This window comes from Microcoleus sp. A006_D1, assembly GCF_036702805.1.
GTDB lineage: Bacteria > Cyanobacteriota > Cyanobacteriia > Cyanobacteriales > Microcoleaceae > Microcoleus.
Genome location: NZ_JAUBVZ010000012.1, coordinates 131917 through 177192, shown reverse-complemented (window position 1 = coordinate 177192; position 45276 = coordinate 131917). Strand labels below are relative to the sequence as shown.

41 protein-coding genes and 4 pseudogenes (1 of these 45 only partly in view) are annotated in these 45276 nt (G+C 46.3%); 18 read left to right on the top strand and 27 right to left on the bottom strand.

Going from position 1 to position 45276, the window contains the following annotated elements:
* Positions 1–234: pseudogene (locus QUB68_RS21205) on the top strand (photosystem II q(b) protein); the annotation flags it as partial.
* A gap of 192 nt (positions 235–426) precedes the next feature.
* Here QUB68_RS21205 and msrA read toward each other — a convergent pair.
* From msrA to tmk, 3 genes are all read right to left on the bottom strand, one after another.
* Positions 427–915 (bottom strand): peptide-methionine (S)-S-oxide reductase MsrA, encoded by a 489-nt coding sequence (gene msrA, locus QUB68_RS21200; RefSeq protein ID WP_332996123.1) that lies wholly within the window; start codon positions 913–915, stop codon positions 427–429.
* Positions 916–956: 41 nt separating this feature from the next.
* Positions 957–1919 carry a DNA polymerase III subunit delta' gene (locus tag QUB68_RS21195; RefSeq protein ID WP_332996116.1) on the bottom strand — a complete coding sequence of 321 codons (963 nt, stop codon included), beginning with the start codon at positions 1917–1919 and terminating at the stop codon, positions 957–959.
* 330 nt (positions 1920–2249) lie between these two features.
* Entirely contained in the window at positions 2250–2918 is a 669-nt protein-coding gene (gene tmk, locus QUB68_RS21190) for a dTMP kinase (protein ID WP_332996114.1), read from the bottom strand.
* Positions 2919–3023: 105 nt separating this feature from the next.
* On the opposite strand from tmk, the gene QUB68_RS21185 reads away from it, so the two are divergent.
* The gene (locus QUB68_RS21185; RefSeq protein ID WP_332996112.1) at positions 3024–3371 is read left to right on the top strand and encodes a hypothetical protein; all 348 of its coding nucleotides are present in this window, start codon (positions 3024–3026) and stop codon (positions 3369–3371) included.
* A 99-nt stretch (positions 3372–3470) separates the two neighbouring features.
* Here the strand turns inward: QUB68_RS21185 and QUB68_RS21180 are convergent, their stop codons facing one another.
* Positions 3471–6158 carry a heavy metal translocating P-type ATPase gene (locus QUB68_RS21180; protein ID WP_332996110.1) on the bottom strand — a complete coding sequence of 896 codons (2688 nt, stop codon included), beginning with the start codon at positions 6156–6158 and terminating at the stop codon, positions 3471–3473.
* Positions 6159–6546: 388 nt separating this feature from the next.
* On the opposite strand from QUB68_RS21180, the gene QUB68_RS21175 reads away from it, so the two are divergent.
* On the top strand, positions 6547–6732 hold the full coding sequence (locus tag QUB68_RS21175) for a DDE transposase family protein (protein ID WP_106332279.1): 186 nt from the start codon (positions 6547–6549) through the stop codon (positions 6730–6732).
* Positions 6733–6814: 82 nt separating this feature from the next.
* Here QUB68_RS21175 and ctpC read toward each other — a convergent pair whose 3' ends face one another.
* Together ctpC and ispG are read right to left on the bottom strand one after the other, a co-directional pair.
* Positions 6815–8170 (bottom strand): carboxyl-terminal processing protease CtpC, encoded by a 1356-nt coding sequence (gene ctpC / locus QUB68_RS21170; RefSeq protein WP_332996108.1) that lies wholly within the window; start codon positions 8168–8170, stop codon positions 6815–6817.
* Positions 8171–8444: 274 nt separating this feature from the next.
* Positions 8445–9668, bottom strand: a complete 1224-nt coding sequence (ispG, locus tag QUB68_RS21165; protein ID WP_332996106.1) for a (E)-4-hydroxy-3-methylbut-2-enyl-diphosphate synthase — start codon at positions 9666–9668, stop codon at positions 8445–8447.
* Positions 9669–9960: 292 nt separating this feature from the next.
* Here ispG and QUB68_RS21160 point away from each other — a divergent pair, with 292 nt between their 5' ends.
* The 4 genes from QUB68_RS21160 (at position 9961) to QUB68_RS21145 (ending at position 12700) form a co-directional block, all read left to right on the top strand.
* On the top strand, positions 9961–10374 hold the full coding sequence (locus QUB68_RS21160; protein ID WP_332996104.1) for a Pepco domain-containing protein: 414 nt from the start codon (positions 9961–9963) through the stop codon (positions 10372–10374).
* A 6-nt stretch (positions 10375–10380) separates the two neighbouring features.
* Positions 10381–11892, top strand: coding sequence for a GUN4 domain-containing protein (locus tag QUB68_RS21155; RefSeq protein ID WP_332996102.1), 1512 nt, complete (start codon positions 10381–10383; stop codon positions 11890–11892).
* A 251-nt stretch (positions 11893–12143) separates the two neighbouring features.
* Complete coding sequence (locus QUB68_RS21150; RefSeq protein WP_332996100.1) at positions 12144–12455, top strand: DUF4258 domain-containing protein; 312 nt, start codon at positions 12144–12146, stop codon at positions 12453–12455.
* Between the two features lie 2 nt (positions 12456–12457).
* Positions 12458–12700, top strand: a complete 243-nt coding sequence (locus tag QUB68_RS21145) for a YgiT-type zinc finger protein (RefSeq protein ID WP_332996097.1) — start codon at positions 12458–12460, stop codon at positions 12698–12700.
* A 106-nt stretch (positions 12701–12806) separates the two neighbouring features.
* Here QUB68_RS21145 and QUB68_RS21140 read toward each other — a convergent pair whose 3' ends face one another.
* Positions 12807–13022 carry a prevent-host-death protein gene (locus QUB68_RS21140; protein ID WP_332996096.1) on the bottom strand — a complete coding sequence of 72 codons (216 nt, stop codon included), beginning with the start codon at positions 13020–13022 and terminating at the stop codon, positions 12807–12809.
* A 183-nt stretch (positions 13023–13205) separates the two neighbouring features.
* Here QUB68_RS21140 and QUB68_RS21135 point away from each other — a divergent pair, with 183 nt between their 5' ends.
* Positions 13206–13454 (top strand): AbrB/MazE/SpoVT family DNA-binding domain-containing protein, encoded by a 249-nt coding sequence (locus QUB68_RS21135; protein WP_332996095.1) that lies wholly within the window; start codon positions 13206–13208, stop codon positions 13452–13454.
* Positions 13448–13801 carry a type II toxin-antitoxin system PemK/MazF family toxin gene (locus QUB68_RS21130; protein ID WP_332996093.1) on the top strand — a complete coding sequence of 118 codons (354 nt, stop codon included), beginning with the start codon at positions 13448–13450 and terminating at the stop codon, positions 13799–13801. Before QUB68_RS21135 ends, QUB68_RS21130 begins: the two co-directional genes overlap by 7 nt.
* A gap of 158 nt (positions 13802–13959) precedes the next feature.
* On the opposite strand, the gene QUB68_RS21125 is transcribed toward QUB68_RS21130, so the two are convergent.
* From QUB68_RS21125 to QUB68_RS21110, 4 genes are all read right to left on the bottom strand, one after another.
* Positions 13960–14970: an Rpn family recombination-promoting nuclease/putative transposase gene (locus tag QUB68_RS21125; protein WP_332996091.1), complete on the bottom strand. Its 1011-nt coding sequence runs from the start codon at positions 14968–14970 to the stop codon at positions 13960–13962.
* 156 nt (positions 14971–15126) lie between these two features.
* Positions 15127–15492, bottom strand: a complete 366-nt coding sequence (locus tag QUB68_RS21120) for a hypothetical protein (RefSeq protein ID WP_332996089.1) — start codon at positions 15490–15492, stop codon at positions 15127–15129.
* Between the two features lie 230 nt (positions 15493–15722).
* Complete coding sequence (locus QUB68_RS21115) at positions 15723–22385, bottom strand: translocation/assembly module TamB domain-containing protein (RefSeq protein WP_332996087.1); 6663 nt, start codon at positions 22383–22385, stop codon at positions 15723–15725.
* A 42-nt stretch (positions 22386–22427) separates the two neighbouring features.
* Positions 22428–22559, bottom strand: coding sequence for a hypothetical protein (locus QUB68_RS21110; protein WP_332996086.1), 132 nt, complete (start codon positions 22557–22559; stop codon positions 22428–22430).
* Positions 22560–22752: 193 nt separating this feature from the next.
* Between QUB68_RS21110 and QUB68_RS21105 the strand changes: the two genes are divergently transcribed.
* The gene (locus QUB68_RS21105; RefSeq protein WP_332996085.1) at positions 22753–23127 is read left to right on the top strand and encodes a DUF3110 domain-containing protein; all 375 of its coding nucleotides are present in this window, start codon (positions 22753–22755) and stop codon (positions 23125–23127) included.
* A 265-nt stretch (positions 23128–23392) separates the two neighbouring features.
* The gene (gene murQ / locus QUB68_RS21100) at positions 23393–24307 is read left to right on the top strand and encodes an N-acetylmuramic acid 6-phosphate etherase (RefSeq protein ID WP_332996083.1); all 915 of its coding nucleotides are present in this window, start codon (positions 23393–23395) and stop codon (positions 24305–24307) included.
* 121 nt (positions 24308–24428) lie between these two features.
* Here the strand turns inward: murQ and QUB68_RS21095 are convergent, their stop codons facing one another.
* The 3 genes from QUB68_RS21095 to QUB68_RS21085 all read right to left on the bottom strand — a co-directional run bounded on the left by QUB68_RS21095 (position 24429) and on the right by QUB68_RS21085 (position 27831).
* On the bottom strand, positions 24429–25775 hold the full coding sequence (locus QUB68_RS21095; protein ID WP_332996081.1) for a CAP domain-containing protein: 1347 nt from the start codon (positions 25773–25775) through the stop codon (positions 24429–24431).
* A 792-nt stretch (positions 25776–26567) separates the two neighbouring features.
* Positions 26568–27242, bottom strand: coding sequence for a phycobilisome degradation protein NblB (gene nblB / locus QUB68_RS21090; protein WP_332996079.1), 675 nt, complete (start codon positions 27240–27242; stop codon positions 26568–26570).
* Between the two features lie 127 nt (positions 27243–27369).
* Positions 27370–27831, bottom strand: coding sequence for a CBS domain-containing protein (locus tag QUB68_RS21085; protein WP_332996078.1), 462 nt, complete (start codon positions 27829–27831; stop codon positions 27370–27372).
* 247 nt (positions 27832–28078) lie between these two features.
* On the opposite strand from QUB68_RS21085, the gene QUB68_RS21080 reads away from it, so the two are divergent.
* The 3 genes from QUB68_RS21080 to QUB68_RS21070 all read left to right on the top strand — a co-directional run bounded on the left by QUB68_RS21080 (position 28079) and on the right by QUB68_RS21070 (position 31205).
* Positions 28079–28405: a (2Fe-2S) ferredoxin domain-containing protein gene (locus QUB68_RS21080; RefSeq protein WP_332996076.1), complete on the top strand. Its 327-nt coding sequence runs from the start codon at positions 28079–28081 to the stop codon at positions 28403–28405.
* Positions 28406–28484: 79 nt separating this feature from the next.
* Positions 28485–29960: a D-alanyl-D-alanine carboxypeptidase/D-alanyl-D-alanine endopeptidase gene (gene dacB / locus QUB68_RS21075; protein WP_442923113.1), complete on the top strand. Its 1476-nt coding sequence runs from the start codon at positions 28485–28487 to the stop codon at positions 29958–29960.
* A gap of 348 nt (positions 29961–30308) precedes the next feature.
* Entirely contained in the window at positions 30309–31205 is an 897-nt protein-coding gene (locus QUB68_RS21070) for an alpha/beta fold hydrolase (RefSeq protein ID WP_332996072.1), read from the top strand.
* Between the two features lie 188 nt (positions 31206–31393).
* Here QUB68_RS21070 and QUB68_RS21065 read toward each other — a convergent pair whose 3' ends face one another.
* Both QUB68_RS21065 and QUB68_RS21060 read right to left on the bottom strand, forming a co-directional pair.
* Positions 31394–31618: a response regulator transcription factor gene (locus tag QUB68_RS21065; RefSeq protein ID WP_332996070.1), complete on the bottom strand. Its 225-nt coding sequence runs from the start codon at positions 31616–31618 to the stop codon at positions 31394–31396.
* A gap of 30 nt (positions 31619–31648) precedes the next feature.
* Positions 31649–32122: a Coq4 family protein gene (locus tag QUB68_RS21060; protein WP_332996068.1), complete on the bottom strand. Its 474-nt coding sequence runs from the start codon at positions 32120–32122 to the stop codon at positions 31649–31651.
* Positions 32123–32879: 757 nt separating this feature from the next.
* Between QUB68_RS21060 and QUB68_RS21055 the strand changes: the two genes are divergently transcribed.
* Positions 32880–33230: a hypothetical protein gene (locus tag QUB68_RS21055; protein ID WP_332996066.1), complete on the top strand. Its 351-nt coding sequence runs from the start codon at positions 32880–32882 to the stop codon at positions 33228–33230.
* Positions 33231–33435: 205 nt separating this feature from the next.
* Here QUB68_RS21055 and QUB68_RS21050 read toward each other — a convergent pair whose 3' ends face one another.
* The gene (locus QUB68_RS21050; RefSeq protein WP_332996064.1) at positions 33436–34920 is read right to left on the bottom strand and encodes a NarK family nitrate/nitrite MFS transporter; all 1485 of its coding nucleotides are present in this window, start codon (positions 34918–34920) and stop codon (positions 33436–33438) included.
* Between the two features lie 139 nt (positions 34921–35059).
* On the opposite strand from QUB68_RS21050, the gene QUB68_RS21045 reads away from it, so the two are divergent.
* On the top strand, positions 35060–35254 hold the full coding sequence (locus tag QUB68_RS21045; RefSeq protein WP_332996062.1) for a hypothetical protein: 195 nt from the start codon (positions 35060–35062) through the stop codon (positions 35252–35254).
* 211 nt (positions 35255–35465) lie between these two features.
* Here QUB68_RS21045 and recA read toward each other — a convergent pair whose 3' ends face one another.
* From recA to QUB68_RS21020, 5 genes and pseudogenes are all read right to left on the bottom strand, one after another.
* Positions 35466–36608 (bottom strand): recombinase RecA, encoded by a 1143-nt coding sequence (recA, locus tag QUB68_RS21040; protein ID WP_332996060.1) that lies wholly within the window; start codon positions 36606–36608, stop codon positions 35466–35468.
* Between the two features lie 457 nt (positions 36609–37065).
* Positions 37066–37359, bottom strand: a complete 294-nt coding sequence (locus tag QUB68_RS21035; protein WP_332996058.1) for a hypothetical protein — start codon at positions 37357–37359, stop codon at positions 37066–37068.
* 253 nt (positions 37360–37612) lie between these two features.
* Positions 37613–39136, bottom strand: coding sequence for an MlaD family protein (locus QUB68_RS21030; RefSeq protein WP_332996056.1), 1524 nt, complete (start codon positions 39134–39136; stop codon positions 37613–37615).
* Between the two features lie 311 nt (positions 39137–39447).
* Positions 39448–39703: pseudogene (locus QUB68_RS21025) on the bottom strand (four helix bundle protein); the annotation flags it as partial.
* An 82-nt stretch (positions 39704–39785) separates the two neighbouring features.
* Positions 39786–40568 carry an ABC transporter ATP-binding protein gene (locus QUB68_RS21020; RefSeq protein ID WP_332996055.1) on the bottom strand — a complete coding sequence of 261 codons (783 nt, stop codon included), beginning with the start codon at positions 40566–40568 and terminating at the stop codon, positions 39786–39788.
* Positions 40569–40732: 164 nt separating this feature from the next.
* Between QUB68_RS21020 and QUB68_RS21015 the strand changes: the two genes are divergently transcribed.
* Together QUB68_RS21015 and tsaE are read left to right on the top strand one after the other, a co-directional pair.
* Positions 40733–42133, top strand: a complete 1401-nt coding sequence (locus QUB68_RS21015) for a gluconeogenesis factor YvcK family protein (RefSeq protein WP_332996054.1) — start codon at positions 40733–40735, stop codon at positions 42131–42133.
* A gap of 169 nt (positions 42134–42302) precedes the next feature.
* Positions 42303–42752 carry a tRNA (adenosine(37)-N6)-threonylcarbamoyltransferase complex ATPase subunit type 1 TsaE gene (gene tsaE / locus QUB68_RS21010; RefSeq protein WP_332996052.1) on the top strand — a complete coding sequence of 150 codons (450 nt, stop codon included), beginning with the start codon at positions 42303–42305 and terminating at the stop codon, positions 42750–42752.
* Positions 42753–42795: 43 nt separating this feature from the next.
* Here the strand turns inward: tsaE and QUB68_RS21005 are convergent.
* The 5 genes and pseudogenes from QUB68_RS21005 to QUB68_RS20985 all read right to left on the bottom strand — a co-directional run.
* Positions 42796–43137, bottom strand: a pseudogene (locus QUB68_RS21005) (DUF5615 family PIN-like protein).
* A 3-nt stretch (positions 43138–43140) separates the two neighbouring features.
* Positions 43141–43464, bottom strand: a complete 324-nt coding sequence (locus QUB68_RS21000; RefSeq protein WP_332996050.1) for a DUF433 domain-containing protein — start codon at positions 43462–43464, stop codon at positions 43141–43143.
* Positions 43465–43692: 228 nt separating this feature from the next.
* Positions 43693–43920, bottom strand: a pseudogene (locus tag QUB68_RS20995) (DUF5615 family PIN-like protein); the annotation flags it as partial.
* Between the two features lie 111 nt (positions 43921–44031).
* The gene (locus QUB68_RS20990) at positions 44032–44370 is read right to left on the bottom strand and encodes a DUF433 domain-containing protein (protein ID WP_332996048.1); all 339 of its coding nucleotides are present in this window, start codon (positions 44368–44370) and stop codon (positions 44032–44034) included.
* 193 nt (positions 44371–44563) lie between these two features.
* A protein-coding gene (locus QUB68_RS20985; RefSeq protein ID WP_332996047.1) for a dihydroorotase crosses the window boundary here: on the bottom strand, positions 44564–45276 show its 3' portion. The gene runs 610 nt beyond the window's last position; the window shows 713 of its 1323 coding nt (coding positions 611–1323); its start codon lies beyond the right edge, outside the window; the stop codon is at positions 44564–44566.

Below are 45276 nucleotides of genomic sequence, written 5' to 3'. Positions count from 1 at the left end.
TGGTTTACCGCTTTGGGTATCTCCACGATGGCGTTTAACTTGAACGGTTTCAACTTCAACCAATCGATTATCGACTCACAAGGTCGCGTCATCAACACCTGGGCTGATGTCATCAACCGCGCTAACTTGGGTATGGAAGTAATGCACGAGCGCAATGCTCACAACTTCCCACTCGACTTGGCCGCTGGTGAAACAACTCCAGTTGCTTTGGTTGCTCCTTCCATCAATGGCTAAGTTTTAGTCTGAGATAAACAAAAAGCGCTCCTAGAAATAGGGGCGCTTTTTGTTTGGGAAAATATATTTTTATCACGTTCGATCGTTCGGACTTCAGTCCTCTGATTTGGATGAGGACTGAAGTCCGAACGATCGAACTAATTTGATTGTGGTTTTTAGGGCGGACAGAATATAATAATTAACCCCTAATAATTAGGTGGATGCAGATAAATCGGTCTGCGGGGAGGGTTGTCGCTTCTTTTCAAGATACTGCTGGTGGTAATCCTCTGCCATGTAAAATTCACCAGCGGGTTTGATTTCGGTGGCAATATCTTTGTCGTATTTACCGGAAATTTGCAATTTTTGTTTGGAGGCGCGAGCGGCTTTTTCTTGTTCCCAATTGTGATAAAAAATCACAGACCTGTACTGTTCGCCTCTGTCTGGGCCTTGGCGATTGATTTGGGTTGGATCGTGACAGTTCCAGAATATATCTAGCAGTGTTTCGTAACTGACTTGCGATCGATCGTACTCCAAGAGCACTGATTCAGCGTGACCAGTGACTCGGGCGCAAACATCCAGGTAGCACGGATTCGCCCAGTGTCCTCCTGTGTAGCCCGCAGCGGTCGAGACGACACCCGCAACGAGGCGAAACTTGTGTTCGACTCCCCAAAAACAACCGGCGGCAAATGTGGCTTTTTCCATTGTGTCAATCATCGTATTGGGATCAAACTTAGGCACTCTGATTATACTTGACAGATTCCCATTAGTGTGCATTCCCAAACTAATCGTGGCTGTACGTAGTTTAGCAAATATTGGCGGGCTTTTTCTAAGGGCTCTAAGGGCGATCGGCTAATTCCCCCTGCCAAAAATTGCTGCCAGTAACAATGCTGTAAATAATCGATTAACCACAACTGAGATTCAGTATCTAAAGTTTTATCAATTTCCTTAGCTAACTCTAAAGCCGATCGCAGATTTTGAGGTAACTGCTTCACCTTTTGCAGCAAATCATCGGGTATTGATTGCAGTTGCTGCCAAATAGCAATTGCTTCCCCAGGACTTCCCTGCGCCATCCCCATTACCTCGGGATGCGATAAAATCTCGGCGAATCCCGCTTGCTGCAAAACTTGCGCCATTGCTCCGGGATTCAGCCGAGAAAAGGAGATTTTTTGACAGCGGGAAATCAAAGTGGGCAGCAAAGATTCTACAGTCGGAGCAATTAAAATTAGGGTGGCTTTTCCGGGTTCTTCTAATGTCTTCAACAAGCCGTTGGCGGCTCCCTCGCCCATTGTTTCTGCCTGTGACAAAACTACGACTGAACGCCCAGATTCTAGCGGCGGTCTGCTCAGGAATTCCCCGATTTCTCGAACTTGTTCTAGGCGAATTTGGGGCGGTGCTTTCCGCTTTAAACCGGCTTCCTCTGCTTCTTTTGTGGACAGCCGTTTGCCTTGGTTCATGTAGGTTGGTTCTACCCAGAGCAAGTCTGGATGATTTCGCTGTCGCACGCGATTTTGCACGGAGGTTATTAATTTGGTTTCGGTCAGATTGGCTGAGAATAAAAGCTCGATGAAACATTGAGCTGCTAAACTTTTGCCGGTGCCGTTAGAGCCGACAAATAAATAGCCGGGAGCAATTCGGTTTCGCTCGACTGCTTGGGTTAGTAATTCTACTGCTCGATTTTGTCCGATTAATGATGTGAAATAATCCATGTTTGTGAAGGAAGAAGGAAGAAGGAAGGGGGAAGAAGGAAGTTCGGCAACGGATTATGTAACGGATGTAACGGATTTATAGGGCAATACGGTTTACTTAACACTATTTATGCCCGGAGATCCCCCTAAATCCCCCGAAAGCAAGGGGGACTTTGAGTTATTGTAGGTGCGTCAGGGCTGGATGTTTTGACTACCTATTCAAGAAGTTTGCCCCCTGACGCACCCTACGGTTGGTTAGGTAGGAACTAAGAAACCGGGTTTTTTATCGAGATTGGGGATTTTTAGCAAATATTTTGGTAAAAAACCCGGTTTCTGGCCAGCTATGTCAGCTTACTTTTCAGCATTGGGATTATTTGAATATCCCCAAGCTTCTAACTTGCGACTTACTATGGTTTGGATTTCCTGGGCGACTTCATCTTCATTGCGATCGCCATTTATGCGCACTATTCGAGATTTATTTGACTCGGCTAACTCCGCAAAACCTTGCTGTACGCGCTTGTGAAACTTCAAATCGGCTTGCTCGATGCGATCGCATTCTCCCCGACTCTTTACCCTTGCTAAACCCGCCTCCACATTAATATCTAGCCACAAAGTCAGATCGCTTTGCAAGCCGCCGGTGGCAATTTCATTCAACTGTTTGATTAAATTCAAGTTAAGATTGCGGCCGTAGCCCTGATAAGCAATTGTAGAATCAGTGAAGCGATCGCATAAAACAATCGTTCCCTTCGATAACTCGGGTTTGAGAAAAGTTTCGACGTGCTGAGCGCGATCGGCTGCATACATAAATAATTCTGCACGATCCGATACCAATTCTTCCGGATCTTGTTTAAGTAGCAAATGCCGCAGTCCTTTTCCCAACTCAGTCCCCCCCGGTTCGCGAGTAGCCACCAACCGGACTTTCAAAAAGCAACTTGATTGTAGCCAATGTATCAACCGCTGCATTTGCGTAGTTTTACCCGCACCTTCAATCCCCTCAAACACGATAAGTTTGCCCTTCATTCCCCTAACTTTCCATCTAAATAAAATAAATCCATATTGTTCTGTTCATCTCTTCTAGGTTCGGTATGATAATAAAATCTAAATGCCTCACCGCTGGAGTTTTATATGGCTCGCTATACTGGGTTTTTTATCGTTGCCGTTCCCATCGACCGTCTCCGTCAGTCCCTGATTGAAATTTTAGAGTCATGCAATCTTGACATTATCTACAATACAGGAGATTCGCTCATGGCTCGCGAAATTCCCGGTCAAGTTTCGATTCCCAAACTTGTCACCGCAGAAGTCCTAATTGAGAAAAACACGGCTAGCGAATCAGAGGTTCGGATGAACTTCGTGATTAAAAACGAGGAATTGCCCTTGCAAACCAACAACCACTGCCGTCAAATGTTCGAGCTAGTCAGCCGTTCAATTATGAATAACAATAACTGGCGACTCTTGGAAAGTATGGCACTGTAGCCATAAATAATTAGTCATCAGTCATCAGTTATGAGTCATTAGTCATTAGTTCATGGCTAATGACTCATGACTGATGACTTTTATGTGCAAGGCCTAAATTTAAGCTCGAAACTTCCGGCGCAGCAGCAAAGAATTTGTAACTACGCTAACAGAACTAAAAGCCATAAATGCAGCTGCCGCCGCCGGACTGAGTAGAATTCCAGTTGCAGGCAGCAAGATACCGGCTGCAACCGGAATTCCCAGAGTATTGTAAGCAAAAGCCCAGAACAAATTTTGGCGAATCTTATTAAAAGTAGCGCGCCCAAGGTCGATCGACTCAACAACATCCATCAAAGCATTTCGCATCAACACAATTTGAGCCGTCTCAACCGCTACATCAGTACCGCACTGCAAACCGATACCAACATCAGCTTGAGCCAAAGCCGGGGCATCATTGATACCATCCCCCACCACAGCCACTTTACAGCCTTGAGCTTGCAAACTGGCGATCGCCCGAGCCTTTCCATCCGGCCGCACTTCGGCAAAAACATCAGCCGCCGCCAAACCTAGCTGCTGCGCCGTTGCCGCCGCAGCCGACGCAGTATCCCCCGTCAGCATCATCACCCGCAATCCCATTTCCCGCAGGCGATCGACCGTCGCCTTAGCATCCAGCCTCAGAGTATCTTTTAGCCCGATTACCCCCAGCAAAACGCCCCCAGAAGCCACGTAAACCGCCGTTTTGCCGTGCAAAGACTCCGACAATTGCGTCGGCACAGCGACGCCCTGCTCGCTCATCCACGCGACATTCCCAGCGAACACCCGCCGGCCATCCACTAAAGCAGAAACCCCGAATCCTGGTTCCGTGTAGAAATCCTCAGCAGGTAGGAGCGGCAAAGCTTGTTTTTGAGATTCCAGTAAAATCGCGGCGGCGATGGGATGACAAGCGCCTCTTTCCACCGCCGCTGCAATTTGCAGCAGTTTTGAGCCTATTGTGGAACAGCCATCTTGTTTGTTTCCAGAAACATCATCAATTGTGGAAATTGTGGAACAGGCATCTTGCCTGTTTCCAGAAACATCATCAATTGTGAAACAGGCATCTTGCCTGTTTCCAGAAACATCATCAATTGTGGAAATTGTGGAACAGGCATCTTGCCTGTTGCCAACATTAATATCCGAGTTCAAATCCAACTCAGAATTCTGGAAAATCGGCAAATAATCAGTGAGTATGAGATTGCCAGTTGTGAGAGTGCCAGTCTTGTCAAAAACCACTGTATCTAATTGATGTACCCGTTCTAAAACATCACCACCGCGAATTAAAAGCCCGCGCTCCGCCCCGATGCCAGAACCAACTAAAATTGCAGTTGGGGTAGCCAGTCCCAAAGCGCAAGGACAAGCAATAACTAAAACTGCGATTGCCAATTTCAAACTTAACAACAAAGGCGATTGGTAATCGGTAATTGATAATTGATTTCCCATGCCCAATGCCCCATGCCCCATGCCCCATGCCCCATGCCCCATGCCCGATGCCCCATGCCCCATGCCCCATGCCCCATGCCCCATATCGTGTCCTAAAAGCACAGAAGGCCAAATATGAGTCCCGGCAAAATACCAAAATAGGAAAGTTAAAACCGATATCGCCATTACGCCATAGACAAAATATCCGGCGACAGTATCAGCTAAATTTTGAATCGGCGCTTTGCGAGTTTGGGCTGCTTGCACCAAAGCCACCATTTGAGCTACAGTTGTTTCTTGGCCGGTGCGAGTTGCCCGCATCACAACGGCCCCGGATTTATTGATAGTTCCCGCCGCGACTGTATCTCCTGGTTGCTTCAAAACTGGCATCGATTCGCCAGTCAGCATCGACTCATCTACGGTTGTTTTGCCTTCGCAAATTTCGCCGTCTACGGGAATTTTTTCCCCGGGCAAAACTTGCAGCCATTCTCCGACTCGGACGCGATCGGCTGGAATTTCAATGTATTGTGGATTGTAGAGGCCAGATGTCGAGTTTAAAGGCAATTCTTGAGAGTGCAAATCTAAAATCGGCAGTTTAAAATCAACTAAGCGGGCTGTGGCCGGTTGTAGTGCGATTAAAGCTTGCAACGCTGATGCAGCGCGCCGTCTGGCTTGTTGTTCGAGAGTTTTGCCCAACAAAATGAAGCCCAGCAGCATCACGGGTTCGTCAAAAAAGCACTCCCATCCCATCCGTGGAAACAGCAGCGCGGCGTTGCTAGCTGTGTAAGCTGTGACTGCGCCTAAAGCTACTAAAGTATTCATGTTTGGTGCATTTCGCCACAAACTGCGGCAGCCGTCAACGATAATCGGGCGGCCAGGTAGCAGCAATGCTAGGGTGGCGAGTCCCCAGTGAAACCAAATGTTGCTGAGAATTGGGGCTTTTGTGCCGACTATGTGACCTAAACCGGATAGAATAATTAGGATAAGGGCGATCGACAATTGATTGATTTGCTGTCGAATTTCTTGCCGTCGCCGTTCAATTATCGCCGCTTCTGCTTCCCGCTGATTTCCACCTAAGCGAGACTGGGAGGGAAATCCGTTATCAGTCAACTTTTTCGCTAAAACCTCTGCATCGACAGCCCCCGGTTGACATTCAACCGTTGCGACTTCTACGGCTAAGTTAACGCAAGCTGAAATTACGCCTGAATGCTGCATGAGTTGGCGTTCAACTGCTTTGGCGCAGCCGGCACATTTCATCCCGGCGACATCGAAAGTAACAAGTTCTGGTGGCGGTGATTCTTTAACTGGGATGATTTCGGGTTGAATTTCGGGGATTGCTTTGGGGACAAATTGCATGGTTTTTTTTGGTATTGATTAGAATATTTTGGTGTTTCCGAAAGTGTTTAATGCAAAGTTGACACAAATGTCTATATTTTAGGATAGATATTTTTTGTGACATCTTCCGAAAGTGTTAGTTTTTTTTAATTCTTATCCCAATTCTGAAGATTAGACGTACGGTTGAAGCCGCGTCTAGACAGACAAAACCCGCCTGCGCGGGTTGAAGATTGGACGTACGGTTGTCTTCTGTTTGATTACCATAACAAAAACAGTTCGTAGTGCGGACTTTAGTCCGCTTTTTAGTTGCGGACTAAAGTCCGCACTACGAACCAATTTTAGATCGCTCAATTGACCGGAGACGATATTATATTAGTTACTATCCAATTTTTATGTAACCAATTTAGCTATGACAGAATCACAGAAATTTTATATTGTCAAACGTTCGGCGGGTAATTGCGAAATTTTACCCATCGCCCAAATCGAACAGCAAAGCCCCACTATTATAGAACAGTGGGGCCCTTACGATTCCGCAGAAGATGCGATCGCCCGTCGCATCGGATTAATTCGCGCTGGCAAATGTCAACCCCAATAAATCAGATTCCATAAACCGTTCGTAGTAAGGACTTTAGTCCTGCAAAACTTGGAAAGGACTGAAGTCCGAACGATCAAACTTGCTATTTAGATTTAGAAGGTGCCGCACTCGGTTTCGCCTGCGCCGCAGTCGGTTTCGCAGGCGCCGGCTTCGGTTTCGACTCAGCCTTACTATCTCCTGTTTTACCAGTAACTTGCTTTGTCAAAACTTCCATAGCTTTTGCGTACTGCGGATCTGCTGCCGTAGCAATTTTATCGCGATCGCGCCTCAAATCCTGTTTTTGAGCATCGGTGAGTTCAACCACAAAATCCGGTTTAATTCCCATGTGATTGATATCGGTGCCATTGGGAGTAAAATACTTGGCAATTGTCACCGCCAAACCGGAACCATTTCCCACGCCGCGTACTGACTGAACTAAACCTTTACCAAAGGTTTTTGTTCCCACCAAAACCGCGCGTTTGTTGTCTTGCAAAGCACCTGATAGAATCTCGCTAGCACTTGCTGAACCGCCGTCTACGAGTACAACTAAGGGTTTGTCCGTGAGCTCTCCCTTATTTGCGGTTTGCCGATCGGCCTCACCGACGCGATCGACCGTTGAGACGATCGTACCTTCTTTCAGCCACATCCGAGCAATTTCGATACTTCCGTAGAGCAACCCGCCGGGATTGGAACGCAAGTCTAGAATATAGCCCGTCACCTTTTTCTGTTCCAAATCCTTAATTGCCGATTTCATTTCCGATGCAGCATTCGCGCTAAACTGATTTAAGCGAATATAACCAATTTCGCCGATCGGGCTTTTCTGCACCGACTTCCGCACGGGATGAATTTCAATTTTCGCGCGCTTCAGCTTAAAATCTATTTCCTTATTGCCCCGCAAAATAGTCAGCGTCACTTCAGTATTCACCTGGCCGCGAATCAAACTTACCGCTTGATTCGTATCCATGCCTTCTGTGGTTTTGCCGTCAATCTTAGTAATGATATCTTTTGCTAGAATGCCAGCGGTAAAAGCAGGGGTATCTTCGATGGGAGAAATCACCACCAACTTTTTGGTTTCCTCATCTTGAGTCAACTGAATCCCAACTCCTGTCAATTCCCCAGAAGTGTCAACCTGCATATTTCTGAACTCTTGAGGGTCCATAAACCGGGTATAAGGATCGTCCAGCTTCTTCAGCATTTCCCGAATTGCTTTGTAAGCTTCGTCGTCGCTGGTATAAGTCCGGTTCAAATAATCATTCCGCACCGCTTTCCAGTCAACCTGGTTAAAAGTGCCATCAACATAACTTTTGTCAATAATTTGCCAAACTTCATCAACCAATTCTTTAGGACTTCCCCTAAAAGAAGCCAGAGATTTAGAACTGCAACCACTGTTGGCAAGAGTTACAGCAGTGAGTACCACTGCTGCTGCACTTAGAACAAGCCCTCGTTTTGTTATAACCATTTGTCTGACGCGCGGGAGGAAAAGAGTTCAAAATAATCACGCCCAATCTAACACAGGCAAGCCTTGGTCGGATTTTGGATACATATTTATTCAACTTTGCCCAGTTTTGTTCCCGAAGCCACAGGCAAGATGCCTGTGCCACAAAAAACTCTTGTGGGGTGGGCATCTTGCCCGCCCCCAACCCAGCCACAGGCAAGATGCCTGTGCCACAAAAAACTATTGTGGGGTGGGCATCTTGCCCGCCCCCAAAGCTCAAAACTATATCCAGTAAAGCCTATTCAGGTTCAAACCAGCGATCGTCCGACTTAATCAAATTAATCAATTCTGCCACACCTTCAGACTCAGGAACCTTCTTAATCTCATCCCGGCCGCGGTACAGAGAAATATAACCCGGTTGCTTCCCGACATAGCCGTAGTCAGCATCAGCCATTTCTCCCGGCCCATTGACAATACAGCCCATAACTGCAATATCCAAACCAGTGAGATGCTTCGTCGCCTCCCTCACTTGATGCAGCACTTCCTCCAAATTAAACAAAGTGCGGCCGCAGGAAGGACAAGCCACATACTCAACCATCGTTTTCCGCAATCCCAAGGCTTGCAGAATGCTGTAACAGACAGGAATCTCCTTTTCCGGCGCCTCTGTCAGCGAGACGCGAATCGTGTCGCCGATACCGTCAGCCAACAGCGGGGCGATACCAGCCGTGGATTTAATGCGGCCGTATTCGCCATCGCCAGCTTCCGTAACACCCAAATGCAGCGGGTAATCCATGCCCAATTCGTCCATCCGGTGCGCCATCAAGCGGTAAGCAGCCACCATTACCGGCGCGCGGGAAGCTTTCAGGGAAATCACGATATTGCGGAAGTCCAGGGATTCGCAAATTTTGATAAATTCCAGGGCCGATTCCACCATGCCTTCGGGCGTGTCGCCGTAGGTAAACAGCATCCGTTCGGCGAGGGAACCGTGATTAACGCCGATTCGCAAAGCTTTATCTTGATCTCGCAGGGAAATCACCAGAGGTTCCAGGGTTTCGCGGATTTTTTCGCCAATTTCCGCGAATTCCGCGTCAGTGTATTCGCTTCTGTCGGCTTTCGGCTTCTCGAACACGTAAAGCCCGGGATTGATTCTCACTTTGTCTACGTGTTTGGCGACTTCCAGGGCAATTTTCATCCCGTTGTGGTGGACATCAGCAACCAGGGGCACAGCTTGGTAGGTTTCGTGCAGTTTTTGCTTGATTTCGGCTAAAGCTTTGGCGTGGGCCATGCTGGGCACGGTGACGCGGACGATTTCGCAGCCTATCTCGTGCAAGCGCCGAATTCCTGCGACTGAACCGTCGATGTCGAGGGTGTCTTCGTTAATCATCGATTGTACGACGACTGGGTTGCCTCCGCCGATCGTGATACTGCCCACTTTGACGGGACGGGTTTTGCGGCGTTTGATGCTGGTGTCGAAAATTGGTTGAGGGTTGGGGGTTTTAGTTGGATTGGGCAGAGTTTGCATAGTTGATTGGTAGAGTTTTGTTACGAAGGTCTATAAAATTGTGTCTGCTGTTTTTTAGGTTGCCACAGAAAGGGTCTGTTTGGGTAAAGAGGTTTTGGGATTTAGGATTTGGGATAAAAATTCGCGTACCTCTGACTCGCATGACGTATGTTGAGCCCGTCGCGAGTCTTACGCAGCTATCACCGGGAAAGCGAAGATATGTTGATGAAAATTTTGGATGAAATTTATCGTTACAATTCCGGTGAGGTTCTGGCAAAATTATATAATAAATAGTTTGGAGTCTTAAGCAGTTATGCCTGATGAAATGATTAGCATTGCGACTAGCGGCGATACTCCCGATGAGTCACCGGAAGCACCTGATTTGGAGGGTGCGAAGATTGGCGCACATATAGGAGACTATTCTGGTTTTTTTGACGCACAACAGCCCGCTGAGTCTGCACACAAGCAGGTGACAAAAGCCGTGGATAGCTTACGGCTGCACAAAGTGAGTATCAAGAAATTAGAAAAAGAACTGGCTGAGTTCATGAAAACGGTGGATAAAATGTTCAGTGCAGCGGATATGGAAGCTGACATGAAGGCGATCGAGTTATCTGAAATTGAGTTATCCGTTGGTATTAATGCTGAAGGTTCTTTCAGTTTAATGGCTATGGGGGCAAAAGTTGCAGATACAAGAACTGTATTGTTAAGGTTTAAACGTAAGTCTTAAGGTAAAATGGGAAGAAATTTTGGAATATCAATTGGCATTAATCAATACGAGTTCTCGCAAACGCTGAAGTATGCCAAGCGGGATGCAGAGTTAATGCGAGATTTTCTTGTCAAAGAAGCGGGATTTGAGCAAGTTTTGTTGTACTCCGACGACTCGCCGAATATTAATGGTAAATCGACTCGTGCTTCTTTTGTCAACCTGAGACGAGTTCTGAGGGCGATGTTTGAAAAGCCATTTATGGAAGCTGGGGATAACTTTTGGTTTTTCTTCAGCGGACACGGGATGCGCCATAAGGGGTCTGATTATCTGATGGCTTGCGATAGCGATCCGGGAGATGTTTCAGATACAGCGATTTCGATTAGTTACGTGACACAACAATTGCGTCGCTGCGGTGCTGATAATGTTGTCCTGATTCTGGATGCTTGTCGTGAGGGTGAAGGAAGTAAATCGGGAGAAGGAATTGGCAATCAAGCTGCTCAAGTGGCGCGAGAAAAGGGAGTCATCACAATTTTCTCTTGCAGTCCGAATGAGTTGTCCTATGAAATTGATGATTTACAACAGGGTATTTTTACAAAAGCACTGCTGGATGGATTAGGCGCTCAAGGTAAATGTGCAACTGTTGAGCGATTGAATCATTATTTGAATGGGCGAGTTCCCGATTTGATTCGGCAATACAAAAAAGGTAACACGTCTCGACAAACTCCTTATATGATTGCGGAGCCTGCCAGCAAGTATCACTTGATTCTTTGCCCGCAATATGCAACTAAAGCTGATGTTGCACCGATGAAATTTGATGCTTCTATCGCTGAACTTCACCAAGATTTCGATCTAGCAGAACAGTTATGGATTCGGGTGCTGGCTGCATCTCCTGGTGGCGACATGGATGCGGTTAAAGGATTACAAAGAATTGCCGTTGCAAAGATACAGCCCGCAGCTATACCATATCAACCGAGTTCTAAAAATAGTGCTACAACCGAAAAATCCCCTCAGCCTGCACCTCCTAATCCTACTCCTATTGAGCCTGATGTTCCCCTCAAGTCAGAACGCGGAGTAGACTACACTAAGTTGCGCGATTTACTGGCAACTGGAAAGTGGAAAGAGGCAGATGAGGAAACGGGGGAGAAAATGCTGGAGGTAGCGGGGAGAAAAGATGAAGGCTGGCTGAGAGTTGAAGATATCGATCGATTTCCCTGTGCAGACTTGCGAACTATTGACCAACTTTGGGTAAAATACAGTAATGGACGCTTTGGTTTTTCGATGCAGAAACGCATCTATGAAAGTCTGGGGGGAACCAGAGAATATAATGGTAAAATTTGGGAAACTTTTGGCGATCGGGTAGGTTGGCGCGTGAATAAAGAATGGTTGTACTACAACGATCTAAAATTTAACACCAAATCACAAGAGGGGCACCTCCCGGGCACCTCCCATTGGGATTGGTTGGGGAGTGTGGGAGGAGGGTGTGAATGTAGGAGGGGAATGGGTGTTCTCTTCTCTCGCGTCGAGACTTGTAGAGTGTAACATCTAAGGGTTACAGAGTTTCGTGAAGATTTATAACAGAGGCTTAAACCACGAAACCGCGCCAATTCTACGTTTCCGATACCTGGCACTGGCCATCCTCGCTTTCTTTTGGCTTTCGCGTAGTTTTTTGTAGTATCTGCCCCGCCACTTGCGGGTTGTAACAGTTAGCCAGAATGAACTTTTCGGCCACTGCTAAAATCTCTGGATTTTCCGCATCCCACTCTCCCCAAGGCAAACTTATCTTTCAACGAATGAATCTAAACGATATTATAGAAGCAATATTAGAAAATAGGGTGCGAATTACAGACCATGCTGATGAAGAAGCAGAGGATGATAATCTCTCATTTGATGAAATCTACTTTTCCGTCCTTTATGGTGAAATCATAGAAAATTATCCCAAAGAAAAACCCTATCCCCGATACTTAATCTATGGTGAAACCTTTAGAGGCGAGCCTATTCATAGTGTTTGGTCTTATGTCCCTAGTAATAAACTAGCTATCCTAATCACAGTTTATCGCCCAGATGCGAATCGATGGATTAATTGGATACAAAGGAGAAATTAAAAATGCAATCTGTAGAAAAATGCCCGATTTGCGGCGGTGAAATAGTTATCAAAGAAGTCGATAAACTTTTACGGGGCGGCAAACATACTGCTATCTTAAAAGTATCGGCTGAAGTTTGCCTAAGCTGTGGAGAACGGTTGTACTCTGTCGAAACAGTTAGGAAATTTGCCAAAATTAGACAGCAATTGCAGCAAGAAGAGACTCAAGAATTTCAAGTGATGGGCCAATCTTTTCGCGTTGGGTAAGTTATAGTCAAGTAGGGTGTGTCGCCTCGAAAAATCCGGGCGGGCACGGGGGCACCGCCCCTACATATCGACAATCTCATAGCCACGCACCTTACAAAATACTCGCTCAAACAAATGTTGGCGTAGTTAAGTCTTCAAAATATTTTACTTTCCCCCGCATATCCTTAAATAATTCTTCAGTTGAAAGAGACTTTTCATACTGAGAGATTCTCACAACTGGCTTATTCCCATCCATCACTAAAATTTCTTCGCCTTCAAGCTCTACAAGTTGCAATAATTCTAGTAATTGAGCGGTTAATTGACTTTTGTCAACGGTTTTCATAGGACAATGATTTGTGTTGTGTTAAAACTACATTATATCTCAATAGGGTTCAGTCGTAGGGTGTGTCGCCTCTAAAAATCCTCAACAAAAATCGACAATCTCATAGCGACGCACCTTACAAAATACTTATGTAAACCGTATTGTGTTATAATAAATAAACCTGAGTGTTAACATCGCAAATGTATGACAGCCAAAATACACATCAGCAAATTAGGTAACTCCTTGGCTTTGCCAATACCAGACTACATAGTAAAGTTTCTCAATCTTAAAGCAGAAGATTCAGTAATTTGCAGCATAGAAAATGGGAAACTGGTCATAGAGCCTGTAAATAATAAAATATCCAAATATACCCTAGATGAATTATTGGCAGGCGAAATAGAATCTAGCGAAGAAGTCTCTTGGAGAAAACCAGAAGGAGAAGAAGTTTGGTAAACTATATCCCCGAACGAGGTCATTTTATTCGCCTCAATTTTGACCCTCAAGCAGGACACGAACAAATGGGGACTAGGCCTGCACTGGTTGTGAGTCAAACTAAATTTAACCGAAAAATGGGGTTTGTGTTCGTCTGTCCGATTAGCAGCACACAACGCAAAAATCCGTTTTATGTTCCCATTCCAGAAGGTGAAGCGATAACAGGTGTAATTATGACGGATCAACTCCGCTCTTTAGATTCTCGCGCAAGGCAAGCAAGTTTTATTAGTGAATGTCGATCAGATATAATTGAGGAGGTGTTGAGGCGAATTCAACCTATTTTGTTTGATAATGTGACTGTTGATTAATAGTTAATCAAAATCAATAGGAAATAATATTCAATGGTGCGTCAGAATTAGATTTTTAGTGATAGTTGAGAATTATTTCTTGACGCACCCTACCGCTAAATATTCGATTTGTGCCATAGATTGTCGGGGGCGGGGACGCCGCCCCTACAAACTGCTATTCATCCAGCCGCAGAATCTAACCATGCAATTAAATCCTCTTCACTTGTAAAATCCAATAAAGCTTCTCCCAAATCATCTAACTCTTCCGCAGATAACCCCTGGATGCGAGTTTCAACTTCCTGTGTAACATCACCCACCCGCCGCACCAGCAGACGCATAATTAATCCTATTTCTCCCTCAATTTTACCCCTCTCGATTCCCCTTTCTATCCCTTGTTCAATTCCTTGTTCAATCCCTTGTTGTATTCCCTGTTGTATTCCCTGTTGTATTCCCTGTTCCATCCCCCTTTGCATACCAATTTCTATCCCTTTTGTCACAGAACCTAGCTGGTCTTGGATAAACATTTCTCGCTTGTCTACATCATTCAATTCGTCGAGGGTCAAATTTGCTCGGTTGGCAATTCCCATCGCGGCATTAATCTCTGCAACTGACCCCAATGTCTCTGGTACTACTTCCAATGAGGGTGCGTTTTTCATGAAGTAAATCCATTTTTCCGGCAGGGTTTCCAGTTCATTTAATTCTTTTTTGAATTTGGGTAACTCGACAAATACTAATTTGATTTCGCAGTTGGGATAGACGAATTTCTCTTCGGTTTCTGTGAATTCAAAGTGCGAAATTAGTTTGTCGGTGTTTTCAAATAAGATGAAGTCGGTGATGGTTAATGCAATGACTGGATTTAATTTTAAATAACCTTCTCCAGCTTTAAGTTGGGTAGAATAGGTTTTGGCTGCGTTGTAGACGACTCGTTTTTCAAAGGCGGCGACGTTGAGCACCTGCATTTCCACAATTACGGTTTTGTTTCCGGTAATCTTGGCTTTGACATCCAGGTAGGTGTCTTTCAATCCTGTAACGCTTCCGGCTGAATAAGGGTCAATGATTTCTATTTCTTGGATTGTGGGTTCTCCGTTATACAGCATTGCATTTAGGAAGCTGATTAAAATTTCTGGGTGTTCTGAAGATGCGAATATTCTTTTGAATGCAAAGTCTGTTTTGGGGCTGATGAAACGCATGGGTTTTATAGTTTTTTTTAACCGCTGAGGGCGCAGAGGACACAAAGGAAGAGAGAGGAGTATACAGGATATTGCAACTAGCCAGAGTACAGAGGCGTGATACCTGGAATTGGGGCGGGCACGGGGGGCACCGCCCCTACAAATCCTATGCAGTTATCAGCCTGTGGCTTGAGTTGTTGTTACAGGTGACATAACTAGCTTTCCAGTTATGTCCATTGTTGCCAGTTTCAACACTTCATTAAATGCTAAGCCCCGAATTTTGAGCTCCCACCGAATGCCTTTGGCTTTCATTCGCTTGGCTTTTCGCATATCGACATCGGCAGCTTTTTGATGCAGTAGCAAATGTTTCATTGCTGCTGTTGCTTCTACTTTTTTGGCAAAGGCAATGTAGGTGATATATCCGCCGTCCCAGTGGTTGGCGTTGCGGATACTACTGATAGTTGCAACTCTCGGACTAAATCGGTTCCAGTAAAAGTCGCTGTAGCCGATCGACTGTGTGTTCACTTGGAGTTTGTTTGCCATTTGACTTAACTCCTATAATCTTTTGTGCGGGGTTTGCAGGACTAATTTCCTGCTGTTACTATTATAGCAAATTATTGGGAAATTGGTAATTGAGAATTGGGAATATTGCAAAGGCTAAGAAACCGGGTTTCTTACACAATCTGGGTTGGTGGCAAAATATATCGGAAGAAACCCGGTTTCTGGGAACATGACAATTCAATGACTAATGCCTAATGACTAATGACTAATACCTAAAACCTCATTTCGTATTCAGCGGTAACGCGATTGTCTCCTTGGAAATTGGTGGAACTTCTCAGCAGGATCTTGTCGTTTAAACGATACCGCAAATTAAACTCCGTCGGCTGATTGGCTGACAAAACTCGAATGATTGATGCTGAAAGATTGCGCGTGATATCGGCACCAACTTCTAAACCTATACCGAGGGAACCCGCACCGGAAGCGCCCCCAGAACCCGATCGCGCTGTTTGACCTTCATTGCCTCTGATTCGAGTCGGAAACAACCTAAATTCGCTCAATCCGGTGGCGTTGGTAATCACGGATTGCAGGTTGTTTAATAATCCTGCACCGGCTAAATTGGCGATCGCCAGTGTACTGTCTCCCTGTCCCAATGTCTGCACGAAACTGCCGCCTAATAGGGCTACAATCTCTGTGGACGATCGCCCTGGAGAGCTCCTCAACTCCAGATTCTCCGCCAACTGAGAAGCTTTTCCCTGTACTAACGCTTGAATTCGGACACTCCGCACGCTGCCAAAATTTGTCGGTTCGTCTGCTATTTCAGATGCTACAGATGTTCCGGGAGTGCGGAACCGCGTTACTTCCTGCACCGAAGTTGCTAATCTCACATCCAACGTCGGATCGAGTCCTTGTGTTGGTACAAAGGTAGCAGTTTGTGGGTATCCTCGATCTAGCCTAAACTGTGTTGTAAACAAATTCACCGACCCGGAAGTCAACCGAATCGTACCCTCCGGGCGAAGGTCATCTAAAGTTCCATTCACCCTCAAACCCCCAGTGGCCTGAAAACTCAATATCGGCGCACTTGTTACCCGAATTCCCCGGCCCAAATTCAACCGCAAATCGTTCAATCCAACTTCAAAGGAAGGTAAAGGGGAAGGGGAAGCAGAAACCTCAGTCGCAGGAGAAGGAGAAGCAGAAACCTCAGTCGCAGGAGAAGGGGAAGCAGAAACCTCAGTCGCAGGAGAAGGGGAAGGAGAAGGGGAAGAAGCTAACCGAGTTGCGCCCCCTGCACTTGGCAGAAATACTTCGCCGTCGTACAGTTCAATGTTACCGCCCAACCGCGGCCGCAAAGCCGTGCCCGTTGCCTGCACTTGACCGACGGCGCCACCACGGTACAATCCTCTGAGATTTAGGGCTAACTTGTCGAGATTCACAGCCAAAGGATTAGCGGAATCGACATCGCCCGCAGCAAAGGGCACAGACAGCGGAATCACGCCAGCGGCCACAACTTGTCCCTGACTCAACTGTCCCCGAATTCCTTCTACCCGAATTCGATCGCCCTCAAAGCGCACCCTCCCAGTCAGCCCTGTCAGCGGTTCTGGGAAAGCTCTCGCCCGGACGGTGGCATTTTCAAAATTCGCAATTCCTTGCGCTATAGGCTGTTGCAGCGTCCCTCCCACGCGAATTTGCACCTGTCCCTTACCGCTGACCCAAGCAACTTGCGGAGTCAATACATTAATAATTGCTAAACCTTCATTTTGCAAATTCGCCCTCAAATCAATTTGATTGCTGTCAGGTTTTACCGCCGCAAATGGCAACTCAAAAGGCAAACTTCCCTGCACTTCAATCGGTTCGGTTTGAGTGATCAAAGCGCTGCCGCCAAAATTCAGGCGGGCGTTGCTGTAACTGAAACTGCCGTCGGCTTTTTTAATCGGTTCTCCGTTTAGCGTCCCGTCAAGCAAACTCAATTCCCCGGTGGCTTGCGGATTTTCTAAACTTCCGGCCAAGTTCGCCCGCAAATTCAAGTTTCCGGTTACATCCACAAAGGGCAATTCGATTAGTTTTGCCAACTCTTCGACGGGTACGTTTTCGATCCGCAACTGCCCGGATTGAGCTTTTTGTCCCAATTGTCCCGAAAATCCGATCGCACTTTTGCCCGATCGAATTTCCAGAGGTAAAATAGTTAAAATCCCGTCCTGAAAACCGCCCTCAATGCTGAACTTTTCGGCGACATATTTGCCCCACTGCCAATTATCGCCTGTAACGTTAAATTGAGCTTGCACACCAGTTTGCAAAGAACCGGCGACAGCAATTTCCCCGCCAAAAGTTCCCTGCAATTCAGATAGCGCAGGCAATTTTTCTGATGATTTTACTGCTTGCTGTTGCTGCAAAATTACTTCAATTTCTGCCAAGCGGCGCAACTGTTCGATTAGCGGGGCTTCCGGTTCTCCGACTGCTACAGTTTGTACGTCGCCACTGTTACCGTAAACCGGAGGTTTTAAGCCTCTCGCCAAATCTCCTAAATTGAAATACTGCAAAGCGGCTAAAACTTGCTGCAAATTCCCTTGCTGGATGTTAACTTTTCCGGCAAATTCGGGGTTGGCGCCTGCTTTGACATTGCCGGAAATTAAGTATTGACCAGTACCTTGACGGAAGATGCCGTTTGTCAGAGTGGCGCTGCCGTTAGCATAGCTGAATTCGGCTTGGAAACTGTCACCTTTAATGTAGCCGATCGCCGGTTGGGCGATCGCAATCTGTCCAGTTGCTTGCAAAGTCTGCGGATTTAACGGCATCTTCCAACCGGGCACGTTAACTTGTCCCGACACCGTACCAGTTATCGGCCCCAAACCAGCATCTTTTCCCGGTGAGAGATTCAAAGCTGCGAGGGGGAAATCGCTTAAATTGACTCGCAAAGTTTCGCCCTCAGTTTGGCCACTGGCTACGGATTCCCCGCGTTTAACTAAGAAAGATGTTGGCAAAAACGATCGATTTAAAGCGACTTCGATTTTGTCGCTGACACCAGCCAAACGCAAATCTACACTTTTATCCGAACTCGCAGTCACTTTCCCCGCCAGTACCGGATCAAAAGCGACTTGATTTACTGCTAAATTCCGCACTTCCACGTCGCCAACTAAACTCAGGGCGGCGAGGTTTCCCGTGAGACGCCCCGTAAAATCGACATTGCCACGGATAGGCTGATTTTTCTCTGTACAATTTTTGTGTCCAATTGGACACAAAAATGCCAACTGTTCTGCTGGCAAGGCTTCCAGGTTAAAATTGGAGAGTTTTACATCCAAATCTAGATTGGAAATTGAGGGTAATCCTTTACCAGCCAACTCAACGCCGACAAATCCGCTGGCTGTCAAACCGCGAGTTGCAGCTTTTTCCACTTCTATCCGTTTGCCATCCCAATTAAATATTGCCTCAAAAGGTTGTTTCAAAAACGGTAATTCCGAGATGCGGAAACTACCGCCTGCGCGAAGTGTTTGCGCAGAAGCAGCGGCAATCGGGCCCGATAAATTGACATTGCCGTTAAATAGTCCCCGCAGTAAGGGGAGATTTTGGGCTTGGGAGACTAAACCTCCAGCTTGCAAGCTTTGGCGCTGGGCTTCAAAGGCTTTCTGGAAGCGACTTAAGGCAATTTGGTCGCCTTCAATTGAGGCGCGCCAATTCCCCGATTGCGCGCTACCAACCGCGTTGACAACTCCGCCACCATTGGCGAGTCGAATTTGTCCGTCGCCGTTGGCTGTGATGCCGTTGGCGGTGAGATTATCTGTATTTCCCAAAAGGCGGATTTTGCCGTCGAGGGTTCCAGCAATTTCTGGCGGTAAATTGGTTGTCAGCAAGCCAGTTTGTTTGAGGGTTTGTTCTAAATTGCTGACGGTAACTCCGTTAGTTTCCAGCAATGCTTGCCAGTTGCCATTTTCCAATTTGGCTGTAGTGTCGATCGCCCCTAGTCGATCGACCAAAACCCGTCCTTCCCCACTAGCACGAATTCCCTTCGCTGTCAAATTATCCAAACTGCCCGCCGCTTGGAATTGGCCGTTAACTCTGCCGTCAAATCCTTTAGGCAAAGTCGCCGTCAGGTTAAAGAGTTGAGTATCGCGGACTGTTTTTTCTAAGCGACTGAGAATAACTCGATCGAGATCCGCGACAGCTAGCCAGCGCCCAGCATCTAATTTTCCCTTAAAATCAACCGTACCGTCGGCAATCTTTAATTTGCCGCTGCTGTTAACAGCTATATCTGCTGATTTGTCAAGACTTCCGGCTGCTTGAATTTGATTCGATATTTGTCCATCCAGCGATTTGAGATTTTGGATTTTGGATTTTAGATTGCTATATTGTTGTTGATTTTCGGGATTGAATGCTGAAGCCACATCTAACAGTGGCAATCCTAAATTTACCAGGCTGGTGATGGAAGTGCGATCGGTTTCTGCGATTCCCTCCCAATTTCCCTCTGCCAATCCTCCTTTGAAATTGACATTGCTGCCGCCCAAATTGAGTTTGCCACTACCGTTGACATTGATGCTGCTAGCCGTCAAATTGTCAAGACTTCCCGAAGCGGTAAATTGACTCGATAATTGTCCGTCAATCGATTTGAGATTTTGGATTTTCGATCTTAGATTGGCAGATTGTTGATTTTCGGGATTGAAGGCGGAAGCCACATCTAACAGTGGCAATCCTAAATCTACCAGGCGGGCGATGGAAGTGCGATCGGTTTGTGCGGTTGCTTGCCAATTTCCGGCTGTCAATTCTGCTTTCAGATTCACATTGCTGTCGGCAATATTCAGTTTGCCATTGGTGCTCAGATTGATACCGCTAGCCGTCAAATTGTCAACATTTCCCGAAGCTTGAAATTCACCTGCTAGCTGTCCGTCAAGGGATTTGAGATTTTGGATTTTGGATTTGAGATTATCGAGATTGGCGGGATTTTCCAGTGCTAAAAATGGCAATCCAATATCAAGTAAGGGATTAAGAGCAACTTTTTCAGTCTTGCCCGAAGCTTGCCAGCGGCCTGATTCAAGTTTGGCATTAACATCAACAATACTATCAGCAATATTCAGCGTTCCTTTACCCGTCGCTGCGATCGCATTTAAACTCAAATCATCCAGAGTTCCTCCTGCTTCAGCGGTTCCGCTGAACAAACCTGCTAATTCAGGAGGTAAATTTAGTCCCGGAATCAGTGGCTGTAAACTTTTCAATGCGACGCGATCGCCCTTTAGTATAGCTTGCCACTGACGGTCTTTGATCGCCGCATCCACATTTACAGTAGCATCGCCAATTTTCACAACCGTATTTTGCAAATCCGCCGAATTTCGTCCGGCGCGAATTTCGCCCGCTGCGGGGAAAGTTCCTTGATTTGCTTGCCATTGAGCTCTAGTTTGGATGTTATCTAACGGGCCGAAAACTTGAGCTTTTGCGGACACACTACCAATTTTAACAGCAGCGGGAATCGGCAGAGCGTAAATTTTGGCGATCGCATCTCCGGGTACATTTTCCGCTTGCAAGTCAAACACCAAACCCGATCGCGAATTCTCACTTCCCAACGCGAGATCTACTTCACCTTTCCCGCCAATTTTACCACCCGCCGCCGGCACTACCAACATATCGCTCAAAGTCAAAGCTAGAGAGGAAAACGGCACAGTTGACGATGGAGAATTGGGAGTTGGAGTTTGAGCTGTTCTCCCGCGTTCCAGTTTAAAATTAGTGCTAACATTGTTTAATTGCAGGCGATCGACCGCAGCGGGTTTTGTCGAGGCGATCGTACCTGTCAACACTGGATTTGCAACGGTTCCAGTTAGCTTAGCATCCGCCTTAACTTCTCCCGCAAGTGCGATCGGCAAAACCACTTTCTGCCCTAACTCGGCTTCCACCGCACTGATCACACTTGCCACGGCTACCGGTGGCACGTTAGTTATCAGATTGAAGCTAGCTTGTTCGGTATTAAAATTAGTTCCAGTGACAACTGTTCCGGCTATTTGAACTGGAATTAAACCGTAATTACCAGTCAAACTATCGACAATCACATTAGTTCCCTGAAACCGCAATTGACCGCTACTATTTTGGATAATCTGTTTCAGCGGGTTGATACTTGCCTGCACTCCTGCAAAACTCGCCGTCCCAGTAATTCCAGATAATTTATTATCTCGGACTTGCACGGTTAAATTGCTATTTGCCAGACCTTTTTGGAGAGAAACGCCGGGAACTTTTAGCAAGCGATTAATGTCGGACAAAGGCAAGTTTTGAGCTTGCAATAGCACGTTAGTTTGAGCCGCAGGCAATAGAGAATCCGCCTTGACTGCAAAATTGTCATTATTAGTAAACTGACCGTTAAATTCGTAGAGAACGCGCTGATTTTGCTCGCGAAATAGAGCGCTGCCATTTTTCAGACTTACAGAAATCGGCGCCGAAGTTTTCTGCCCGACTGCGGGACTCGGAACCAAAACTGCGGCGGCATTTTCAACTCGAATTGCCTCAATTTCAGTTTTAAATAAACCCGGAGGTTTTTTGTCCTGGGTGGGAATATTAACCCAGCGGCCTTGATTATCCTGTTCGATATAAGCGCTGGGTTTAACTAAGGTAATATCTAATTTGAGAGTCCGATTGAACAGCAGCGGCCAAATGGAAAATTGCACTTCCACTGCTTCTGTGGAAGCATAATCTGGATCGATCGCAGTTGCGGGTACGCTCGATCGACCAAACCGCAAACTTGTCGGAGAAAATCGCTCCAAGCTGCCAATTTGCACCGGCCGTTTCAGTGTCTGACTGACCTCAGATGCCACAATCGGAGCTAACTTTTCGAGCACCCACTCCCGTGCAGCCACTGCCCCAACCAAGGCGACAAGGCCCAATCCCGTACCGCTCAGCAGCAGCAGACGCCACCAGCGGCGCCCGGATCGAGGTGCGAGTTGAATTTTGTCATCGTCCAAGTTAGTCATGCGTGTTTCTCAAAGCTTGTGAGAATTCGGGAATTGAGGAAATCAGCCGATTTTAGACAGGTGCAATTTCTGCGATTTGTCAGCCCGCCTTCTGCCTTTGCTAGACTCAAAACTGAGGGCTAAAGTGCCGATCGCCAGATGATTCACCCAAGCGAGTTTGGGAGCAGACCCCATAAACCTTTACCAAACTTAATAAAAACACGCAACACCACCTAAAACCCAGTCCTCCAACTCCCCGAAATTCTCACTGAGCCCCACACGTTCGAGATCGACCGTCAATCTCAAATCTTAAATCTAAAATCGACTGATTGGTGGCACGATCGCTTCTAAGATAAAAAAACGGTGGTTAAGAAGGTCTTTAAAACTTATGCGAGTGTTCGTCTTACTCTTCAATGCCCGCACCGAGAATGAGGGAATTCATACCATTCAACTCGGCTCACGCAACAAAGTTCTGATGTTTGAGTCAGAAGACGACGCCACCCGCTTTGGCGTGATGTTGGAAGCTCAGGATTTCCCCGAACCTACAGTCGAGGCGATCGACGATGACGAAATTAAGGAGTTCTGCGACAGTGTTGATTATGATTGGGAACTGGTGCCGGCGGGCGCGCTAGCGATTCCGCCAGAAGACAATGTAACACAGACTCAGTGGCAGTCAGAGCCGGATCTGGAGCCGGAGCCGGATTCAGAGGTTTCCCAAAACGAACTGGATTCTATTCGCCGCCGGCTAGAAGGACTTTTGTGAGAGTCAGTTGGCAGTGGGCAGTGGGCAGTTGGCAGTGGGCCGTTGTCAGTGGTCAGTTGTCAGTAGTCATGAGTCAACTTGAATTGCATTCATTCGCCTCAAGATTTGAAAGGTATCCGCGTTTATCTGCGTTTATCTGCGGTTTTCCTCTAAATCAATGACCATTAACAAATGACCAATGACCAATTACCAATGACCAATTACCAATGACCAATTACCAATGACCAATTACCAATGACCAATTACCAATAACGCAGAAAAAAGCATGAATAATTTGGAAGAACGGGGGCATCTGCTGACGGAACAGGTGAATGCCAACAGCGAGAATTTAGACCAACTCAGTTCGATCGAATTGGTGGACTTATTCAACCGGGAAGACGCCCAAACTTTAAGTGCGATCGCCAGTGCGCGCCAACAGTTAGCCCAGGCGATCGACATCGGCGCCGAATCTCTACGTCAAGGCGGTCGTCTGTTTTACGTCGGTGCGGGTACTTCCGGGCGTTTGGGGGTGCTCGATGCCGCCGAGTGTCCGCCCACCTTCTGCACGCCACCAGAACTCGTACAGGGCATAATTGCCGGGGGTGCAGGGGCTTTGGTGCGGAGTTCCGAAGATTTGGAAGATCGGGCCCAGGATGGGGCTGAGTCGATCGCCCACCGTCACATTACCAACTTAGATGTGGTTGTCGGAATTACGGCTGGGGGCACAACGCCCTTTGTAGCGGGTGCTTTGCAGGCGGCGCGCCAGCGGGGGGCGAAAACAGTGTTTATCGCCTGCGTACCCGTCGAACAAGTGAATTTTGAGGCTGATGTGGATATTCGGTTGTTGGTTGGCCCGGAGATAGTGGCGGGTTCGACGCGGTTGAAAGCTGGTACTGTGACAAAAATGGCTTTAAATATCATTTCGACTGGCGTCATGGTGAAGCTGGGGAAGGTTTACGGCAATCGAATGGTTGATGTAGCAGTGACTAATCAGAAATTGCGCGATCGGGCTGTGCGGATGTTGCAAGATTTGACTGATTTGGGCCGGGATGAAGCGGGTTTTTTACTCGAAAAAAGCGGCAAGTCTGTAAAGCTGGCTTTGATGATGCACTGGACTGGTTTGGAGAGGGAAGAGTGCGATCGAATTTTGGGCGAGTTTCAAGGTAATTTGCGATCGGCCGTAGCATCAATACAATTGTAAAGAAGACGGGCGCGGTTGAAACCGCGTCTATACAAACAAAACCCGGATGGTGCGCGGGTTGAAGATTCGACGGTAACTTGTTCCCAGGCCATGAGCCTGGGAACCACTAATATTCCGCTTCCTAAGTTGCACTCACAAAAACGATCGCCGTAAGCTGACTTTGACTGACTCCCTGCACGATGCCCAGATAATTGCTACCCGACTTAATCGCCGTAGAAGCGACACTTGCGCCTCCATCCAACTGCAAACTCACAGCTTCAAAAGTCAAGTTAGCAAATCCGATACCGTCAGTCAAACCAATCTTATCCCCGATCGCAAAATCGGTAATCACATCCGCACTGACTAAGGTAGCCGAAGCAGACAAACCTCCGGCTAAGATAAACGTATCACTTCCAGCACCGCCGGTCAGAATGTCTTGGCCGCGATCGCCCGCCAACACATCGTCGCCGTTACCGCCAATCAAGATATCGTTTTCTTTGCCGCCGCGGAGAGTATCGTTACCATCAGATCCGATTAGTCGATCGTTATCGTTATTGCCAGTGATCAAATCATTACCAGCACCCCCATCAATTGAATCCGAATCTTTGCCACCGGATAAGATGTCATTGCCGCCTGCGCCGTTAATTGTATCCGCACCTTGCATTCCATTAATCGTATCAGCACCTTCTGTCCCGGTGAGATTGTCTTTGCCGGAAAGGGCAAAAATTGGCAATCCCGCAGCAGTTGCAGGTATTTGAGAATCGCCACTATCTGATAGGAAATAATTGCCGCCGCTGGCTGTATTCTTCGGTGCTGTCGTCGGGGTGCCGTCCCCTGTAGCATTGGGTATGGGCGAAGTAATGGAGACTAATGTGCTGGGTGTAGGAGTTGGAGTTGGAGTTGGTACGGGTGTAGGAGTTGGAGTTGGAGTTGGAGTTGGAGTTGGAGTTGGTGTGGGAGTTGGTGCGGGATTGATACTACCGTCAAGCGAACTGGCAAAAACTTGCGTCCAATAGTGATTATAATTGACGCTGCCAGTATCGTTGGCTAAGAAATAGTAACCAATGCCAATCTCTTTCAGATTCGGATTAAGAATGTTCGTGCGGTGCCCGGGGCTGTTCATCCACGATGATAGAACTTGTTCCGGTGTAGAAGATCCCGCAGCGATGTTTTCTGCTGCCGAGCTGAATTTATAGCCCGTTGCAGTAATCCGACTTCCCATTGACGAACCATCTTTTCCGGTATGGGAAAAGAAGTCTTGCGCTGCCATGTTTTGGGTGTGATTTTGCGCCGCATTCAATAACTGAGTATTTAAGGTTAGGGAGGGCAAACCTAATTTGCCGCGTTCTATGTTCGTGAGTTCTAAAACTTTATAAATAAAGTCTTGATTGGTTGTAGCTGGTGCAGGTTGTGAGAGTTGAGAAGCCGATCGCTCTCCTGTTAAAATGTCCACAGACTGAGCGCCGGAAGTTTGTATTTGTTCAAGCATGGGGATGATAAGTAGTTGTAAGACTTGACGAAAGCTGGTAGATTGCTTACTGTCTTAACGATAGTTTCCCCGATCGCAGCCTGGACACGCTTCAATAATTGCGTTAATTCCTGCCACTGTTGTATCTTATTATAGCTATTCTCAAACTGCTGATGTCAAGATCCGGAATCTGGTTGGGAAATTGCAGTGTGCGATCGCCCGTGGCATCAATACAAGCCACATTCCCCACCCCCTTAGTGTCACACAGAATAATTACCCACAACCATCTTTTTTTAAAGTAATAAATTATACTTTGTAATGATTTTTATCCGTTAATATACGGTATAAACATCTAATTTATAGTTTAATTGCTAGATCGAAATAAGTAAAAACCGATGGTGACAGTTCATAATGCTGAATGTGGGATTGAATTTGAGATTGTTTTTGATTAGTAAGCTTGACATTTTGTGCACAGTTGATTGGCTGGGGGCCAGAAACCCGGTTTCTGAGTTCTGCTCGCGCGCGCCAACTCCCGGGGGCCAGAAACCCGGTTTCTACGAGTTTTGGATTTAGTTACGAAAAATATAAGAAGAAACCGGGTTTCTAAGTTATGCTCGCGCGCGCCAACTCGCGGGGGCCAGAAACCCGGTTTCTACGAGTTTTGGATTTAGTTACGAAAAATATAAGAAGAAACCGGGTTTCTGAGTTATGCTCGCGCGCGCCAACTAAGTTTTTACTAGAATCCTCAGAAATAATCCTAAATTAATTCAAAATTCACAACCGCGCAGCATTGCGAAGCGCGGCGTGGCAATCTCACAATTTCAAACTATTCTCTTGTCCGACTTTAGCCTCCTGAGCAACTTGCTCAACGTCATCTTTGGCGAGAATTTCCAAAGCCGCCCCTGCTTCTGCGCCGCCCAACCGCCCCAAAGCTTGGGCGACTCTGTAACGGATTTGCCAATCTGCATTGGAAGCGTAGGGAAGCAGCAGCGGCAGCGCCCGCTTATCTCCCAATTCTCCTAATGCGCTAATGGCAATGGTTTGGATCAATTCATTTTCAGAAGTCAGGGCATTTTCTAACATCGGAAATGCTTTTGGATCGCCCATTTCTCCCAAAGCTGCGACGATACTGAGTTGCACCAACCATTCAGATGTACTGCTGTAAACTTGCTGCAAATCTTCTAAAGCAGCGGTTAATTTCAATGCACCCAAAGCATCGGCTGCTGCTGCTTGCACGTCGGGTTCGGGGTCGTTGTTCAGGCTGTGAAGCAGTACCTCTAAAGCGTTTGGCAGATTCTGCGTGCCGAGGCTTGACATTTGGCTGACTGCTGCGTAGCGAACGCGGACGTTTTTGTCGCCGATCGCAATTTGAATCAAATTGTAGGCGATCGCGGGTTCTAGTTGACGCAGTTGGTTAACACCTCGCAGCCTTTCGCCAAAATCCTCGGAATTTAGCAATTGTTCGACAGACTCAGGGGTAATGCTCATTCGATTTTAAATTTGGTAATTGGTAATTGGGAAAAAGGTAATTGGTAATTGGTGATTGCCAAACGTTGAGAGATAGAAGGAGCGATCGACTCATGTTCTGATACAATCCTTCAACTGCAACAATTAATTAAGAATCAGCCGCCATCGATCGGATAATATCTCCCCTAGTGAGGATGCCGATTACTTTGCCCGCAGTATCGACTACCGGCAATCGGTGGATGCTGCGATCGTGCATCAGTTTTGCCGCTTCTTGGACAGATTTGTCGGGCCCGATGGTAACTGGCTCTTTACTCATCGCTTCTCCTACTGTTTGTCCTAAAGCCTTGTGGAGTTCTCGCTCGTAACGACCGGGATTTTCTAGGTAAATCACGCTGTCGAGTACCATGATGTAAGCGGGCGGAGTGACGCCAGTTTCCCGCCACATCAAGTCGGTTTCGGAGATGACTCCTACCAACAAGTCATTGTCATCTACGACGGGAAGACCGCTAATGTGTCGATCGGCTAAAATTTTAATCGCTTCGTTCAAAGGCATGGAGGGTCGCGCTAAGATCGGTTCGCGGCTCATGACATCGGCTACTGTTTTGGGCATGATTGGCGGTTAATTGAGTTTTTGCTCCAAATCCGATCATATAGGGAAAGCGCGGCACAGAATTAAGAAAGGCAGCCATGCAGAAGTGATTCGTTACAAGAAGAGAAGGAGGCGAAAAGTTTGAATGCCAGAATTTGAAAGGTTTTGGCGATCGCATCCTGAAATTCTGCCGTTTGTGTGGCACAGGCGGGCGATCGGGCTGACAACATTAGTTAAGATATATTAAACAGCCGATAAATCCTTAGCGATGCCAGAATCTCCAGCCCCACAACCAGAATCCCAACCTGAAGCGCGCTGTGTATTAGTTTGCCAGTATCAATCTTGCCTGAAAAATGGTTCAGCAGCAGTGCTCGCAGCTTTTGAAGCCCAACCAGTTGCAGGAGTGACAGTTAAAGCCTGTAGCTGTCAGGGACAGTGCAACACGGGCCCGACTGTGCGTGTCACCCCAGACGAAATCTGGTATTGTCGAGTTAAACCGAGTGATGTACCGTTGATTGTGGAAGAACACCTCAAAGGCGGAAAACCTGTAGAGGCGCTGTTCAATCCGAGAATTCATATGCGCTACTATTATTAGTTTTGACTTGATGAAAGTGCCAATTCACAGCTCTGGCGCATCTAATTTAAATAGTGATTATGGAAATTGCGCTTTGAAAATTAAAGGAATTGCGGTTAGTTTGTTAGTGCTAATTCTGGGGCATCCGGCGCAGGTAGTCGCTCAAACGCCGACGGTTGCTGGGGATATTTGTCCTGGAGAATTGGGGGCGAAAGTTGATGCGATCGCCAATCGTGCTGAATTTAGCCGATCGCGCTGGGGCATTTTGATTCAACCGCTATCATCTACCGCGACTCTCTACAGCCGTGACGCAGCCAAATATTTCATTCCAGCATCCAATGTCAAGCTGCTAACCACAGCCGCTGCTTTGCGGAAACTCGGTGCAGATTTTCGGATTAAGACATCGGTTTACAGCGGGGAAAATGGCAGTTTGTACGTTGCCGGTAGGGGCGATCCGAGCATTGCGGAGGCTCAGTTGAAATCCTTGGCTCAGCAGTTAAAACAGCGCGGCATTAGTCAAGTTAATCAGTTGATTGGCGATGACAGCTATTTTCAAGGCAATGCAGTCAATCCGAATTGGGAATGGGAAGACGCGCAAGCGGGTTATGGAGCGCCGGTTAACAGTTTGATTTACAATCAAAATGCGATCGAGCTTGTGTTGTCCCCGCAGGCGATCGGGCAACCTCTGAAAGTCACTTTTGCCGAACCAAAGCTGACAAATCAGTGGCAAATTCTCAACAATTCAGTCACTGTCGCCCAAAACGAATCCGAGTTTATTGCAGTTGGCCGGGAATTCGATCGATCGGCAATTCGAGTTAGCGGACAGTTGAAAGTTGGTGCAGCATCTGAATCAGCTTATGTCGCAGTTGTCAATCCCGCCAATCATTTTATGCAGCAGTTTCAGCAAGTCCTGGCGGCTGAGGGAATTCCGGTTAAACAAGCTTTAGTTGCATCTGCTTCTCGCAATTACAATCAAGAGTTAGCGACAGTTGAATCGCCTGCGCTGGCCCAATTGGTGAAAGAAACTAATCGGGAAAGCAACAATCTTTATGCAGAAGTTTTATTGAGATTGTTGGGAAAAAGCACAGGCATCTTGCCTGTGCCACAAGAAGAGATCACAGGCATCTTGCCTGTGCCACAAGAGGATACAAGTGAAATCGGCTTGAAAGAGTTAAAAACAGTTTTAACTCAATTAGGAGTAAATCCAAATAGCTACAAATTAGCCGACGGTTCGGGACTTTCTCGTCACAATTTAATTAGTCCAGAAGCCTTGGTGCAAACTTTGAGATTGATGGCGAATTCACCGGCTGCATCTGTTTACCGCGCTTCTTTGCCTGTGGCTGGCGAGAGCGGTACTTTAAAAAATCGGATAAACATTACACCAAACCGCATAATTTTGCAAGCTAAAACTGGAACTTTGAGCGGAGTTTCGGCGCTGTCGGGATATATCGAAGTTCCGAATTACGAGCCGCTGGTGTTTAGCATTATCGTCAATCAATCTGAACTGTCTGCTGCAAAAGTGCGATCGGCAACTGACGAAATTGTGCTATTATTGAATCGCCTGCGTCGCTGTTAAAACAACAGATTTCAATCGCTAAATTTGAGATAAGTAGTTAAACCCAAAAAACAGGACACCCAAAAACGCTACAATTTTTAAGTTTAACTACATTCCAGCGGCGGGGATCGAAAAGCAGCTACAATAAAAGCAGAATAATTAAAACCATTGGGACGTTTGGGCCGCGCTAAGTCAGCAATGGCAAAAAAACAATAGTATCTTGTAGGGGCGGGTTTAGCTAAGAATCTGTGATACAAGCCAGAAGATCAAGGCAAAACCTGCCCTCTCCCCATCTAATGTTTATTTGTACTCATCTGCTACCAGTCGGCGGGTTCTCTACTTCCCAAAAATAAGTCTAACTTTGCAACTATGAAGTCTTTAGATTCCGAACAGCAACACATCTTTGTCGAAACCAATAACATCCGCCTGCACTGCGTTTCCCAAGGAGAAGGCGAGCTCGTTCTGCTCCTGCACGGGTTTCCAGAGTTTTGGTATTCTTGGCGCCATCAAATTCCTGCTCTAGCGCGTCATTTCAAGGTTGTGGTGCCGGATTTGCGGGGCTACAACGATTCGGACAAGCCGACAACCGGCTACGATTTGGATACGCTGAGTGCAGATATTCGCGGTTTGATTGCCAGCCTCGGCTACAAAAAAGCTCACATTGTCGGTCACGATTGCGGCGGGGCGATCGCGTGGAATTTAGCTCAAAAATTCCCCGAACAACTCAACCGCTTGGCAATTTTAAATGCTCCGCACCCCCAGCGATTCGTGCAGGAAATGGCAAGCAATTTCGATCAACTCCGCCGCAGTTGGCACATTTTGGCTTTCCAAGTTCCCGGTATCCCCGAATGGTTGATCCGGCAAAATTTGAAAGATTTCGTGCAAAATATTTTGCAGGGACAAGCTGTTCGCAAAGGAGCTTTTAGCGCTGAAGAAACTAAGATTTATCAGGCTGCTTTAGAAAAGCCGGGAGTGTTAGCGGCGGCGATGAATTATTACCAGCAAATGTTTCACCCGCAGCGGCTTTGGCATTGGGGGCAGAAATTAGAACCTGTGACAGTGCCTACTTTGGTGCTTTGGGGAGAAGAAGATGCGTTTTTGAGCCACACACTGGTAGAAGGTTTAGATCGGTTAATTACGGCTCCGTTTAAGTTAAAATTAATCCCGAATTGCGGTCATTGGATTCAGCAGGAAGCGCCGCAAACGGTGAATCGAGAATTGCTGAGTTTTTTGAGAAGTTCTTCTGCTTCTTTGGCTTTGGCATAAAAGGTTTTAAACATTGTAAATAAAAACCCGGTTTACCTGTGAAACCGGGTTTTTATCTGTCTTGGGTAGTTTTTGTAGGGTGCTTCTGGGCAAATATGGTTAAGTAGGGACACGGCATTGCCGTGTCCTACTCCCCGCGCCGGACAAGGCATTGCCGTGTCCCTACTTTTCAGAATTAGTATTATTTGTTAGTCCCAGAGCAAATTTTCTTGAATCAACTGTGCAATCATCGCTGTTCTGGAACAAACACCGAGTTTGATAAAAATCCGCCTTACGTAAGTAGCAACCGTCCAATGACTGATATTTAAATTTTTGGCAATACATTTGTTTGGCAGGCCTTGGGCGACTAATTGCGCGATCGCCTTTTCCCGTGGACTCAGGCTGATGACCGGTTTGTAAATTGTGCTTTGCATAATTTTGCAGTGCAGTGACGAGTTAAAAAATCAATCAATTAATGGTAGAATGCCCAGTTTTTCTCGAACTTCAGATAACGGAGTTTCCCAGTCAGATGCAACGTCCCAGTCAATTAGCCGATCGGCTAATTTTCCATGTTTTAAGCCTTTGATAATTTGTCCGATCGCGCATTTGCCACTTAGCAATCCAACTAAAACTAAAATCGCACAGGAAGGGCGAAATACTTGAGCGCGAGTAAACGCTTGAAGTACAAATTCATCTTCAGCAGAAGGTGAAAGACCCGTTAGAACGTGCCAAACGTCGTGGTTTCGTTGAATCCAGTCACCCGATGCGATCGGCTCAAAGCCTTGTTCGTCTAGAAATCGCGCCACTTCGCACCCTAACGTTCCTGCTGGCAGTTGCCGCAATTTTTCTAAATCGATTTCAAAGTGTCGATCGCTCTCAATTTGAGGATTAATTATTTGAGCCATCCTTAATATAACTCCTAATTGACCGTCAGCCATAATTTATTCCCCTAGAACAAGAAACTAAGTTTATCGTCAGTTAAATTCGTATTTTAAAAGTTCATTTTTGCAATGAATCAATACGACTTTTCTATAGGTTCAGCTTAGAAATCCTACCTTCTGTCACAGTAATTAAGTTTCCGGAGCTTTTATATTTCTTTACAAAGACTCTCAGATGTGAAATCGGCCAGTTGTCAGAATCGGCAGAGTGTTAGTTACCGCAACTTGACCCGCTGGGAATACCCGTAAAATCCACAGTATTTAGCGGTGATCTGAACTCCTTTACTTACGTGTATAAATTTAGTTTCCTGCTAATTATTTGAAGCTGCAATGAGTCAGAAGTTGAAGCGTGTACACCAGCGATCCGGGGGAAGGTAAGTAAAGCGAGTTGAAGAGAGATGAAGTAGGGTGAAGTAAACAGTTGACAGTTGACAGTTGATAGTTGACAGTTGATAGTTGACAGCTTGCCCTGTAGCAATATTATTCGCAGGGTGTGTCGCCATTAAAAATTTCTGAATTAAAATCGACTTTTCGAGTAGCGACGCACCTCAAGAGCTCTCGGTGACGGAAATTTCCCTGGGCGATCGCACTCGGAGCGAGCTAGTATTTGAGGAGATTAAATTCTTCAATTTTGCCTTTAACTGAGACGTATTGACCAGTGCGCTGTCGCTCAAATGAGTGACACTCGCTTGCATCGACTGGTGAAGTATGGAGCTGCTAGCTATAAATAAAGTAGAAGTTTATAAAAGGTATTTCGGTGAAAGGAGGAGAAAATTGTCCTTCAATCGGTCAGACATTTAAAGTTAATTTAGTTGAACCTTTACCGCGTGCTAATGCAAGTGGCGACTATACTTCCAGCAATGCTAATACTTGGTTGAGCCAAACTGCTGGTTCTGTAACTTGGCCAGCTTGGCGAGTCTCGTCGCGGGATGGAGAACTCAACTGCCGCCAAACTCCAAATGGAGGAATTCAACGAGTTTACCGCGCAAATCGAGATACAATTTATGCTGAACTCAGGGGAGGAAATGCGATTATGATTGCGGACGATCAACCCTGGTTGTTGACGATACAAGGCTGTTATGTGCGCGCTAATTCTCAATATATTTAGCCCGTTTCTTTGCCTGAGTAATATTATATCTACTCAATTACCCGCGATCAAAAATGGGGTGTATCTCATTTTCACAAATCTATTCGTAGGGGCGAAGCCATTGCAAAATAGAGATGCACTCAGAAAAGGTTTGATTGTTCGGACTTTAGTTTTCGGATTTTTGAATGACTAAAGTCCGAACGATTAAACCATAGGATTATAGTTTTTAGTGACCTACCAGCATAGCTGTATCTGCTAACTCTTCGCTTTCAGAAGTCTTCGGTTCTTTCAGGATCAAAACGCAAAGCAAGCAGACGATTGCAGCCGCACCTCCAAGTACCTGAAAAAAGGTGTGATTGCCGGCAATTTCTTGGGGCAGAAAGCTATAAAATGTGGCATAAGTTACAGCGCCGATACTGCCGTAAGCACCGACATTTCCAGCAATTTGACCAGTTACTTCTCGTTTAATTAAAGAGACGATGCCAAAGGTTGCACCTGCTGCACCGAAGACGAAGAAGGCGCATAACATGATCGTGACAATCACAACGGGTAATGGCCAGTTAGCGGTAATTTGGCTCAGGATTAAATAGCCCAAAGCTACTCCGGCGATCAGAAATGTCAGCGTCCATTTGCGGCTGCCGATTTTGTCGGAAATTAAGCCTCCGGTGGGACGACTGATCAAGTTCATCAGGGGAAACATGGCTGCTATTGGGCCGGCGATCGCCTGATTTAAGTTGAAGGTGTTCTCGAAAAATTCTGGTAGCATTGACACCACAGCGATTTCTGAACCAAAGGTGACGGCATAAGCTAGTTGTAATACGAATACTTGACTGATTTGATAGCGTTTTTCAGTTGGGTAATCTTTTTGGCCAGTCACCACTTCTCGGTTAACTTCCCAGGTTTTGTAAGCCTGAATTAAATAGAGTGCTATCAAACCTGCCCAAATGCCGTACATGATATTTGTTGTCAGAAAATTTGCTTTCTGCAAGCGCCACACAATTAAAGCTAAGGCACCAAATAGAGGAATGTTGGCGAGCAATAATGCCCAAAAACTTTGAGCGCTGGTGACTTCCATTGCGCCGTTACGGGCTGGGCGCTGATAGACTTTGCCGGGGGGTGTGTCTTGAACATTGAAGTAAAAAATGACTCCGAAAATTGCTGCGACTATGCCGGTAAGGGCGATCGTCAATCGCCAATTGGTTTCGCCGACTGAGAGAAAAGCGGTTGCTGCGGCGATCGATGGTAACACTGCTTCGGCGGCAAAGGAACCAAAGTTGCCCCAGCCGGCATAGATACCTTGAGCGAATCCAATCTCTTCTGGGGGAAACCATTCGGTAACTAAGCGGATGCCAACCACGAATCCAGAACCGACAATGCCCATTGCCAAACGGCTCAAAACCAACTGGTTGAAGTCTTGGGCACAGGCGAATGCCAGGGTGGGAAATGCTGCATAGACTAGGATTGAAGAGAAGGTGATGCGAGGCCCGAATCGATCGAGCAACATACCAATAATGATGCTTGCAGGAATGGTGAGCGCTAGGTTGCACAGACTGATTATTCTCGCTTGGCTGACTGTTAAACCCAAATCCTGCTGTATCGTTGTGCTGAAGGGCGCGTAGTTGAACCACACTATGAATGTTAAGAAAAAAGCAAACCAACTCAGGTTCAGAATCCGAAAAGGCCCTTTGAATGATAAAAGCCCTTGAAGCATATTAAGTTATCCTAAGAAATAATACAGATTATTAATTCTGAATTAATGTTGCGACAGAAAATTGTATCCTATGCTACTTTTTATTCAGAAAACTAAAACTAGCGCATCAATTTCGTGCAGATATCGTATTTGAGTTCCTATGCCTCAGCTATTAGATAATGCTCAGCAGGAAGCAATTTCCCAGATTTTGCTAGGATTTATCTATTTTGTCTTCCCCGTGGGTGTAGGTTTAAGTGTTTTTCTGCACGACAAATGCGTTCAGCAGCGCTCTGCTATTCTCAACAAGCAGATCGAGATTTTAGAGCAAGTGTGGAAGCAAACTCCTCAAGATTAGATAAATATCTCAATTCCGGTTGCATCAGAATTATGAGAAATTAGGAGACTCAAGATGCCGTTTCCCACAATTAATCTGGCGCGCCAGAAACGGCATCTTGAGTCTCCTCGCCGATCATTCCGGCGCAGCCGGAATTGATACTCAAAACCAGAGCCCCGACTTGTTTGAGAAGTCGGGGCTCTAACAGCAAAAAATTTACTGACTAAAAGATTTAAATGTCTCCCAAATCTTCCATATCTTCTACATTTTCAACATCATCAACATCATCATCAACATCATCTACATCATCTACATCAGGATCAACAGGAGCGACAGAATTAGCAGAAACCACAGCACCAGTCTCCAGTTTCTTTTTAACTAGCTGCTCAATTTCATTTTTGAAATCGATATTTTTCTCCATGTGCTGGATCACTTTGTCTCGTCCTTGAGCTATGTTTTCGCCGTTATAGCTATACCAAGAACCTTTTTTCAAAATTACTCCCATTTCGTCTGCCAAGTCAGTGAGACAGCCTAATGTAGAAATGCCTTTGCCGAATACAATGTCAAATTCGGCAATGCGGAAAGGCGGAGCAACTTTATTTTTAGCAACTTTAACTTTCGTGCGGTTGCCGTATTCTTCGGTACCTTTTTTCAAGCTTTGAATACGGCGAATGTCGAGTCGCACGCTGGCGTAGAATTTGAGTGCGTTACCGCCGGTTGTGGTTTCGGGGTTGCCGTAAGTTATGCCGATTTTTTGCCGCAATTGGTTGAGGAAAATGACGGTACAGCCGGATTTGCCGATGTTACCTGTAATTTTTCGCAAAGCTTGACTCATTAATCGGGCTTGCAAACCCATGTGGGAGTCGCCCATGTCGCCTTCGATTTCGGCGCGGGGGACGAGGGCTGCTACGGAGTCAATTACTACGATATCGACGGCGACGGATCGCACGAGTTGATCGACGATTTCTAGGGCCATTTCGCCGGTATCCGGCTGGGAAACTAAGAGATTTTCAATATCGACGCCTAATGCTGAGGCGTAGGTGGGATCGAGGGCGTGCTCGGCATCGACGAAGGCTGCGATACCGCCGGTTTTTTGGACTTCGGCGATCGCATGGAGGGCTAATGTAGTTTTACCGGAACTTTCCGGGCCGTAAATTTCAATAACTCTGCCTTTTGGCAAACCGCCGCCCAAGGCGATGTCGAGTGTCAGGGCTCCGCTGGGGATGGTTTCTACCCTCATGCGCGTGGCGTCTCCCAATCGGACGATCGCCCCTTTGCCAAAGCTGCGTTCGATTTGGGATAGTACGGAAGTCAAGGCTTTTTGCTTTTCTGTGTTTTCAGGCGCAGTTTTTGTAGACGTTTCTTTTTTTGCCATTTTCGGTACGCGGGTAGACCCCTTGCGGAGCTTGTTGATTAACTGTACAACACGTATGTTAGCAGTTATTTTTAGGGTCTGGAGGTTCTGAGAGGATTTGGTTTAAGATTCTTGATTTTGGGGTGTTTAAGCCTGAGCTTGGCTTCAGAACCCACTTAGAGAACCCATTTGAAATCTTTTACCGTCTGGTGGTGACGGGGCCGCAAAAGCACTATCCAGCAGCCATGCCTGACTGTAGCAGCTTAGGATCGAAAACTTAATAACTTAAGCACCTCCTACAGTCCTCTCTCCTGTAAGTTGCGAAATAAAAAGAGGCAGAGCCTCGGGATCTACGTTACCAGGCTCTTCCTGGTAACAAGCAACAATCCTCTTCCTTCTTTTGTCAAGTGCTGTCCCAGGTCAACTGAATGAAAAGCCGTGGCGAACACAGGGAGTAATAGAAGAGCTGATGAGGGTATTAAATTTTGCGATCGGCACTGGGGTAGATAATTTCAGAGGATTTGAGTGTGGGGAATACTCCTGTCATGGTCGTGTTTCCTTTCGGTAATCTTTCTATTATCAACCTTTTTGCTGTTGGAACGTATACCCCCTTTGGTACTTTGACTACTGTTTTGTCGTTTAATTTTGCACAGAGTCCAAAATAGGAAGCTATCAGCATCGAAGCGAGGATCAATCCTGCGAGATCCAAGGCTGATCGCAGGGCGGCTGCTAAAAGTGGTTGGTCGATGTTTTCCACAGGCTCGTCCGGCAATTTCAAGTAATCTGGAAATTTTTACCAAGGATTATGATACTTGGTTTTGGTGGCGGCAGGTTTCGATAATGTTTGCGTTATTGGTTTGTATTTTTTTGCTTAAAATACTTTTTTCTTAATAGGATTTATACCCAAAATTTAATACCGATATCCGCTGTACACACCTTCCTAGCTGAAACTTCTGCAATGCGGACTTTACATACTAGATAAAATCGCGCATCTGGCAATGGCGGTTATTCAATGATACCATGTTTTAAGGTGCATTATCGGGAGCAATCGGTGCTGCTGACTTTGCAGTTTGAGAAGGCATAACAGGCAATTTTTCTTTTTTGTGAATGCTGGGAAATCCCGGCTGAACTGATTGATTTCCCGCAGTTGTACTCGCATTTACTTTTTCAGCAAGGGGAGCTAATGTTTGAGCGACTTTAACTTGCTGTCGCAGTTGTTCTGTCGAACCTAACAAGCCTCCTAATCCGTTGAATAACCTGCGAATGTTGTTGCGGAAAGCCGGATCTCCTGTCAATTCATCCACGTCCGAAGTAATTTTCTCCACGTTCTGAAATGTCGCTCGTGCAGAATCTAAAGTTTGTTGCAATAATAGCAAAGTGGCGGGATTGTTTACCTGGCTGGATAAATCTCGTAAATTACCAGAAGCTTGGGCGGCATTCGCGGAGAGAACTTCTAAATTGTTGAGCAATTGTCCTTGGTTGATGCGATTAATTGTCGGACTCAAACTGCTGACAGCTACCCGCAGTTCCTGACTGCTTTGATTGATGTTATTCAGTGTTGAGACTAAACTAGCACGGTTGGTTGCTACTAAGGAATTGAGTTGGTTGGCTGTCAAGGTAATTTGATTGGCTGCTTGAGTTACTGAATTGGCAGAATTTATGGCAGCGGCAGATACGGCTTTTGTGGAAGTGTCCGCTGTAGCTGCTACTTTAGAAACATCTGCGGCGACTCCTGATATTTCCCCCTTGAGTGATTGATTTAAACTGCTCGCTTCTCCTTTTAAAGATTGATTTAAACTGTTTACTTCCTGCTTCAAAGATTGAGTTAAACTGTTTGATTGGCTTTTTAAAGATTGATTCAAAGTTGCCAATTCGGTTTTTACTGATTGAGTTAATTGACCTAGGTCTCCGGTTACGGATTGATTCAATGTTTTGATTTCTGCTTTGGCTGTTTGAGTTAAACTTGATAAATCTTGAGTGAGTTTAGCTGCACCTTTCGCTGTGTTGGCTGTATTCTCTGAAATCGATTTAATGTTGTTAAAAAGGGTGGGGTCGGTGTATAAATTAGCTAGGCGGACTGTGGAGCGAATTAGTTCGTCGAGACTGACTCCAGCTTGACCTTTTAAGCGGGAATTTTTGCAGATGATTTCAGGGGGACAGTCGGCACTGAAGGGATTGGCGGTAAGTAAGGATTCTGGCAAAATTGAGTTGGGGGTAATGTCGATCGACGATTCGCCAATTAAACCGGATTTATTTGCTTCAATTGCCACATCTCGGGGCATGACTAAAGTACCGGGGGCAATCTCCAGCATCACCTCTACGCCGTTGGCGCTGGCTTTGAGGGCTGTGATTTTACCGACGGCGACGCCGCGATACCTGACGGGCGTGCCTATTTGCATTCCCTGGGCGCTGGCAAATTCTACGGCGAATTTGTAGCTGCGGTTGCCTAGCTGCACGCCCCGCAGCCAGAGGACTAAGCCGCCAAATAAACCGATTCCTACTAAAATTAAGAATCCGACAGAACCTTCTCTTACAGTTCGCGATCGCATATTTCCTCCTTAGTTATTGGTTATTGGTTATTAGTTATTGGTTATTCGTTATTCGTTATTGGTTATTCGTCATAATTTTTCGGGGATGAGCCGATAGATTGTAGGTAGGAGTTTAATTGAGGGGCTAAGTGATTAATGATGGCTGTGAGTTCATTTACCTGTTGAACCGTTAAAAGGTTTCGAGTGTAAGGAATGAGAATTAAATAACTTCCACAAGTTTGTGGGATGGGCGTCCCGCCCGTATTGAACAGGCTTTCGGGCCTGTTCCACAATAATAATTAAAATTGTAAGTTATTTAATTTGCGATCCTAAGCTCGTCTCAACAAGTGCTGGGTTTCGTTCAAAGACGCTCTGGCTATCTTTACAAAGCGTCGATTGTCAAAGGTAGCTACCTCGTCCGAGTCCTTCTGCTATATTAGCACCGACGCTATCTGCGGAACGGACAATTTGTTTGCCGATCGTATCTTTGGCAAACACTTCCCAACTGTTAACAATTTTCCAGATGTCATTGGCTAATCGTTCTGATAATTTATAAACCCGCAATTTCTGAAAACTCTTGCTTGCCATTTTACCCTCATTGTTAACAACTAACAACTCACAACTAACAACTCACAACTAACAACTAACAAGAATGACTAATGACTAATGACTATCCAATCACTTGAATTGGCCCTGTAACGCTGCCGCTAAAAAATTGTTTAATTAACAAATTATCTGTCGATGCAATGTCACTGACAGTTCCTTCCCACTGCACTTTGCCTTGATAGAGAAATACGATGCGATCGGCAGTGCGGCGGATGGTACTGTCTTGGTGAGTGACGATCGCATAAGTGCTGCAAACACCTTGGGCCGCCTGCAAGTCGCGGATTAAATCTTCAATTACTGTCGAAGCGATGGGATCTAAGCCCGCCGTCGGTTCGTCATACAACAAAACCTCTGGATTATCCCTCGCACGATCGGGATTCGCCATGATGGCGCGGGCAAAACTTACCCGCTTCCGCATTCCGCCAGACAACTGCGCCGGATAGCGTTCGCCAATTCCCGGCAAACCCACCATCTCTAACTTCTCCTCCACCAATTCCCGAATCCGGCGGCGCGGCAGCTTAGAATGCTGGTAAAGTAAAAAACCGACATTCTCCTCCACCGTCAGCGAATCAAACAAAGCCGCTTGCTGAAACACCATCCCAATCCCGATCGGATCTGCCACGTCGTCCACCCATCCGACCCGCCGCTGTCCCTGAACGAAAACCTCCCCGGCATCCGGGGCCAACAAACCCGCAATTATTCGCAAAATCGTAGATTTCCCCGTCCCGGAAGGGCCAATAATTGCCAGGGCCTCTCCTCGATAAATCCTCAGATCCACTCGATCGAGGATCGGGTTCTGGCCGAAGGATTTGCTTACCCCCTTGAGTTCGATTAGCGGCTCAGGCATAAGATGTTATCAATAAGTTATCAGTCCTCAGTCATCAGTCTAGCTAATGACTAAGGACTAAGGACTAATGACTAATCACTTAAATTGACTGCCCGAATCAAAACTCTCTTGTATTGTAAATTTGTCAGATTCAGCTATTCCAATACCCTTAAGACTAATTAACCATGTCAATTAGTTCATTTCCTAAAGCCCTACGCGTCTTGGCTAAAGCTAAGCAGGTTTTTGTCCAATCCAGAAATTCTTACCCTTCTTCTTTGCGGAACGGGCGAGTTCACCAGTGGTTTAAGTGGCTGGCCCCCGGACTGTTGGTGAAACGGTGGCTGCTGATCAGTGCTAGCGGTGTGGTACTTGCTACTTTGGGTTTAGCTATTTGGACTGGGATGACTCCGATTTTTTTCCTGTTGCAATTGTTGAGGAATTTTTTGACGTGGATTGCAGAAGTTATTCCAAATTACATCTCTGGCCCGATCGTGATTGCTGGCGGGATTTTGTTAATTCTGTGGGGACAAACTCGCAGTTTGAACTCGATTACTCAAGTGCTGATGCCCGAAGGCAATGAGGAATTGGTCGATCGACTCCTCAACCACCGCCGCTTGCACCGAGGCCCGAAAATTGTGGCAATTGGAGGGGGTACAGGCCTTTCTCATTTGCTCAGGGGATTGAAGGATTACAGTGCCAAAATCACTGCTATTGTGACTGTGGCGGATGATGGCGGGTCTTCCGGGCGACTGCGGCGAGAAATTGGGGTCTTGCCGCCGGGGGACATTCGCAATTGTTTAGCTGCTTTGGCCGATGAGGAAAAGTTATTGACTGAGTTGTTTCAATATCGTTTCCGGGCTGGTGACGGTTTGGTGGGTCACAGTTTTGGGAATTTGTTTTTGACGGCGATGAGCGATATTGCTGGAGATTTGGAACAGGCGATCGCCGCCAGTTCTAAAGTTTTAGCGGTGAGGGGAGAAGTGCTGCCGGCTACTCTGAGCGACGTTTCTTTGTGGGCAGAACTCGCTGACGGCCGGAGGATTGAGGGGGAGTCCAGCATCACCGAAGCTAACGGAAAAATCGTCAAAATTGGCTGCACTCCTGCTAATCCTCCGGCTTTGCCCAGGGCACTCGAAGCGTTGCGGGAAGCGGATTTTATTATTATTGGGCCGGGAAGTCTTTATACGAGTGTGATTCCGAATTTGTTGGTGAAGGAAATTGCTGATGCGATCGCCAATAGTCAAGTTCCCCGCATTTATGTCTGCAATATTATGACTCAGCCGGGGGAAACTGACGGATACAGCGTTGCCGATCACATTCGGGCGATCGATCGCGCTTGCGGCCGGCCACTGTTTGATGCTGTAGTAGTGCAGGGAAAAGTCCCATCTGCAAAATCTTTAATCCGCTATTCTCAGGAGAATTCGTATCCGGTTGTGCTCGATAGAGAAGCCGTAACACAATTGGGGCGGCGAATTGTGATCGCCAATGTGATGGATGAAGATAAAAATACGGGTTTAATTCGCCACAATTCTCAAAGGTTGGCGGGGATGTTGCTGCGTTGGTACGGCCGCGCCCAGAACATTTAAGTTGCTGACAGTTAACGGTTAACGGTTAACGGTTAACTGTTGACTGTTGACTGTTGACTGTTGACTGTTGACTCATGTTATTGACTATTAGTTATTAGCAGAGCCAAACGAGTAACGAGTAACAAATAACAAATAACAAGTAACAAGTAACAAATAACAAATAACTAAAATGATACTTTCTCTTCCAGATTTTGAGGCTACGCGCAAGTTTGGTGTGGCGTTAGGTCGATCGCTCCCACCAGGCACTGTAATCTTGTTACAAGGAGATTTAGGCACCGGCAAAACTACCTTAGTTCAAGGTATCGCCGAAGGTTTGGGAATCTCCGAACCTGTGGAAAGTCCTACTTTCACGCTCATTAACGAGTATTTTGCAGGGCGGATTCCGCTGTACCATCTAGACTTGTATCGACTCGAACCCGAAGAAGCGGAGGCTTTACACTTAGAGAGTTATTGGGACGGATTAGAAAGGGATTTGGGGATTGTGGCGATCGAATGGGCCCAAAGATTGCTGTACAAACCAGAGAATTATTTGCAAATTTCTTTGACTTATCTCGATAACGGGCGGCAAGTTGAAGTGATGGGGAATGGCGATTTATTGGATTGGCAATGGGAAAATTGATCAAGTGCGATTCATGAAGAGGGATAGCTACGCTGGCGCGTACTTACTGCGTCGGGCGGTTGACTCGAATCAATTTGCCCCTCAAAGTTTCTTCCCTTGAAATAACCTCATTGATGCGTATTGCCAACCGATTTCTATCTCGGTCATCTTTACAAACTATAATACCCGCATGGTTTGGCTGGTGTTTGTGCAGTCCGATGAAATCAAACCGATTTCATGTCAAAACAGCTCGATCGTTACTCGTAGCAAATTCTAGCACCTCTGGATCGGGAATTCCCAGATTTGCATTTCCTGCTTCTTGAACTGTTAACACATCGTGACCCACAGTTCGCAATAATTCGCTAACTATGCGCGGGAAATGTTCGTCCGCATAAATACGCGCCATAGTTCAAGCTTCCTCATTTTTTTTGATTGCTGCTTCAATTTCATCGAGATGTGCATTAGCATAACTCCAAGCATTCACTAAGTCGGCGGCGCTAATATGAGGATAGTCATTTAGCAGTTCTGATTCAGTTATACCCAGACGGCGAGACTCTACCAGTCCCCAAACTGGAATCCTAGTTTTGGCAATACAAGCATCGCCGCCACAAACTCCGGGAGTCTTGGTAATTCCCGGCCAGCTATTGCTTAAACTTTGGGTTAACAGCCGTATGGCTTCAGATTTCTCGGTCGGAGTTAAGGCAAGAAGTTGTGTTTCTAGTTCTTGGAGCATCGGTAATATCGCCTTCAGAATAAGGGAATATACTTTGATAAGTTTAGCAAAAATTTGGGGTTCAGTCCTGATTTCACTACCAACCAGATAATTATTGACAAATTTCTTTGAGTTATCTGGATAACGGGCGGCAAGTTGAAGTGATGCGAACTGGCGATTTATCAGATTGGCAATGGGAAAATTGATCAAGTGCGATTCATGAAGAGGGATAGCTACGCTGGCGCGTACTTACTGCGTCGGGCGGTTGACTCGAATCAATTTGCCCCTCAAAGTTTCCTCACCAGCAATAGCATCATTGATGCGTGTTGCCAATCTTTCTAGATTTTTATCGTCTGTACATACTATAATGCCAGAATGGTTGGGTTGTTGAAGGTGCAAGCGTATGAAATGCCGGCGATTTTGCGTCATCACCGCGCGATCGTTATTCACAGCAAAGGCTAATACTTCCGGGTCATCATCTCCACCATTTCCTGCCTATTGAATAGTCAGGGCATCGTGACCAAATTTTCGCAGCATTCCCACAACAGGAAACGGGAACTGTTCATCTGCATAAAGACGTGCCATAAATTACACTTCCTGCATCATTGCTGCTGCTTCTTCTCGGAGTGCTGTTTCAATTTCTTCTAAATTTGCCTCAGCGTAAGTCCAAACGTTGACTAAGTTTTCAGCATTCAAATAAGGGTAAAATTGCAAAATCTCAGCATCCGTTGCACCTTGACTGCGTAAACTTACAAACAGCCAAACTGGCAGTCGAGTTTTCGCAATACAAGCATCGCCACCACAAACTCCGGAAGTCTTGGTTATTCCTGGCCAGCTATTGCTTAAACTTTGGGTTAACAGCCGTATTGCTTCAGATTTCTCGGTCGGAGTTAAGGCAAGAAGTTGTGTTTCTAATTCTTGGAGCATAGGTAATATCGCCTTGAAAATAAGGGAATATGCTTTTATTAAGTTTAGCACAATCTTGGGTTTTAATGGAGGCAGAAACCGGGTTTTTTAACCAAATTTAAAGGTTTGAACGAAGTATATTGGTTGAAAAACCCGGTTTCTTAGAGTCTCGGTGCGTCCAGGACTGGGTTTGTTGCAAAACTCCTATGCAGGCTTAATCAGCGTCAAATCTCAAGGCTTCTCCCCTGACATTTGTATCCAACTTACCATTCTCAAAAACAACTTTTCCTCCCACAACCGTCACCACCGGCCATCCAGTTAAATTCCAACCTTCAAAGGAACTCCAGCCGCACTTGCTCGCCATTTCTGCTCCGACAACCGGGCGGTATTTCTCCAAATCCACCAATACTAAATCAGCGTCAAAACCAGGAGCAATCGCCCCTTTGTTCGGAATTTTATACGCCTTAGCAACTGCCGCCGACATCCAATTAGCAACTTGCGCAACTGTACATTTTCCCTCGACTGCTTGCGTCAGCATTAAAGGTAAAGAAGTTTCTACTCCGGGCATTCCTGATGGGCTATTTGGATACTCTTGAGCTTTTTCTTCTAAAGTGTGTGGCGCGTGATCGGTGGCGATACAATCAATTACGCCGTCGAGTAAAGCTTGCCAAAGTATTTCGTTGTCGCGGGTGTCGCGCAATGGCGGATTCATCTGAGCTAAACTGCCGATTTTCTCATAGGCGCTGGTATTTAACAACAAATGCTGCGGGGTTACTTCCGCTGTTACCCAACTCGGTTTTTCTTGTCGCAAAAACTCGGCTTCATCGCCAGTTGAAAGATGCAGAATGTGCAGTCGGCGTTGATATTTCTTAGAAAGTTTTACGGCTAGCTGAGTGGCTAACAAGGCTGCTTGATTGTCTTGAATTT

Coding starts and splice junctions, on each gene's coding strand:
- QUB68_RS21140 (WP_332996096.1), bottom strand. CDS start 13,022: ATGAAAACCGTTGACAAAAGTCAATTAACCGCTCAATTACTAGAATTA.
- QUB68_RS21095 (WP_332996081.1), bottom strand. CDS start 25,775: ATGCTTGAACAAATACAAACTTCCGGCGCTCAGTCTGTGGACATTTTA.
- recA (WP_332996060.1), bottom strand. CDS start 36,608: ATGGCAAAAAAAGAAACGTCTACAAAAACTGCGCCTGAAAACACAGAA.
- QUB68_RS21080 (WP_332996076.1), top strand. CDS start 28,079: ATGCCAGAATCTCCAGCCCCACAACCAGAATCCCAACCTGAAGCGCGC.
- QUB68_RS21070 (WP_332996072.1), top strand. CDS start 30,309: ATGAAGTCTTTAGATTCCGAACAGCAACACATCTTTGTCGAAACCAAT.
- QUB68_RS21085 (WP_332996078.1), bottom strand. CDS start 27,831: ATGCCCAAAACAGTAGCCGATGTCATGAGCCGCGAACCGATCTTAGCG.
- QUB68_RS21050 (WP_332996064.1), bottom strand. CDS start 34,920: ATGCTTCAAGGGCTTTTATCATTCAAAGGGCCTTTTCGGATTCTGAAC.
- QUB68_RS21195 (WP_332996116.1), bottom strand. CDS start 1,919: ATGGATTATTTCACATCATTAATCGGACAAAATCGAGCAGTAGAATTA.
- QUB68_RS21000 (WP_332996050.1), bottom strand. CDS start 43,464: ATGCTCCAAGAACTAGAAACACAACTTCTTGCCTTAACTCCGACCGAG.
- QUB68_RS21060 (WP_332996068.1), bottom strand. CDS start 32,122: ATGGCTGACGGTCAATTAGGAGTTATATTAAGGATGGCTCAAATAATT.
- QUB68_RS21105 (WP_332996085.1), top strand. CDS start 22,753: ATGCGAGTGTTCGTCTTACTCTTCAATGCCCGCACCGAGAATGAGGGA.
- ispG (WP_332996106.1), bottom strand. CDS start 9,668: ATGCAAACTCTGCCCAATCCAACTAAAACCCCCAACCCTCAACCAATT.
- QUB68_RS21125 (WP_332996091.1), bottom strand. CDS start 14,970: ATGCGTTTCATCAGCCCCAAAACAGACTTTGCATTCAAAAGAATATTC.
- murQ (WP_332996083.1), top strand. CDS start 23,393: ATGAATAATTTGGAAGAACGGGGGCATCTGCTGACGGAACAGGTGAAT.
- QUB68_RS21045 (WP_332996062.1), top strand. CDS start 35,060: ATGCCTCAGCTATTAGATAATGCTCAGCAGGAAGCAATTTCCCAGATT.
- QUB68_RS21135 (WP_332996095.1), top strand. CDS start 13,206: ATGACAGCCAAAATACACATCAGCAAATTAGGTAACTCCTTGGCTTTG.
- QUB68_RS21155 (WP_332996102.1), top strand. CDS start 10,381: ATGGGAAGAAATTTTGGAATATCAATTGGCATTAATCAATACGAGTTC.
- QUB68_RS21065 (WP_332996070.1), bottom strand. CDS start 31,618: ATGCAAAGCACAATTTACAAACCGGTCATCAGCCTGAGTCCACGGGAA.
- nblB (WP_332996079.1), bottom strand. CDS start 27,242: ATGAGCATTACCCCTGAGTCTGTCGAACAATTGCTAAATTCCGAGGAT.
- QUB68_RS20990 (WP_332996048.1), bottom strand. CDS start 44,370: ATGCTCCAAGAATTAGAAACACAACTTCTTGCCTTAACTCCGACCGAG.
- QUB68_RS21115 (WP_332996087.1), bottom strand. CDS start 22,385: ATGACTAACTTGGACGATGACAAAATTCAACTCGCACCTCGATCCGGG.
- tsaE (WP_332996052.1), top strand. CDS start 42,303: ATGATACTTTCTCTTCCAGATTTTGAGGCTACGCGCAAGTTTGGTGTG.
- QUB68_RS21120 (WP_332996089.1), bottom strand. CDS start 15,492: ATGGCAAACAAACTCCAAGTGAACACACAGTCGATCGGCTACAGCGAC.
- QUB68_RS21110 (WP_332996086.1), bottom strand. CDS start 22,559: ATGGGGTCTGCTCCCAAACTCGCTTGGGTGAATCATCTGGCGATCGGC.
- tmk (WP_332996114.1), bottom strand. CDS start 2,918: ATGAAGGGCAAACTTATCGTGTTTGAGGGGATTGAAGGTGCGGGTAAA.
- QUB68_RS21015 (WP_332996054.1), top strand. CDS start 40,733: ATGTCAATTAGTTCATTTCCTAAAGCCCTACGCGTCTTGGCTAAAGCT.
- QUB68_RS21175 (WP_106332279.1), top strand. CDS start 6,547: ATGACAGAATCACAGAAATTTTATATTGTCAAACGTTCGGCGGGTAAT.
- QUB68_RS21030 (WP_332996056.1), bottom strand. CDS start 39,136: ATGCGATCGCGAACTGTAAGAGAAGGTTCTGTCGGATTCTTAATTTTA.
- ctpC (WP_332996108.1), bottom strand. CDS start 8,170: ATGGTTATAACAAAACGAGGGCTTGTTCTAAGTGCAGCAGCAGTGGTA.
- QUB68_RS21150 (WP_332996100.1), top strand. CDS start 12,144: ATGAATCTAAACGATATTATAGAAGCAATATTAGAAAATAGGGTGCGA.
- QUB68_RS21160 (WP_332996104.1), top strand. CDS start 9,961: ATGCCTGATGAAATGATTAGCATTGCGACTAGCGGCGATACTCCCGAT.
- msrA (WP_332996123.1), bottom strand. CDS start 915: ATGGAAAAAGCCACATTTGCCGCCGGTTGTTTTTGGGGAGTCGAACAC.
- QUB68_RS21185 (WP_332996112.1), top strand. CDS start 3,024: ATGGCTCGCTATACTGGGTTTTTTATCGTTGCCGTTCCCATCGACCGT.
- QUB68_RS21145 (WP_332996097.1), top strand. CDS start 12,458: ATGCAATCTGTAGAAAAATGCCCGATTTGCGGCGGTGAAATAGTTATC.
- QUB68_RS21180 (WP_332996110.1), bottom strand. CDS start 6,158: ATGCAATTTGTCCCCAAAGCAATCCCCGAAATTCAACCCGAAATCATC.
- QUB68_RS21020 (WP_332996055.1), bottom strand. CDS start 40,568: ATGCCTGAGCCGCTAATCGAACTCAAGGGGGTAAGCAAATCCTTCGGC.